50 protein-coding genes and 3 pseudogenes are annotated in these 57,056 nt (G+C 39.1%); 16 read left to right on the forward strand and 37 right to left on the reverse strand.

Going from position 1 to position 57,056, the window contains the following annotated elements; genetic code table 11:
• The first annotated feature begins 32 nt into the window (after positions 1 to 32).
• From lipA to GJV03_RS13925, 4 genes are all read left to right on the forward strand, one after another.
• Positions 33 to 1,025 carry a lipoyl synthase gene (gene lipA, locus GJV03_RS13910; RefSeq protein ID WP_056513092.1) on the forward strand — a complete coding sequence of 331 codons (993 nt, stop codon included), beginning with the start codon at positions 33 to 35 and terminating at the stop codon, positions 1,023 to 1,025.
• Positions 1,026 to 1,602: 577 nt separating this feature from the next.
• The gene (locus tag GJV03_RS13915; RefSeq protein WP_004717563.1) at positions 1,603 to 2,700 is read left to right on the forward strand and encodes a helix-turn-helix domain-containing protein; all 1,098 of its coding nucleotides are present in this window, start codon (positions 1,603 to 1,605) and stop codon (positions 2,698 to 2,700) included.
• Between the two features lie 894 nt (positions 2,701 to 3,594).
• A complete protein-coding gene (locus GJV03_RS13920) occupies positions 3,595 to 4,530 on the forward strand; it encodes a siderophore-interacting protein (RefSeq protein WP_105713518.1) in 936 nt (311 codons plus the stop codon).
• A gap of 557 nt (positions 4,531 to 5,087) precedes the next feature.
• A complete protein-coding gene (locus GJV03_RS13925; RefSeq protein ID WP_252720713.1) occupies positions 5,088 to 7,214 on the forward strand; it encodes a TonB-dependent siderophore receptor in 2,127 nt (708 codons plus the stop codon).
• 179 nt (positions 7,215 to 7,393) lie between these two features.
• Here GJV03_RS13925 and GJV03_RS13930 read toward each other — a convergent pair whose 3' ends face one another.
• Positions 7,394 to 8,986: a BCCT family transporter gene (locus GJV03_RS13930; protein ID WP_151956909.1), complete on the reverse strand. Its 1,593-nt coding sequence runs from the start codon at positions 8,984 to 8,986 to the stop codon at positions 7,394 to 7,396.
• Between the two features lie 263 nt (positions 8,987 to 9,249).
• Between GJV03_RS13930 and betI the strand changes: the two genes are divergently transcribed.
• The 6 genes from betI to GJV03_RS13960 all read left to right on the forward strand — a co-directional run bounded on the left by betI (position 9,250) and on the right by GJV03_RS13960 (position 16,603).
• Positions 9,250 to 9,873, forward strand: coding sequence for a transcriptional regulator BetI (gene betI, locus GJV03_RS13935; RefSeq protein WP_004717575.1), 624 nt, complete (start codon positions 9,250 to 9,252; stop codon positions 9,871 to 9,873).
• Complete coding sequence (gene betB, locus GJV03_RS13940; protein WP_154130326.1) at positions 9,866 to 11,338, forward strand: betaine-aldehyde dehydrogenase; 1,473 nt, start codon at positions 9,866 to 9,868, stop codon at positions 11,336 to 11,338. Before betI ends, betB begins: the two co-directional genes overlap by 8 nt.
• Before the next feature lie 90 nt (positions 11,339 to 11,428).
• Entirely contained in the window at positions 11,429 to 13,123 is a 1,695-nt protein-coding gene (gene betA / locus GJV03_RS13945; RefSeq protein WP_154130327.1) for a choline dehydrogenase, read from the forward strand.
• Positions 13,124 to 13,190: 67 nt separating this feature from the next.
• Positions 13,191 to 13,985, forward strand: coding sequence for a TorF family putative porin (locus tag GJV03_RS13950; protein ID WP_004717580.1), 795 nt, complete (start codon positions 13,191 to 13,193; stop codon positions 13,983 to 13,985).
• Between the two features lie 629 nt (positions 13,986 to 14,614).
• Positions 14,615 to 15,202, forward strand: a complete 588-nt coding sequence (locus GJV03_RS13955; RefSeq protein WP_004717582.1) for a TetR/AcrR family transcriptional regulator — start codon at positions 14,615 to 14,617, stop codon at positions 15,200 to 15,202.
• Between the two features lie 192 nt (positions 15,203 to 15,394).
• On the forward strand, positions 15,395 to 16,603 hold the full coding sequence (locus GJV03_RS13960) for an MFS transporter (protein WP_154130328.1): 1,209 nt from the start codon (positions 15,395 to 15,397) through the stop codon (positions 16,601 to 16,603).
• A gap of 93 nt (positions 16,604 to 16,696) precedes the next feature.
• Here the strand turns inward: GJV03_RS13960 and GJV03_RS13965 are convergent, their stop codons facing one another.
• From GJV03_RS13965 to GJV03_RS13980, 4 genes are all read right to left on the reverse strand, one after another.
• A complete protein-coding gene (locus tag GJV03_RS13965; RefSeq protein WP_154130329.1) occupies positions 16,697 to 17,608 on the reverse strand; it encodes an alpha/beta fold hydrolase in 912 nt (303 codons plus the stop codon).
• Entirely contained in the window at positions 17,605 to 18,540 is a 936-nt protein-coding gene (locus tag GJV03_RS13970; RefSeq protein ID WP_154130330.1) for a metal-dependent hydrolase, read from the reverse strand. Before GJV03_RS13970 ends, GJV03_RS13965 begins: the two co-directional genes overlap by 4 nt.
• A 16-nt stretch (positions 18,541 to 18,556) precedes the next feature.
• On the reverse strand, positions 18,557 to 19,423 hold the full coding sequence (locus GJV03_RS13975; protein ID WP_056513122.1) for a metal-dependent hydrolase: 867 nt from the start codon (positions 19,421 to 19,423) through the stop codon (positions 18,557 to 18,559).
• A gap of 361 nt (positions 19,424 to 19,784) precedes the next feature.
• A complete protein-coding gene (locus GJV03_RS13980; protein ID WP_154130331.1) occupies positions 19,785 to 20,933 on the reverse strand; it encodes a heparan-alpha-glucosaminide N-acetyltransferase domain-containing protein in 1,149 nt (382 codons plus the stop codon).
• 191 nt (positions 20,934 to 21,124) lie between these two features.
• Here GJV03_RS13980 and GJV03_RS13985 point away from each other — a divergent pair, with 191 nt between their 5' ends.
• Complete coding sequence (locus GJV03_RS13985; protein WP_004717594.1) at positions 21,125 to 21,508, forward strand: hypothetical protein; 384 nt, start codon at positions 21,125 to 21,127, stop codon at positions 21,506 to 21,508.
• Between the two features lie 240 nt (positions 21,509 to 21,748).
• On the opposite strand, the gene GJV03_RS13990 is transcribed toward GJV03_RS13985, so the two are convergent.
• Complete coding sequence (locus GJV03_RS13990; protein WP_154130332.1) at positions 21,749 to 24,076, reverse strand: TonB-dependent receptor; 2,328 nt, start codon at positions 24,074 to 24,076, stop codon at positions 21,749 to 21,751.
• 148 nt (positions 24,077 to 24,224) lie between these two features.
• Positions 24,225 to 25,703: a PLP-dependent aminotransferase family protein gene (locus GJV03_RS13995; protein WP_154130333.1), complete on the reverse strand. Its 1,479-nt coding sequence runs from the start codon at positions 25,701 to 25,703 to the stop codon at positions 24,225 to 24,227.
• Between the two features lie 108 nt (positions 25,704 to 25,811).
• Between GJV03_RS13995 and GJV03_RS14000 the strand changes: the two genes are divergently transcribed.
• Positions 25,812 to 26,267, forward strand: coding sequence for a GNAT family N-acetyltransferase (locus GJV03_RS14000; protein ID WP_004717600.1), 456 nt, complete (start codon positions 25,812 to 25,814; stop codon positions 26,265 to 26,267).
• Between the two features lie 101 nt (positions 26,268 to 26,368).
• On the opposite strand, the gene GJV03_RS14005 is transcribed toward GJV03_RS14000, so the two are convergent.
• Positions 26,369 to 27,799, reverse strand: coding sequence for a PLP-dependent aminotransferase family protein (locus tag GJV03_RS14005; RefSeq protein ID WP_154130334.1), 1,431 nt, complete (start codon positions 27,797 to 27,799; stop codon positions 26,369 to 26,371).
• Positions 27,800 to 27,908: 109 nt separating this feature from the next.
• Between GJV03_RS14005 and GJV03_RS14010 the strand changes: the two genes are divergently transcribed.
• Both GJV03_RS14010 and GJV03_RS14015 read left to right on the forward strand, forming a co-directional pair.
• Positions 27,909 to 28,691, forward strand: a complete 783-nt coding sequence (locus GJV03_RS14010) for an aldolase (protein WP_004717605.1) — start codon at positions 27,909 to 27,911, stop codon at positions 28,689 to 28,691.
• A gap of 5 nt (positions 28,692 to 28,696) precedes the next feature.
• Positions 28,697 to 29,581 (forward strand): dihydrodipicolinate synthase family protein, encoded by an 885-nt coding sequence (locus GJV03_RS14015; protein ID WP_105713506.1) that lies wholly within the window; start codon positions 28,697 to 28,699, stop codon positions 29,579 to 29,581.
• Between the two features lie 217 nt (positions 29,582 to 29,798).
• On the opposite strand, the gene GJV03_RS14020 is transcribed toward GJV03_RS14015, so the two are convergent.
• From GJV03_RS14020 to GJV03_RS14085, 14 genes are all read right to left on the reverse strand, one after another.
• A complete protein-coding gene (locus GJV03_RS14020) occupies positions 29,799 to 30,992 on the reverse strand; it encodes a hypothetical protein (protein WP_154130335.1) in 1,194 nt (397 codons plus the stop codon).
• Positions 30,993 to 31,136: 144 nt separating this feature from the next.
• Positions 31,137 to 32,777: a thiamine pyrophosphate-binding protein gene (locus GJV03_RS14025; RefSeq protein WP_056513148.1), complete on the reverse strand. Its 1,641-nt coding sequence runs from the start codon at positions 32,775 to 32,777 to the stop codon at positions 31,137 to 31,139.
• Between the two features lie 38 nt (positions 32,778 to 32,815).
• Entirely contained in the window at positions 32,816 to 34,282 is a 1,467-nt protein-coding gene (locus GJV03_RS14030; RefSeq protein WP_004717613.1) for an aldehyde dehydrogenase, read from the reverse strand.
• Between the two features lie 12 nt (positions 34,283 to 34,294).
• Positions 34,295 to 35,086, reverse strand: a complete 792-nt coding sequence (locus tag GJV03_RS14035) for an aspartate dehydrogenase (protein WP_004717614.1) — start codon at positions 35,084 to 35,086, stop codon at positions 34,295 to 34,297.
• Positions 35,087 to 35,095: 9 nt separating this feature from the next.
• Positions 35,096 to 35,890, reverse strand: a complete 795-nt coding sequence (locus GJV03_RS14040) for an SDR family oxidoreductase (RefSeq protein WP_151956918.1) — start codon at positions 35,888 to 35,890, stop codon at positions 35,096 to 35,098.
• A gap of 20 nt (positions 35,891 to 35,910) precedes the next feature.
• Positions 35,911 to 36,723 carry an alpha/beta hydrolase gene (locus GJV03_RS14045; protein ID WP_154130336.1) on the reverse strand — a complete coding sequence of 271 codons (813 nt, stop codon included), beginning with the start codon at positions 36,721 to 36,723 and terminating at the stop codon, positions 35,911 to 35,913.
• Positions 36,724 to 36,765: 42 nt separating this feature from the next.
• A complete protein-coding gene (locus GJV03_RS14050) occupies positions 36,766 to 37,287 on the reverse strand; it encodes a cupin domain-containing protein (RefSeq protein ID WP_004717620.1) in 522 nt (173 codons plus the stop codon).
• Between the two features lie 24 nt (positions 37,288 to 37,311).
• A complete protein-coding gene (locus GJV03_RS14055) occupies positions 37,312 to 38,535 on the reverse strand; it encodes an MFS transporter (RefSeq protein WP_004717622.1) in 1,224 nt (407 codons plus the stop codon).
• Positions 38,536 to 38,575: 40 nt separating this feature from the next.
• Positions 38,576 to 39,787, reverse strand: coding sequence for an FAD-dependent oxidoreductase (locus GJV03_RS14060; protein ID WP_154130337.1), 1,212 nt, complete (start codon positions 39,785 to 39,787; stop codon positions 38,576 to 38,578).
• A 25-nt stretch (positions 39,788 to 39,812) separates the two neighbouring features.
• Positions 39,813 to 40,745 (reverse strand): VOC family protein, encoded by a 933-nt coding sequence (locus GJV03_RS14065; protein ID WP_151956922.1) that lies wholly within the window; start codon positions 40,743 to 40,745, stop codon positions 39,813 to 39,815.
• Positions 40,746 to 40,756: 11 nt separating this feature from the next.
• A complete protein-coding gene (locus tag GJV03_RS14070) occupies positions 40,757 to 41,521 on the reverse strand; it encodes an SDR family oxidoreductase (RefSeq protein WP_151956923.1) in 765 nt (254 codons plus the stop codon).
• The gene (locus tag GJV03_RS14075) at positions 41,514 to 42,581 is read right to left on the reverse strand and encodes an aromatic ring-hydroxylating dioxygenase subunit alpha (protein ID WP_004717632.1); all 1,068 of its coding nucleotides are present in this window, start codon (positions 42,579 to 42,581) and stop codon (positions 41,514 to 41,516) included. The genes GJV03_RS14070 and GJV03_RS14075 overlap by 8 nt, the downstream gene beginning before the upstream one ends.
• Before the next feature lie 17 nt (positions 42,582 to 42,598).
• A complete protein-coding gene (locus tag GJV03_RS14080; protein WP_004823462.1) occupies positions 42,599 to 42,898 on the reverse strand; it encodes a recombinase-like helix-turn-helix domain-containing protein in 300 nt (99 codons plus the stop codon).
• Between the two features lie 25 nt (positions 42,899 to 42,923).
• A complete protein-coding gene (locus GJV03_RS14085) occupies positions 42,924 to 43,229 on the reverse strand; it encodes a non-heme iron oxygenase ferredoxin subunit (protein ID WP_034615827.1) in 306 nt (101 codons plus the stop codon).
• A 258-nt stretch (positions 43,230 to 43,487) separates the two neighbouring features.
• On the opposite strand from GJV03_RS14085, the gene GJV03_RS14090 reads away from it, so the two are divergent.
• A complete protein-coding gene (locus GJV03_RS14090; RefSeq protein ID WP_105713499.1) occupies positions 43,488 to 44,303 on the forward strand; it encodes an IclR family transcriptional regulator in 816 nt (271 codons plus the stop codon).
• Positions 44,304 to 44,542: 239 nt separating this feature from the next.
• Here the strand turns inward: GJV03_RS14090 and GJV03_RS14095 are convergent, their stop codons facing one another.
• The 4 genes from GJV03_RS14095 to GJV03_RS14110 form a co-directional block, all read right to left on the reverse strand.
• Positions 44,543 to 45,280: a PA1136 family autoinducer-binding transcriptional regulator gene (locus GJV03_RS14095; protein WP_105713498.1), complete on the reverse strand. Its 738-nt coding sequence runs from the start codon at positions 45,278 to 45,280 to the stop codon at positions 44,543 to 44,545.
• Between the two features lie 129 nt (positions 45,281 to 45,409).
• Positions 45,410 to 46,279 (reverse strand): glyoxalase III HchA, encoded by an 870-nt coding sequence (hchA, locus tag GJV03_RS14100; RefSeq protein ID WP_105713497.1) that lies wholly within the window; start codon positions 46,277 to 46,279, stop codon positions 45,410 to 45,412.
• Positions 46,280 to 46,749: 470 nt separating this feature from the next.
• Positions 46,750 to 47,610 carry a Vmh family MBL fold metallo-hydrolase gene (locus GJV03_RS14105; RefSeq protein ID WP_154130338.1) on the reverse strand — a complete coding sequence of 287 codons (861 nt, stop codon included), beginning with the start codon at positions 47,608 to 47,610 and terminating at the stop codon, positions 46,750 to 46,752.
• Positions 47,611 to 47,635: 25 nt separating this feature from the next.
• Positions 47,636 to 48,292 carry a DsbA family protein gene (locus GJV03_RS14110; protein ID WP_154130339.1) on the reverse strand — a complete coding sequence of 219 codons (657 nt, stop codon included), beginning with the start codon at positions 48,290 to 48,292 and terminating at the stop codon, positions 47,636 to 47,638.
• 142 nt (positions 48,293 to 48,434) lie between these two features.
• Between GJV03_RS14110 and GJV03_RS14115 the strand changes: the two genes are divergently transcribed.
• Positions 48,435 to 48,776, forward strand: a complete 342-nt coding sequence (locus GJV03_RS14115; RefSeq protein WP_004717650.1) for a helix-turn-helix domain-containing protein — start codon at positions 48,435 to 48,437, stop codon at positions 48,774 to 48,776.
• Between the two features lie 108 nt (positions 48,777 to 48,884).
• Here the strand turns inward: GJV03_RS14115 and GJV03_RS14120 are convergent.
• The 11 genes and pseudogenes from GJV03_RS14120 to GJV03_RS21770 all read right to left on the reverse strand — a co-directional run.
• Positions 48,885 to 49,344, reverse strand: a pseudogene (locus GJV03_RS14120) (RHS repeat-associated core domain-containing protein); the annotation flags it as partial.
• A 389-nt stretch (positions 49,345 to 49,733) separates the two neighbouring features.
• Positions 49,734 to 50,240, reverse strand: coding sequence for a hypothetical protein (locus tag GJV03_RS14125; RefSeq protein WP_154130340.1), 507 nt, complete (start codon positions 50,238 to 50,240; stop codon positions 49,734 to 49,736).
• Between the two features lie 2 nt (positions 50,241 to 50,242).
• A pseudogene (locus tag GJV03_RS21505) lies at positions 50,243 to 51,087 on the reverse strand (RHS repeat-associated core domain-containing protein); the annotation flags it as partial.
• A 240-nt stretch (positions 51,088 to 51,327) separates the two neighbouring features.
• Positions 51,328 to 51,672 (reverse strand): hypothetical protein, encoded by a 345-nt coding sequence (locus GJV03_RS14140; protein WP_252720714.1) that lies wholly within the window; start codon positions 51,670 to 51,672, stop codon positions 51,328 to 51,330.
• A 40-nt stretch (positions 51,673 to 51,712) separates the two neighbouring features.
• Complete coding sequence (locus GJV03_RS21760) at positions 51,713 to 52,060, reverse strand: hypothetical protein (protein WP_227549130.1); 348 nt, start codon at positions 52,058 to 52,060, stop codon at positions 51,713 to 51,715.
• Between the two features lie 434 nt (positions 52,061 to 52,494).
• A pseudogene (locus GJV03_RS21765) lies at positions 52,495 to 53,427 on the reverse strand (RHS repeat-associated core domain-containing protein); the annotation flags it as partial.
• A gap of 145 nt (positions 53,428 to 53,572) precedes the next feature.
• The gene (locus GJV03_RS14155; protein ID WP_056513197.1) at positions 53,573 to 54,163 is read right to left on the reverse strand and encodes a hypothetical protein; all 591 of its coding nucleotides are present in this window, start codon (positions 54,161 to 54,163) and stop codon (positions 53,573 to 53,575) included.
• Between the two features lie 50 nt (positions 54,164 to 54,213).
• Positions 54,214 to 54,531: a hypothetical protein gene (locus tag GJV03_RS14160; protein WP_154130342.1), complete on the reverse strand. Its 318-nt coding sequence runs from the start codon at positions 54,529 to 54,531 to the stop codon at positions 54,214 to 54,216.
• 260 nt (positions 54,532 to 54,791) lie between these two features.
• Positions 54,792 to 55,244 carry a hypothetical protein gene (locus tag GJV03_RS14165; RefSeq protein WP_154130343.1) on the reverse strand — a complete coding sequence of 151 codons (453 nt, stop codon included), beginning with the start codon at positions 55,242 to 55,244 and terminating at the stop codon, positions 54,792 to 54,794.
• 79 nt (positions 55,245 to 55,323) lie between these two features.
• Positions 55,324 to 55,827 carry a hypothetical protein gene (locus GJV03_RS14170; protein ID WP_154130344.1) on the reverse strand — a complete coding sequence of 168 codons (504 nt, stop codon included), beginning with the start codon at positions 55,825 to 55,827 and terminating at the stop codon, positions 55,324 to 55,326.
• A partial coding sequence (locus GJV03_RS21770) for an RHS repeat-associated core domain-containing protein (RefSeq protein ID WP_252720715.1) occupies positions 55,824 to 57,056 on the reverse strand: 1,233 nt, incomplete at its 5' end. The genes GJV03_RS21770 and GJV03_RS14170, both read right to left, overlap by 4 nt.

A 57,056-nucleotide genomic window follows, 5' to 3' on the forward strand; every position in this document is an offset into this window, starting at 1 on the left:
ATTAAATTATTTTATTTAATGGACTATTTAAAATGGATTTAAAAGTTTCAGTCACCACGGGACAAAAACTACGTGGTGCAGATAAATTGGCACGTATTCCAGTAAAAATTATCAGTACAGAACAGATCCCACAAAAGCCTGAATGGATTCGCGCCAAGATCAGCCAGCCTGAAGAAGTGCAACGTATTAAAAATTTATTACGTCAACAAAAACTACATACCGTATGTGAAGAAGCCGCGTGCCCCAATTTGCCACAATGCTTTGGTGGTGGAACAGCGACCTTTATGATTATGGGAGATATTTGTACCCGTCGATGCCCATTTTGTGATGTGGCCCATGGACGTCCAAATATTTTAGATGCTGATGAACCGAAACATTTAGCAGAAACCGTTAAAAATCTAAATTTAAACTATGTGGTGATTACCTCAGTAGACCGTGATGATCTTATTGACGGTGGAGCACAACACTTTGCTGCATGTATTCGAGAAATCCGTAAAAGTAGCCCAGATACGCTAATTGAGATTTTAGTCCCTGATTTTCGGGGCAGATTAGAAGTTGCCCTCAACATTCTGAGCGAAACCCCGCCAGATGTATTTAATCATAATATTGAAACGGTCCCTCGTTTGTACCGTGCAATGCGTCCAGGTTCAGATTATCAACATTCCTTGGAACTGTTAAAACGGTTTAAGCATTTACGTCCAGACATCGCAACGAAATGTGGCTTGATGGTGGGATTGGGTGAAGTCGAAGCAGAAGTTATTGTGTTGCTGAATGACCTCAGTGACTATCAGGTGGACTATGTCACCATTGGTCAATACTTACAGCCGTCTAAATCTCATGCCCCAATACATCGTTTTGTTTCATTGAAAGAGTTTGAACATTATCAAGCACATGGTGAGTTATTAGGGTTTAAAAATATATGGAGTGCGCCAATGGTTCGTTCCAGCTATTTTGCTGATCGTCAATACAAGGGCGAGCCTGTACCCAAGCCGTTTACACGTGAAAACATTGTCACAGAAATTTAGGATGATTAAGTGTTAAAGTGAATATGGACGCCTAAACATTAAACAATGAGTACTAAAAAATGAGTACTAAAAAGATCACACTGTCTTTTTATTGGTAACTTTATTTAACATTTGTGAGCAGAAAACTCATTTCAAAGCGAAACATTAACTTCTAAAGTGAAATAAATGAGGGTCTGTTAACAATTCGTCTATGTTTGCGACTAGGTGTGTTTTTTAGGCGATACTAGGCGAGAAATACGAAATTTAGTCATTCTAAATGAGTAGTTCGTAACGACGTAGCGGCAAAAAACACGCTAGTCCCGAAGGGTTGTGGCTAAAATTATCTCAGCCTTCGTTATGAAACTTGAAAATAGTCTCGCTATTCTCTTCGTTTCCTGCCTTGCCTGCTCAATTTTAACCTACAATGCAAGCCATTTATGAAATGTCAACAGACCCTAATAAAGATGATTATTTTCGGAACACTATTTGTTTGAATATAGCTTAAAATCTGGTGTGATCATCAACTAAAATCACCAGACACAACGACAAAGAATACAAGGTATTAATGGCATAACCATTCATCATAAAGGAATATGATATGAAGCTATTGAATCAATTACAGCCACAAGCGCTTCGTTTACAGACCACACATTTTGTCAATATCGAATCCGTCACTGCTGCGCCACTTCTCGCTTTACCTACCGAACTAGAACCGTCACTGTTTCGTCGTTCTCTTCAACATAATTATGCGGATTTACTAAAAATTGCAGATGATTCTGAAATGGCAATTGGAATCACAGATCATCATGGCACATTACTTTGGACATGGAGCAGCCGTGCTATGCTCTCCTCTGCTGAGCAAGTGCATTTTGTCGAAGGTGGACATTGGTCAACACAGGCTGTCGGTACAAATGCGATTGGTTTGGCTTTAAATAATCATCTCTCTAGCTGTGTTTATTCACATGAAAATCAGATGAACAGTGTACAGGATTGGGTTTGTTATGCCGCGCCGATTGTTGACCCTGTATCTGGACAATTTCATGGTGTGATTAATTTATCGACCAAGTACAAGAAGCATACTTCACTGGGTGTATTGGCTGTAGAGCGCTGCGCAGAGTTGGTTCAACGTGCGATTCAATTTGAACAAAAAAACATGCTTTACCTTAAAGTTTTTGGTACACCTAAAGTTCAATTTAACCAACAGCTTTTAACTTTGACCCATCGACAAATTGAAATTCTATGCATTCTTGTGTTACACCCAGAGGGTATTAACCTAGATGAACTGCACTATGCGTTATACGGTGATCGGGACATTAGTGAAAAAACCTTAAAAGCAGAAATGTCACAATTACGCACCTTGCTCCCTAACTGTATTTTATCGCGCCCTTATAAGTTAGTTTGTGAGATTCAAACCGACTTTACCAGAGCTGAACAATCCCTCAATGCAGGTTTTCTCGCCAGTACATTTTCCCTCTACAAAGGAAGTTTTTTGGCCAAATCAGAAAGCCCTTTCTTGACCACATGGCGTGATTGTTTCGATGCGCGTTTAAGTCATCTGATTTATCAAATTCAGGATATTGACCCACTTTTAAAAATTATTAGTCGTCTTCCTGAACGTAATGATGCAATACAACGGGTACTGGAGTTATTGCCTGAACAAAGTCAGCATCGCGCGTATTTTTTAAAATTACTTTAGGCTCAATGAACTTAGATATTTTATTGCATAACTTGTAGTACAGTGCCGTTTTGCTCCGATGTTTAAGGCTATAAAGTTGAGTAAAGTAGAATACATCTCCTCAAGCGAGCTATGTTTTTGCTTGAAGTTGTTTTGCTTAAAATTGCTTTGTATAAAAAATGATAAATGAATCGATCTAAGATTAATTTTTAAGGCCAACGACAGAAAATGCACGGCAAATATAGTCAACCTGTCAAAAAAAATCAGACACAATAATATAATTTCTCTTAATTAATATTTTTAATTAAATCAAACATATGATGAAATGATATTGTTTAATTATATAAAAGCTTACACTGCCACATCTTACATTCAAAGTTTAAATCCCTTTGCGTAGGCGATGCCTCACTTTTCAGAGATGAAAAGTGACAAAAATCTTCTATTGGGCGAGGGGTACGTCCTGTACCCCCGCCCAACGGCGACATCCATGTCGCCTCACGGTAGGATCACCAGCTATGATTCAAAAGTATAAAAATGAATTGATAACCAACAATTTTTAAAAGTTCATACAAAAACTTAAGCTTCATTTATGCTCAATGACTTGATGCAAATCACTTGTATGAAATAATTAGGTGATTTGACTATATAGAAAATTACAAGATTAAAATTAATATATTTTTCACGTAATTAAAATCAACCATTAGCCTGATCAATACTACAACGCCTCACAATCTTACCTCTCTCCGCAATAAATCAATTGCTAAAATTAAAATACAAGTAATTTAAACATAAATGCCCTTTAAATGATAATGATTATATTTTACATTTAACACAATGCAGATCTTCTCGATCCGCTCAGCACTGAAAGAAAGGCAATTGTGGTTTATTGCTTAATAAATATAGGTAGACTTAATAATGAATAGCCAACAACAAACGACATCAGATCAAAAAACAACTTTAGATCAAAAAATAGTACCAGACCAAAAAACGGTTTCAGACAAAAAAACAGTATCAGACCCAAAAGCGATACTGAAACAAGATGATCATATGCGGAATCTGGAAGTCATTGAGATGACGATAACGGCGATATCTCATCCTTTTCCTTCAATTGTACGTATCCGGGGCGAAATCAATACAACACAGCCAGACTTATGGACAACACCCAACCTTGCCATTCGTTTAGAAGTACTTCAACAAGCAGACGGCTTACCCATATCACGTGTATATACCGTGCGTTGCTTTGATCCAAGTACCCGCCAAATTGAAATAGACTTTGTTCTACATGCTGACCCAAGTCCAGCAATGCTTTGGCTAGATTCAGCAAAAATTGGCACTAAAATTCAACTTACTGGTCCAAGACCGCACTTCATCCCCAATTTTACCCCAACCAAACGCGTGGTGATGTTTGCTGACGAAACCGCCATTCCTGCCGTCTATTCAATTTTACAGCATTGGCAACCGGGGATTCAGGGAGAGATTTATATTGAAAGTTGTGAAGCCAATATTATTGATGATTTGCCAAAACATCATGGAGTAAATATGCATTTACTCCATCGGGAAAAACCACAGCAAGCGGGTAAATTGGGCATGCTACTTAAAGTTGCCGAGCAGTTTAAAGATCGTGAAGATATAAGCGTTTGGGCAGCCTGTGAACGTAATGAAGCAAGAGCGATACGTAAGCTGTTTACCCAACACAGTCATTTGAGTAAAGATGATATTCGTGTGGCGGGCTATTGGAATGTCGGCATGTCCAGCTCAACATTAGATTTGAGCCGAGTCGCATATTATCAAAAACATCTAGAACAAGGTAAAACGCTAGAAACATTTGATGATCTAGATATGCCTGTTTAAATCAAGCCATTACCCGATTTAAATACCCCCATCTCACTGTTCTTAAGACGGTTATTTCGGGGGAGTATTTGGAATGGAAATCAATCCTTGAGGTTGATGCTCTGGCTTTATTATGGCCTAACTCAATGATGATTGAACACAATTGACAGCAGCCCTCGGATCTCGCGATCCGAGTCTTTTTTATTATTCATTGCTCAGGCTGTGTTGCATAGCTATACATCATGGTCTGCTTAAAGATCCAAAGCGAATCCACTACAACATTTTTTCATGATGACTAATTATAACTACCGCGAAAACATGGTGATATAATTGCTGAAAATAAGATTACCAAGGTTGTTTTTCTCTAGCCAAGTGCAAAACTTAAAACCAATCTACCCGCCTTAACAGATGAGCCAATGTTATCTCAAAATGACAGGGATAAATTTGTTTGATCCTTTTTTAAATCTCAAACGACATTATAAGCGTACTCCTCACATCTTATAAGGCCGCTTTCGATGTCATCAACAAGAATGCAAATGACAGACAAAAAATACCTGTCAAAAATGATTCAAATGATCATGTTAGGTCTCACTTCTGTAGCTGCTACTACCCTTTTGCATGCTACTGAAGAGACGACTCAAAATAATGCAGAACCTCTCGCATTGCCAACACTCAAGTTTACAGCAAACCAATTGGGTGAAATTACAGAAAACAGTGGTGTCTATACTCCGGGTTCAATTGCCACAGCAACGCGTTTGGTTTTAAAACCCAAAGAAACCCCACAAACGATTAGTGTGATTACTCGCCAAGAAATGGATGATTTTAATCTCAACTCTATCGATGATGTTATGCGGCATACCCCGGGTGTTAGTGTGGTGACCTATGACAGTGAACGGACAGAATATTACTCCCGTGGTTTTGCAATACAAAACTTCCAGTACGATGGGATCCCGATGAATCGTGATTCGGCCTACTCAGCAGGAAATACCCTGAGTGATATGGCGATTTATGATCGTATCGAAGTTTTAAAAGGAGCAACGGGGCTTTTAACTGGGGTGGGTGATCCTGGTGCAACCATTAATCTCATTCGTAAAAAACCAACCAAAGATTTCCAAGGAAATGTTTCTCTTGGTCTAGGCACATGGAATAACTACCGCGGCCAAATTGATTTAAGTGGTCCACTTAACGAAACGGGCAGTATTCGTGCGCGTGGAGTTGCTGCATATCAAGACAAAGAATCTCAATTAGATCGCTATGAACGCAAAACCCCTGTGTTCTACGGCATATTAGAAGCAGATTTAACCGACAATACCCTACTGACTGTAGGCGCAGATTATCAAGACAATAAACCTAAGGGATCAACGTGGGGCGGTATCCCGATTTATAATTCGGCAGGCCAATTCAATAAAATGCCGCGTGGCTTTAACAATGGTGCAAATTGGAGTAATTGGGAGCAATATACCCGAACCATTTTCTCAACCTTAGAGCATAAGTTTGATAATGATTGGGTCGCAAAAATCCAGTTAAATCATCAAATCAATGGCTATGATGCACAATTAGGCGCAGCGGCTGGTGGTCATCCAAATCCATCGACTGGCACTGGTGTTTCAATGTGGGCTGGAAACTATAAAGGCGAAACCAAAAGTGATGCTGCAGACATCTATGCAACAGGTCCATTTCAACTTTTTGGCCGTGAACACGAGCTGGTTGTCGGTGCAAGCATTTCTGAAAGCACTTGGAAAAATAATGGTTATGGTACACCAACTGATTATAAAACCAGTGTAGATCAATATTATCAATGGAACGGGAATGTTGCAGAGCCTGATTGGCAAAGAGGTAATCATTGGTCAAACAATGAAACCACCAAGCAGAATGGATTTTATCTCACTTCCCGTTTGAATTTACATGATGATTTAAAAGTCATTTTGGGTGGACGTATTGCAAACTATAAGTCAGAAGAGACGAAAGAGTCAGGTATCTTTATACCTTATGTCGGTGCGGTTTATGATTTAAATGACCAATACTCAGTTTATGCAAGCTACAGCACCATATTTAAACCTCAATCTGCACAAAATCCAAACGGTAAAACACTTGATCCACTTGAGGGAGAAAACTACGAAGCTGGAATCAAAGGTGAATTTTTTGATGGTCGCTTAAATGCAAGCTTGGCATATTACCAACTCAAACAAGACAATTTTGCAAAAGAGATTCCAAACGTCCTTACACCATCTGGTGGTGTCGCGTCTGAAGCGCTACAAGGTGTCAAAACCAAAGGGGCTGAACTCGAAGTTACCGGTGAAATTCGCCCAGGTTGGAATTTACATGCTGGCTTTAATCATAAAATCTCTAAACAAGATGGGATAAAACAGAGCACTTTGACCCCTGAAAATGAATTTAGCCTTTATACCAGTTATAAGCTCAATCAATGGGTGGATGGTTTAACTATTGGTGGTGGTGCACGTTGGCAAGATAAGACTTGGGGCGATGTCACCAATCCACTGTATAAAGATCCTGTTAAACATGTGGTGTCTGATTATTGGCTATTTGATGCAATGGCAAACTATGAAGTCAATGATCAACTATCTGTTTCTTTTAATGTAAACAATCTTTTAGATGAAAAATATTATACGATTTTTAGCTGGTATAGCACGTATACATGGGGCGAAGGCCGTAACTATAATTTAGGACTTAAATATAAGTTTTAATCCGGTTTAACTGACTTCCTCTAGGCAATAAGCAAACTCCATACTGCCTAGAGGAATTTCTTCTATTTAACATGCGCAATCAACTTTTGCTATTGCGCCAAAATCACTGATCTCATCTCATCCTGCGCTAGCATCAACCTAATTGCGTATTAAATCCTCATGTTGATCTGTGGATCTTATTATTTGACGGGTTCAGAAGAATCAGTCGTTTTGTTGATGGCTTGTGGTGGTTGCGGGCTGGCTAAGTCCTGATTAATTGCTTTGGTTAAACCAAACATATACAGCAAAATAATCACCGAGAATGGTAAACCACATAGCACCACGGCACTTTGCATCGAATGAAAACTACCTGCTAACAGTAACCCAATACTGACAATCGTAATCACCACAGACCAGAAAATTCGCAACCAAATCGGTGAATCACTTTCATTGCTTCCGCCTTTTGTAGACAGATTTGCAATCATCAGCGTACCAGAACCCACTGGGGTCAAGAACAGTACAAAACAAATCACCACAACAATCCCAGCCACATAAGGATTAAAAGGTAAATATTCGAGCAACTTAAACAAAGACAAAGCTGGATCGGTAAGAACCATATCGCCCAAAACTTTTTGTTTTTGAGTCAAAATTAAATCAATTGCAGTATTTCCGAAAATGGAAATCCAAGCCAAAGTAAAGCCTAAAGGGATCAGACACACACCCAAGACCACTTCACGAATGGTGCGCCCTTTTGAAATACGCGCAATAAACATCCCAACGAAAGGTGCCCAAGCAATCCACCAAGCCCAATAAAACACCGTCCAAGAACCGAGCCAGCCTTTTGCTTGTGGATTGTATAAATACACATCAAAGCTTTTCGCAACAAAATGGTTGAGATAGTCACCCACATTCTGTACCAAACCATTCAGTAAATGATTGGTTGGCCCTGTTAAGAACACAAATAACAATAACGCATAGAGTAAACGTAAGTTAATCCGTGAAAGCCAAGCCAGTCCTTTTTCAATCCCCACCACCGTGGTGATTGTCGCAACAGACATCATCACCAATACCACTGCAATCAGGGTAACATTGTTGTCGGGAATGGCTGGGACTAAATAACTAATGCCCGAAACCAACACCAGTGCACCAATGCCTAGATTTGTGACCAAAGAAATCACCGTGGCTAAAATCCCAAAGCCATCCACAAAGTCGCCGATCAAACCATAGATCCGATCGCCAAAAATTGGATAAAGCGCAGAACGTAAAGCCAGAGGTAAATCTAAGCGAAAGGCAAAATAGCCCAAGGTGACACCCAATAAGGCATAGAGCACCCAGCCATGTATACCCCAATGTAAAAAGCTATACATCATGGCATCTCTGGCAGCTTGGATTGTGCCGCCCTCGCCTTCAGGTGGTCTTAAGAAATGATCGACAGGTTCAGCAACACCATAATACAGTAAGGCAATACCGATACCTGCTGAAAACAGCATAGACACCCAAGCCAAGTAACCAAACTCAGGTTTATCACCATCTTTTCCAAGTGGAAGTTGTCCAGCACGTGAAAAAGCCAACCATCCGACAAAACCCAGACATGCCACAATCACCAGCATGTAATACCAACCAAAGAGTTGATTGGCCTGCTCTTGCACATAGGTTAGCCAAAACTGACTTCTTTCTGGAAATAAAACAAACAATAGGCCAAAAATACCGATACTGATTGCAGAACTTCCAAACACAAATAAATTTAATCGAATCCGTTCGGATGAATATCCTTTATGGCTATTTGACACCATGCTATTGCTCCTTGCAATCGGTGTATTTTCTTAAAAAATAATAGGATATGTACTATTTTTACTGAACATCCTGATGGATCAGAATGTTGATGTATACACTTACATTTCTTATTACTCATCAAAAAATTATTGATTTTTGCAGATTATACTTTTTATTGATTGAACGTTCAATCAATAAAAAGTATTATAAAAAAATGCTAAGATGTTCTACATTGAGTAATGTTAAATAAAAAGTGCCTTTTCAGCACTTTAAGTGGATATACATGACAAAACGTAGAGTCAAACCAGAGCATGTGCGACGTGAAGAAATTATTAACGCCGCATTTGATGTGATTTATGAAGTGGGCTTATCCAATATGACCATTGCACAAATCGCAAAGAAAGCCGAGCTATCCACAGGTATTGTGAGTCACTATTTTGGTGATAAACAGGGATTAATAAATACCTGCATGCAAGAAATGCTGAATGTTTTACGTCGCAAAACCGACCAAAATAAAACTGAAGCAGACGAGCATCCAGAAAGCCAACTTAAAGCGATTATTGACTCTAACTTTGATATTAGTCAGGTCAATAAACAAGCCATGCGCATCTGGTTAGACTTTTGGTCTGCAAGCATGCACCTACCCGAACTTGGGCGCTTGCAACAAATTAATGATCAACGCCTGTATTCAAACTTGAAGTTTCACTTTCTCAAGTTATTGGATAAAGAACAGGCAAGCATTGCCGCTCGTGGTTTAGCGGCATTGATTGACGGATTATGGTTACGTGGCAGTTTAAGCAGTCATGATGAATTTGACAGCCAGCTAGCGCGTTCCATTGCTTACGATTATGTAAAAACGCAATTGCAATTTGCGAAAAAACCTTTGCAGGAGAGACAGAATGAGTGATTCACAAGTTCATCAATTGTACATCCATGGTCGCTATGTAGCAGCGACCAGTGGTAAGACCTTTACCAGTATTAACCCTGCCAACGGTGAAGTGATCGCAACCCTTCAACAAGCATCACAACAAGACATAGAAGCGGCTGTTCAAAGCGCACAACAAGGTCAAAAAATTTGGGCCGCAATGACAGCGATGGAGCGTTCTCGTATTTTACGTCGCGCTGTCGACATTTTACGTGAGCGTAATGATGAACTCGCTCGCTTAGAAACCCTCGATACAGGTAAAGCCTATAGCGAAACATCGACCGTTGATATTGTCACCGGTGCTGATGTACTCGAATATTATGCAGGTCTCGCGACTGCAATTCAGGGAGAGCAAGTTCCGCTTCGTGAATCAAGCTTTTTCTATACCCGTCGTGAACCGCTTGGTGTTGTCGCGGGAATCGGTGCTTGGAACTATCCAATTCAAATCGCATTATGGAAATCTGCCCCTGCGCTAGCTGCTGGGAATGCCATGATCTTTAAACCAAGTGAAACCACACCGCTGAGCGTATTCAAACTTGCTGAAATCTATACTGAAGCTGGACTACCAGATGGCGTATTTAACGTGGTACAAGGTGCAGGCCGTGAGATTGGACAATGGTTAACTGAACATCCAATTATTGAAAAAATTTCTTTCACTGGTGGTGTTGAAACAGGCAAGAAAGTTATGGCAAGTGCCGCAGGTTCTACACTCAAAGAAGTGACCATGGAACTCGGCGGTAAATCCCCTTTAATTATTTGTGATGATGCTGACCTCAATCGTGCAGCAGACATTGCGGTGATGGCAAACTTCTTTAGTTCAGGTCAAGTCTGTACCAATGGTACACGTGTCTTTGTTCCAAAAGCACTGTTAGCAGATTTTGAAGCCGCTATTGTAGAACGGGTAAAACGGATCCGTATCGGCGATCCAATGGCTGAGCAAACCAACTTTGGTCCACTCACCAGCTTCCCGCATATGGAAAAAGTCTTGTCTTTCATTGAGTCAGGCAAACAACAAGGTGCCAAACTGCTCATTGGCGGTGGCCGTGCGACAGAAGCTGAATTGGCGCAAGGTGCTTATGTGTTACCGACAGTTTTCAGTGACTGCCAAGATTATATGCGCATTGTTCAAGAAGAAATCTTTGGCCCTGTCATGAGCATTCTCAGTTATGAAACTGAAGAAGAAGTCATTCGTCGTGCCAATGACACCACTTTTGGTTTAGCAGCAGGTGTTGTGACACAAGACATTACCAAAGCACATCGCATTATTCATCAAATCGAAGCAGGTATTTGCTGGATCAACACATGGGGCGAATCCCCTGCTGAAATGCCAGTGGGTGGCTATAAGCAATCAGGTGTCGGCCGTGAAAATGGTTTAACCACACTTGGGCATTACACCCGTATCAAATCAGTTCAAGTTGAGTTAGGTGAGTATCAAAGCATTTTTTAATGCACTCAGGCTTTCTCCGTATATCAATTCTATGTGCCATGTCATCACCTGATTGCATTGGCACTTTTAAAAAATACAAAAAGGATAATTATGACTACTCAAGCATATGACTACATTATCATCGGCGCAGGATCTGCCGGAAATGTGCTCGCAACACGTTTAACTGAAGACAAAGACGTTACTGTTTTACTCTTGGAAGCAGGTGGCCCAGACTACCGTTTAGATTTCCGTACTCAAATGCCAGCAGCGTTGGCCTACCCACTACAAGGACGCCGTTACAACTGGGCATATCTCACTGATCCTGAACCACATATGAATAATCGCCGTATGGAATGCGGCCGTGGTAAAGGTTTAGGTGGTTCCTCATTGATTAACGGGATGTGTTATATCCGTGGTAATGCAATGGACTTAGATAACTGGTCGACGCTCAAAGGGCTAGAAGACTGGAGCTATGCAGACTGCTTACCATATTATAAAAAAGCTGAAACCCGTGATATTGGTGGCAATGACTACCATGGCGCCAATGGCCCTGTATCTGTGGCAACCCCTAAAAATGGCAATAATGTCTTGTTCCATGCCATGGTTGAAGCAGGTGTACAAGCAGGCTATCCACGTACAGATGACTTAAATGGTTATCAACAAGAAGGTTTCGGTCCAATGGATCGTACCGTGACACCAAAAGGCCGTCGCTCTAGTACCGCACGTGGTTATTTAGACATGGCAAAAGGTCGTCCTAATTTAACGATCGTGACCCATGCCACCACCAATAAAATTTTATTTAATCAAAAGCAAGCGATTGGTGTGGAATATATCATTGGTTCGGATAAAACCAATCTCACACAAGCACGTGCAAACCGTGAGGTCTTGCTTTGTGCGGGTGCTATCGCATCACCACAAATTTTACAACGTTCGGGTGTTGGTGAAAGCAGCTTCCTTAAATCAATGGACATTGATGTTGTACATGATTTACCGGGTGTCGGTGAAAACTTACAAGACCATTTGGAAATGTACTTACAATACAAATGTAAGCAACCTGTTTCACTCTACCCCGCATTAAAATGGTTTAACCAGCCTGCGATTGGCGCTGAATGGTTATTTAATGGGACTGGTATTGGCGCAAGTAATCAGTTTGAAGCAGGTGGTTTTATCCGCAGCTCAGATGAATTTGACTGGCCAAATATTCAATATCACTTCTTACCTGTTGCGATTAACTATAACGGCAGTAATGCAGTGAAAGAACATGGCTTCCAAGCCCATGTCGGTTCTATGCGCTCACCAGCTCGTGGTCGAATTAAGCTGAAATCTAAAGATCCATTTGAACATCCAAGTATTCTGTTCAACTACATGTCAACCGAGCAAGACTGGCGTGAGTTCCGTGACGCCATTCGTATCACCCGTGAAATCATGCAACAGCCTGCATTAGATGCATATCGTGGCGATGAAATCAGTCCTGGAAAACAGGTGCAAACTGATGCTGAACTGGATGATTTCGTGCGCAACCATGCTGAAACTGCTTACCATCCTTCATGTAGTTGCAAGATGGGTGAAGACGAAATGGCAGTGGTTGACGGTCAAGGTCGTGTACACGGTCTACAAGGCTTGCGCGTTGTTGATGCTTCGATTATGCCGCTGATCATTACTGGAAATTTAAATGCCACAACGATTATGATCGCTGAAAAAATCGCAGATCAAATTCGTGGCAAAAAATTGCCACGTTCTGAAGCGGGTTATTACAAAGCTGGCACAGCACCTGTGCGCAAAGCGCCTTTACGTCCGATCGTGTAAAAGTATTCATATTTTAGCGACACCTCAGTTTTGACTGAGTGTGTCGCATCTTTCAAGGACGAATAACATGAGAAAAAAATTATTATTGACCATCCCTTTGAGTTTATTTTTTCAAACCCTACATGCCAATGAATCTGGTGTAGAAACGCCGTCTCCGTATAGTGCAAATTTGACAGTAGCCAGCCAATATATCTCACGTGGTTTTCAACAGACCTGGGGCAACCCTGCTGTACAAGGCGGATTTGATTATGCTCATCCCAATGGTTTTTATGTAGGAACTTGGGCTTCTACTGTGAGTGATGACTTCATCCGTGATGCCAATGTTGAATGGGATGTCTATACTGGTTATAGCCGTAGTTTCGGTCAGTTAAATCTGGGGACTAAAGTCGCTTATTACTACTATCCTGGGGCAAAAACCACTGCTGAAACAGGTCATACCCGTTTTGATTATGGTGAAATTATTCCAGAAATCAGCTATGGTCCGCTGAGTGTTAAATATGCAATTACCTATACTCAAGATTATTTTGGCAATAATTCTGACACTTTAGCAATTGGTTCCAATAAGCACTCTCGTGGTTCAGGCTATTTAGATGTGAATTGGTTACAACCCATCGCTCAAGGTTGGTCGCTGAATATGCATTATGGCAATCAACGTATAAAAAACTTTTCTGCCGCAAGCTTTCAAGATGCCAGTGTTGCCATTAACAAAGCACTGCCTTATGGCTTATCTTCCAGTTTAAGTTATAGCAAAGCATGGGACAAAGACGGATATTATCAAAAATACAGCAATGGCAATCCCAATGCCAAAGTTTCAAATCCAATTGATTCCACCCTCACTTTTTCACTCACTAAAAAGTTTTAAGCTAAAGTTTAGATATTTAGTAACCTGTTATAGATCAACCAAAAACCATGCCCTTCATGAGCGTGGTTTTTTAATGTCTATAGTCACCCCCCTAATTATTCATACAAGTGATTTCTATCAAGTCATTGATCAGAAATGAACTTATGTTTTTGTATGTGCTTTTAGAAACTGTTGGTTATCAATTCATTTTTTTTTACTTTTGAATTATAGATGGTGATTCTACCGTGAGGCGACATGGATGTCGCCGTTGGGCGGGGGTACAGGACGTACCTCTCGCCCAACATGAGCAAAAACAAAGCACTGCTTTGTTTGCAGCGCAAGGTTTGGCAATCCCTACGAAAAGTGAGGCATCGCCTACGCAAAGCTATTTAAACTTTGAAGGTAAGGTGTGGCATTGCAAGCTTTTTATAATTAAATAATTTATTTTCTCATGCAATTGATTTAATTAAAAATATTCATTAAAAGAAATTATATTCTTGTGTCTGAGCTTTTTTGACAGGTTGACTTATATCTTGGCTTAATTCAATAAAGCAAACTCAAATCTCCCCATACTGTTGAATTATCATTAGACAGCCATTGATTGTTTGTATAAAGTATTAGGAACGATTGTTCCAGTATAAATTAACATTATGCGTACTAAAGAGTTTGATCCTGAAGAAGTTGAAAATGCAGTTATGCAAGTTTTCTGGCGTAAAGGATTTGCAGCGACATCAATTCAAGATTTGGTTGAGGAAACTGGACTCTCACGCAGCAGTTTATATAGTTCCTTTAAAAATAAAGAGCAGCTATACCAACAAGCCTTATCTCGCTATCAACGCCTGATCAGTAAATCAAATATTGATTTGTTATCCAGTGATGGATCAGTCAAAAGTATCATGCAACAATTATTATCTCGTATCATTGAAGATGAATTAAATGATCCGCAACATCGGGGTTGCCTGATGGCCAATGCCTGTTTGGAGTTAGCAGGACACGATCAAAAGACTGCAGAATCTGTCACATACAACTTTGAACGATTACAGCACGCACTGGAACAGCTCATGATCAGAGGAAAGCAATCTGGTGAAATCACCCTACATAGTTCTTCGCAAGCCTTAGCACTTTTTTTCGTGAATACCATTCAAGGCATTCGCGTTTTAAGCAAAGGCTGTAGCGCAGAAAATCGTCAGCAATATCTAGAGAATGTTGCTGAAGTCGCACTGAATACCTTGTATTAATTTTTAGTTTCCCCCTTAGCAGACTGACTAATTTGCAATGCTGAGGGTTTTATTTACCTAAAAATGGAACGATCATTCCAATATAAATGACAACATGGAGTCTACAATGAATATTGATCTTCAAAATTTTGTGATGCCTATATTCCTTAAACGAGATGAACTTTCTGTCAATCATACACAGAGGTATAGCGCATGAATCAGTTCAACAACAGATCAGAGCAGAACCGATCTGCGCCCAGCTTACCGATATGGAAATTATTGGCATTTACGGTTGCAGGTTTTATTACCATTATGACGGAAATCATACCTGCGGGCTTATTGGCATTGATCAGTCATGACTTAGAGGTGTCTGAAGCTTTAGCAGGGCAAATGATTTCAGTTTATGCCCTAGGATCGGTCATTGCGGCGATCCCTGTGGTTGCTGCAACACGGAGTTGGTCAAGAAAACCTTTATTGTTATTGGCAATCACAGGCTTGTTTGTCTTCAATAGTCTAACAGCGCTATCTTCCAGCTATATTGTCATCCTGATTTCACGATTTATTGCGGGAATGTCAGCTGGAATTATCTGGGGTATCTTGGCGGGTTATGCTCGAAGTCTAGTTCCTGCCCATCTACAAGGCAGAGCGATGGCGATCGTTGGGGTCGGTCAACCCATTGCATTATGTATGGGTGTGCCTTTAGCTATTGGATTGGGCAATCTGTTTGGCTGGCGTGGGGTTTTCTGGGTGATTTCAGGACTTGCTTTAATCCTGATCATCTGGATAAAAATAAGCCTCCCTCATTTGGCTGGACAACCCGCGAGCAAACAACAATCCATTCTCAAGGTCTTGATACACCCCGGTATAGGCGCAATTTTGGCGGTTATTTTTGTTTGGATTTTGGCACATAACATACTTTATACCTTTATTTCGCCTTATTTGTCTGCTGTACAGCTGAGTGAGCATATTGATCTTATTCTTCTTATTTTTGGTCTTTCTTCAATATTCGGCATTTGGATTACAGGGATTTGGATCGATAGATCATTACGCAAATTAACCCTAATCAGTTTAACAGGCTTTGCCATCGCTGCTCTTTTCATGGGCTTGAGCGGTCATCACATCTGGCTTGTGATGCTAGGTATCGTACTTTGGGGAATGACTTTTGGCGGTGCACCAACTCTACTACAAACTGCGCTGGCAGATGTCGCAGATGAAAATGTGGATATTGCCCAATCAATGCTGGTGACGGTGTTTAATCTTGCTGTTGCAGGGGGCGGTATTTTAGGTGGCATCCTACTGCAAAATGTAGGAATAGACTCATTTTTTGTTTGTATCATCGCATTATCATTATTGGGGTTATCTATTGTATTTTTTGCGCATGAAAATGGTTTTAAATCAGGACATCGTTTGGGCAGAAAATAAATTTAAAGCTGTCATTTAACACCATGCTTCGATGACAACATCTATTGGATCAAACAGCGCCATCATCGTTGATTGGGCTATTTGATCCGTCTCTTAAACGATAGCTATGGCTTTATTGACTAAAAACAGTTGCACAAATTGCTGAATCTTATCCGCCACTGCCTGTGGTTGACTTAAAATCCCCCAATGCCCTGCCGAAACTTCGCTATAGCGAATATCATCCCCCCACTCTTCCATCCCACGGCTTAAAGCAAGCGGTACAAATGGATCTTGATTCATCAATAACATTTGCACAGGAATGGTTGTGGTTCGACCTGTCGGCTTGAATAATGCTTTGGTTAAATTTTGACGATATAGACCTAAACCACTGATGGCATTGCGAAGTTGGGTCGGGCTCTTTTCAACTGAGGTTTTTTCTAAATACCCCACCAGTTTTGGCCATACTTTGCCAAGACCTAAACGCCAAGTCAGTTCAGGAAGTACAGGGATTTGTAACATTGCCATATAACTTGATGCTGACACTCGCTTAATCACGTTGAAATAGCCTTGTAAGTTACCTTGGGCCAACTGGCGATGAAACCACCACCCTACATGATCTGTACTTGGCGCCAATGCAGTATAAGACGCAATTTGAGACTTTAATCGGTCAGCCAATACCGCTTCCCAACCTTGTAAAGCGCCCCAATCATGTCCAACCAAATGGACCGATTGATGTGGGCTCACTGCTTTAATCACTTGGGATAAATCTTCGATCAAATGTTCAAAAGCATAATCTGCTGTTGTTTTTGGAATATCAGATAATCCTGTACCACGTACATCATAAGCAACCACATTAAAATGAGGGGCTAAATATTGTGCCACCGCGTGCCAGACTTCAGCAGAATCTGGATAACCATGTATCAATACAATAGTATCTTGATCAACATCTAAGCTGCCCCAATGGTAAGCAGCCAAACAGATATTTCCTGAATGAACATATAGCTTGGTCTTATCAAAATGCTTCATGAAACCACCCGCGGAACAGTTTCAGTTTTTTGCTGATATGCAAGTACCCCTGCTGACTGTGCCAAGTAGGCTTGAGCAAGTTCAGTTGAAGCTTCGTAATAGGGATGATAGTTGGGCTTAAAAAACCGTAAACTGGTCTTAAAAAACCACATTGGTCCTGGTATATAGCCATTTAAATCAGAACGATGCCAAGCTTTCCAAAAAGCGGGTTGCCATAAGCTTTTTTGGTTTTGTGGAATAGCAGGATCATCTTGAGCCAGTTGTACAGTACCAGCCGCCATGAGATAGGTAAAAATAGGAGCGGTCACAGCCATCACCGCAACACGTAATAAATAACTCCCTGAAATATGCTGATAAACATCATAAGCAACCGTACGATGCTCAACTTCCTCAGCACTATGCCAAGTAAACAAGTCACTTACCACAGGATCTCCACCACGTGCCTGCCAATCAGAACGGGTTAATACATATTGACCAATTGCTGCAGTAAAATGTTCAGCCGCGGCCACTAACCCAACTCGCGCATTTAACCAAGGTCGCTGCCAGACTTTAGGTAAGTTAAAACCCAAAGGTTTGTCCGCGAGTAACCGATCAAATAAGCCAACAACTCGTTTATATTGGTTCTCCACATCCACCCCATAACGTAGCAAATATTCTTCGATTGAATCCTTGTGCGCTTGTGAATGAATGGCTTCTTGTCGAATGAAAATTTTGGCATCTTGCTTAAGTTTTTCATCATGAATAAAAGGTAAAGCTTTATTGAACATTCGACAGAAAAAATACTCTCCTCGAACCAAGGTAAAACTAAAATGATTGACACCATGACTTGCCAATGGGTCTTGTGGTATCCAGTGTAAAGGCGAGTGCTCCCATTCAAATTTAACCTGTCGAGGAATCATTGCCCAACTTGCTTTTGATGCTTCAGATCGCATAATTCTTTCCTCAGAGTTATGATGGTAAATGATGAGGCGTTTCAGATAGACCTATTTTTACTTTGGTTTTTGCCACGATTTCAGACTCATCCGTATCATTGGGATGGAAATTAAAACGGTAGTAATCTATAAATTTAGGAATAAAAACTTTATATTTTTCCACACCATGCTGAGCAAATTTGCGCCATGATTTTAGATTTAATAATTGGCGATCGCGTTTTAACAGCACAACTTGATAAACACTCGACAATGCAGTAATCAAAACCAGACTAAACGTGAAAATCGCAACGCGAGGAATATAAGCAGCTAAGCCCTTTCCATATAAGTATTCATACATGTCATAAGCCACAGCCTTATGTTCGGTTTCTTCAACACTGTGCCATAACCATAAATTACGAATGCTTTCATCCGTCATCAATTCATTGACATCTTTCATCATCTCCACCACCAACACGGCGGTGTAATGTTCCAGACCCACAGTCACCAAGAGATTCCACTTTTTAGGAAAAGTACGTTCAATTGCTTTTAATATGATCCCTGTGACTTTTTCTAAAGATTCCGGATCTAAACCATATTGTTGTGCACTGACATGAAAAGCATGATGTTCTTTAGAGTGCATGGCTTCTTGTCCAATAAAGGCTCCAATATCACGGTCTAATTGTGGATTATTTTTAATTTTTTTACGTAAGGCTCGCACTGAACGGACAAAGTACGATTCACCTTCTGGAAAAAGTGTTGATAGACCTGTGAAGTAATGAGTAAAGGTTGGTTCGTCATTACACCAATACTTGGGCATATCCTGAAACTCATAATCCATACGACGTACTGGAAATGATGCAGGTGTTTTTTGCTTTGATTTTTCTTTCACCGCTGATATAGACATGGTTCACCTCAAGAATTTATCTCAAAATAACAAGTTCCAAAAAGGAACTAATAAAATCAAAATAATGATCCATGCTGATCTTGTCAATCAAGTGAATATGCTTTGGCTCAAGGTTGTCCTTAAATGACAGTATCATTCCTATAAAGACATCTCGATAAAGACAGGCTATAAATAAAAGGTGAAAAATAAATTAAAATATTGAAGATGAAATAGCTTTAATACAGCCCAAGTCGTCTTTAGGCTGTTCAGCACTAGGTTAAGCATTCAAAAATATTAAAAAAATAGTGATATCCATCATTACTGGACATCACTATTTTAGCTGCTAGATATGCTTTTAAATTAAAACAATACTTAACTTATCTTATAAGTATTTAAGAATAGCGATATGTTTGTTTTTATGTTTGTAATCAGAAAATTTAACCATTAAAGGATATAAAATTATGCTGAGAATAATCGCAATCCACCACAATGTAGACACCGAATCGACACCAAAATAATCTCCATGATTTTTCCCCAAAAAGGCAACCACGAGCAAATATAAAGCCTTTAAAACATATAAGTGAACAATATAAAAAAACATTGGTACAGAACCAAATATGATCAAGGGTTTGATCCAAGGTTTTGTTTCGATTTTTTGCAGACAGACCAAAAGAACCAGTCCAACACCAACGTTCCATAAAATGAAAAATAAAGATGGTGGATATTTGGTTAGATTCATAAAACTCATGAATGTTTCAGTCCATGTCGGCATGACCGTCCAAGCATGATCTCCATATACATTGATCGCTCTTAAAAGCAAAAATAAAGCAATACTGGAAAAACCAAAAATGAGTAATTTTGTATTTCTAGATTGGTTTTGTTGAGATGAAGCAAAAACACTTGAACCAATACAATATCCTAAAGTAATCACACCAATCCAAGGTAAAACAGGATAAGAGGTTCGAATACGAATCAGATTGCCAAACTCAATCCAGCCCCGTTCATGCATAATGAACCATAAATTCTGTATGAAAGGTACATTTTCAAAAGACACTTGATCAAGCACATTGTGCCCAAAAATAATCACGATGCTGATTATCCATAATAATTTTTTTGGCAATCCAATTAAAGCCGCCAACGCCAGCATACTTAAACCAATCGCCCAAATCACTTGTAGATAAATCACATCAGGTGGGAACTTGCCAGTCCATGCAAAATTGATCACCACCAACTCAAGAAAGATCAGAAATAACCCGCGTTTAATCAAAAACTCACGTGTCATCACTAGACTATTATTTTTAGCTTGATAGAGATAGGCGGATAAGCCTGTCAAAACAATAAATACTGGAGCGCATAAATGGGCCAATATTCGGCTAAAGAAAAGTGACGTTTCTGTGCCTGGAATCAGCATTGGATCTGGAACTTGATGATGGAGGTAAAAAGTTTCTCTGACATGATCAACCATCATAATCAAAATCACCAAGCCTCGTAATGCATCAATCGCTTGTAAGCGTTGCGAAGGAATAGACATAGAAAAAACAATAAATTAAACGTTATGATATAATATAACAATTAATTTCATTATTTTAAAACCATCTCATTAAAAAACATCAATTTGTACCGTTATTTCACAGCAACACTTAAAAAATTTACCAATTATCACATAGACTTTTTGCAAAATTTAATTGATAATGATTATCAATTTCATTATCTGAGAAATTGGTGAACACTTTGGAACAGCCTACTTTAGCGACTGAAGCGATTCGAGCATTTTTTACCTTACAATGCTGCTGGTTAAACAGTGAAGAAATTTATCTTGAACAAGGTTGTTTGCATTGTGGTTCGGCAGCAACTTATTTAATTTATTTTACCCATGCCCCTATTCAAAAATTAATGCTTGATTTTATTCAAAAATATAACTGCCATAACAGCAAAAAATCAGACTTACTCGACTTATTAGACTTTGAACAGAATTATAATGATTTTTTACAAGTGCTTGAAAGTGCCGTAAACAGTTATGCTCGACAATATCAAAACCATGCTTGTCATTTGGCATTTGAAAGTGTTGAATCTATTTTTGAACGTGAAGCAGCCATTGCATGTTAAAAAATTGATGCTGCAATAAATCAAACTGTAATGATTAAATCGAATAGACTATTTTTAACAGCTATTTTTTAAATTAATTTTAGGGTCTGTTGACATCAATTTTTCATTCTCAATCTATCAAAATAAAAGGGGCCAACACGTTGCTTGAAGTCTTCTCAACAACAGCAACTTATTGACCCCGATAATAAATCTTAAGTTAAGACCCAACATATAAAAACTTAACCAACAAAAGTTAAGCGATTAAATTTTCATACTTATACCCAGCTGTACCCCACGCCCAGGAAGTGGTGCAATGTATTTTAATGGCGAGTTCTGTGGTCGTGCATCTTCATTTAACAAATTAGATCCATTGAGGAAAACATCAAAATTGGCATTTTGTAATTTGAAGTGTTTCTGAATTTGTAGATCCAGCAAGTTATAAGACGGCAATGGAATTTCTTTAGATACATTTTTGCCTAAATACTGAGCTTGATCATAGTAAATATTGGATAAGCGTGCTGACCAATCATTTTTATTCCATTCAAGGTTTAGCCCATAACGGTTCGTTGGCATGTTGGGTAAGTAATTTCCATCATTTGCCAAACTGGTTTTGTTTGGATTAAGGTTTTTATTTTTCACCAAGTCAGCAAAAGCAGAGATCAAAAGATTGCCATACTGATTGAGTTCAAACTTTTGTTTTAAATCAATTTCAAATCCAGTAATTTCAGCATCTGTCTGGGTCCAATATTTAAGTGGCAAGCGATTACGCATTTGTGCCCCTGAATGGGTCAAATACAAATACTTGTCATATTTCATCTTATATACAGTCGCTTCAAAATTAAAATTTTTATAATTGAACAGACCTGTTAACTCAAGATTTTTGGATTTTTCTTCTTTGAGTTTTTGGTTACCTTCTTCTTGTAACATAATTGAATAATGTGGATGGCTGGCATAAAGTTCATTAATTTCAGGCGCTCTATCTGACACTGAATAACGCAACTTTAAACCCAATAGATCATTATATTTTAGGTATGAACCGAAACTGTAGCTTTCAAGATTAAATTTTGTATCGGTGAGTTTTGTATTCGGTGAATTTCTGGATGGTACAAAATCACTTTTTTGAATTTTATGTTCAACCTTTTCGTTACGATAACCAGCATCGAGTTCTAGCCAATCAAAGTCTAATTTTTCCTTGATAAACATAGCTTGTGTTTGCGTATTGATATTCGGTAAATAACGTAAATTTCCATGCCCTACCACTTTACGATCAATCTGATTAAAGCCAATAAAACCATTCCAAAATTCAACAGGTCTATGCTTCAGTAATAATTCAGCCTGTTGGGTATCAAATTTATAGTTATTGGCCATTTTTGATCCTAAATATTCCCCTGATGTATTGACACTCTTACTCACATCAAATTGTATTTGTTTCAATAACAACGGGCTAAAATTAAACTCGCTGTCTAAGGCATATCTTCGCTGATCTGTTTTCACCCCGACTGGTATGCTGTCACTGGTAGATTGAAAAGATTTATTTTCAAGAGAAAATCCGGGTACCCCATATTCACTTTTTTTTGAATCAGCACTGAGCCCAATACGTCCATTGTTGAGAAAATAAGTGCTTCCAATCGCAAAGTGTTGATTGTCTAAATAGCTATTGCCCAGCTTGTTCTTATAGTTGGGTGTGACATCTTTATTAATTTTGTTTTCAGTATATTGCTGGGTATTGGGTACATATTTAGGGTTTACTGGATTGGTATAGGTTTTTCCACTCCAAACTGAGGTAGGTTTATCTGTATAGAAGGAAAATGAACCATCTGCCCAATCGGGATTTTCCGTCATAAATTGGTCAATATAAGGCTGTGATGCAGTGTTATAATTTTTTTGAATGCGTGCTTCTTTTTGGCAAGCATCGGCCAATGCTGTATTTACCCCACCCGTCGCTGGAAATACACCACTATTACATACGCTCGCTTTACCCTCTCCCGGAATTTTATAAGCTGACATATCTTGGCTAGAAAACAATAAATTGGTAGAAAAGTTACTTTGGTTATTGAGATTGAGTTTAAAACCTTTGGCATCAAAATCATTCCAGCCCTTTTTCGCTACAAGCTCTAATTGAGAACTTTTATTCGGCATCGCTGTATCGATTAGACCAGAATCAATATTCACACTTCCGCCAATGGCATTACCACCATAACGCACACTGTCTGAAGATTTATTGACAGTAACAGATTGAGTGAATAAAGGATCAAAAGGGATATTAATATTGCCGCTGATACTATTCATTCCATAAATAGACTGACCATTTTCCAAAATCTGCACCCGGTTTCCACTTAAACTGCGAATCACAGGCGCACCTGAATTGGGACCAAAAGCGCTGCTTTGTACCCCTGAAAGATGCTTTAAAGCATCACCTAAAGTTTTATTGTCTGCATTTCTATTTTCTACAATGATACTTTGATTGATAAATGGATCATTTTCGGCATTTACTCGAATCACTGGAAGTACAGTCAGCTGTTTATTTTCAATCGCATATGCAGGAAAGACCGGTAAAGAAATAGCGATTGCTAAAGTATGGTGACGCATCATGGATTCCGAATTGTAATTTATTGTTATGTTATAACATTACATAAACAGATGTACAACAATTATCATCAATGCGTGTACAGCTAAACCAGCTAGTGATTTATATGTAGGAAATGAAGAAATATAGAAGATGAAACAGGAAGCCGTATTAGGTCTGCTTGATCTGTTGCGCCAGCTTCTGAATATTCATGCTAATCTCATCTGGAGTATGCGCTGCATAGCCAAACAATACCGCAGCTTTTTCATAAGGCTGTTGACAGTAGCGAGATAAAGGCTGAACAGCCAGATTAATAGCAAGACACTGATCAATAAAGCTTTGCTCAGTCCATGGGGCTTTTAGCCAACAAATCACATGAATCCCTGAGTCGGTTGGCTGAACAGTCAATACATCTGCAAGAAACTGTTGAATCGCAGCAATTAATGCCTGTTGACGTTCTTGGCAAGATTTACGCACTTTACGTACATGGCGTGCATAATGCCCCTCTTTGATAAACAAAGCCAAAGCCGCTTGTTCTAAATAAGCACTCCGCGTATCGGTATAATATTTTGCCAGACTCAATGTTTCTATCAGCGATTCTGGAACCACCATAAATCCAAGTCGAAACTCAGGAAACATCATTTTAGAAAAAGTACCCGAATAGATCACTCTTTGCTGTTGGTCTAAGCCCTGTAAGGCTTGAATTGGGTGCGTTCCATATCTAAACTCACTGTTATAATCATCTTCAAAAATCCATTTTTGCTGACTCGCTGCCCATTCCAATAGGGCCAATCGTCGACTTAAACTGAGTGTTCCACCTAAAGGGAACTGATGAGAGGGTGCGGTATAGATGAATTTACTTTTGGAATAATGCTGAATAATCTCAGCAATTTTCATCCCTTCGTGATCACTTGATACAGGATGAACTTGGATGCCAAAACTCCGAAAAATATTTAAAGCGGCATCATAGCCAGGCTCATCTAAACAGATCTGATCCAAAGGTTGTAATAATGCATAAGCTGCAAGGTGAATCGCTTGTTGGGTACCATTTACAATCAAAATTTGTTGTACATCGCATTTTAGCCCCCGCGTAGAACGAACATAATCACAAATAGCCTGACGTAAAGGCAAATAGCCACGACAATCATGAAACTGACCCAATTGCTGATGAGACTGCCGCCAAGCACGTCCCAATAATTTACCCCAAAGTGAATGGGGAAATAAATCGGTACAACCAACGCCGACATGAAATATTTTTTCACCCTGCCCAGATACATTTTGTTTCTGCCAAGCAGGTAATAAATTTGCGATATGCGGATTAATATTTAGCTTGTGACAGATGTCAGATGCAGATTCTGTCGCTATCTCTTGTATAGAAATTAATTGGTCAGGAATCAGCTCTGCGACATAAGTACCAGAGCTCGGCTTAGTCACAACATAGCCTTCATCCAGTAAACGATCCATTGCAGCCAAGACTGAATTTCTAGAAATCGACATCATTTCCGCCAAGACACGACTAGAGGGCAGTTTGGTTCCAGAAGCCAGGCGACCATCCAAAATTGCATCACGTAAAACGCTATATAACCCCTCTTTAATCACCCCTTTAGGCAAGATCAAATGGGGGAAATAAGCCGATGCTGCTGTCGCCATAAGTAAAACTGGTACTGTTAAAAATACTCAAAGTGTATCTTATTTCAATACCACAATCACACTTAAACTCATTTCTCCTCTTTCTTTCCCGATGACTGGAGAATACCTGTGGAAAATTTAGTGGTTCAAATTGTGCCTGTTGCACAACAAGACTATAAACAATGGGTGGAGTATTGGCTGGCTTATCAAGACTTTTACAAAGTGGTTTTATCCAATACTGTTACGCAAACCACTTGGCAACGTTTTTTTGATGATCAAGAACCGATCTATTGTGCTGTTGCTAAACAAGCTGAGCATGTTCTCGGCTTTGTACATTACGTGATCCATCGCTCGACATGGGCCGAGACCAACTTTTGCTATCTAGAAGACTTATATGTTTCTCCACAGGCAAGAGGTCAACATGTAGGCAAGCGCCTGATTGAATATGTACAACAGCAAGCGATTGTTCAACCCTGCGCGCGCTTGTATTGGCATACTCAACAAAGCAATCAAACTGCGCAAAAACTCTATGACTGGATCGCTGAAAAACCAGGGGTCATTGAATATCGTATGGCGTTAAATTAATCCATAAAAAACCAGAAACACAATGCTTCTGGTTTTTGCTTAAACCCTTCTAAAGTCAGTTCAACAAGATTCAAAATACTTTCTAAGTTTCTTGAGCATCATCAGCTCACAAAAACCTGATACAACTTTTCAACAGTTTGACGGATTTCCAATTCGGTCAGGGCTGCAAAACCAAAACGAATATAGAAACTGTGATCGGAATGATGCCATTCCGAACCAAAATCATATTCAGAATCAATATGTAATTGTTTTAAAACCGTTAAAAACTGCTGTTGAAAAGGTAACTTAAACTTTACCCACAACGCCATGCCGCCTGCGGGTGGGGCTATTTCAACCCACTCCTCAAAAGTCTGCTGAAAAGCCCTCACAGCAAAGTCTCTACGTTGCTGATAAATCTTACGCATTTTACGGATATGCCGCTTAATTTCACCCTGCTGCATCAGTTCAGCCATTGCCAATTCAGTAATCGCATTGCCCTGTTTATCGATCAGCAAAATGTCTTGTTTCATCGCCTGAATAATTTGCACATTGGTCACCACATAACCAATTCTTAAACTGGGCGCAAACACTTTAGACAAAGAGCCGATATGAATCACTTTGTCTGCTGCCGGTAAGCTAATTAACGGCGGAATGGGGCGGCTGTCATAATGAAACTCATGGTCATAATCATCTTCAATAATATAAAAATCAAAGGCTTTAGACAGCTCTAACAGCTTTAATCTTCGATCCATAGACATCGTCACTGTCGTTGGATATTGATGATGAGGTGTGGTGTAAACCGCAGCAACAGCATGGCTGGACAAAATTTCAGTTAAATGATTGGTATCTAGACCATGCTTATCCAAACGCACGCGAATAATTTGATAATGATTAGACAGAAATGTTTCCACTGCAGGTGGGTAAGCCCATTGCTCTACCACAATAATATGACGCTGAGACTGATGTTGAGCCAGAACCCGCGCAGCTAGAAAAATCCCCATTTGACTGCCTCGAACCACACAAATGTTTTCCATAGAGGTCTGTATAAAACGCTCCATAGACAACATCTTTAATAAGGCTTGACGAAGTTCTAAACTGCCCTGCGGATCTCCATATCCCATGGTTTGATGGCGTGTTACTTGAATCAATGCATGCCGATAAGCCCGTGAAAACAATTCATACGGGATCAGCCGATTATCTGGCACACCATCATTTTTGATCAGGACCTGAGTTGGTAAAACGGGTGTGGAATTAGGTTGATCAAGTGTAGACGATGACTGCGCTTTTAAGTCCGGTAAATTCTCAGAGACAAAGGTGCCTTGCCTAGCTTTTGAAACCAGCCAACCCTGTGCCTCCAAATCTTCATATACCGATTGTACGGTTTTTCGGTTAATCCCGAGTTCATCCGCCAGTGTACGTGAACCTGGCAAGCGTGTTGCCTGAGTAATTCTGCCAGATAAAATCTCTTGAATAATCTGATTTGCCAACTTTAAAAAGAGGGTCTTTTCTTCACGATCTTCTAAATGTAGCCGAATTTTCCAAGGCTGACGCATAACTCTCTGGCCCATATAAGTTTTAGAAACTGGATATTTTAATCCATCCACAGAATTTTTATTCTGTACTTAGGCGATGTGAAAATCAACTCAGCGAGAGGTTTTATTTATGCAAACGGCACAACTAGATAAACAGCAATTGATGCAAAATGCGCAGCAAAATATGCAGCAATTTATTCAAGATTCAAACTACACAGATCGACAAAAGTTGGCATTAACCTGCCGTATTTTATTTGACCACGGCCATGATGCTGGCTTAGCGGGACAAATCACTTGTCGTACCACGCAAGGCAATAGCTTTATCACCCAGCGTTTTGGTCTCGGCTTTGATGAAATTACCGCGCAAAACTTATTGGAAGTTGATGAAGATCTAAAGCCACTTGATCAACAAGGCATGGCAAATCCTGCAAATCGCTTTCATACATGGATTTATAAACAACATCCTGAAGTGAATTGCATTATCCATACCCATCCAACACATATTGCAGCGTTGTCGATGCTCCGTGTGCCCTTAGCGATCGCACAAATGGATACCTGCGCTTTATATGAAGACTGTTCTTTTGTGGAAGAGTGGCCGGGAGTCCCCGTCGGCAATGAAGAAGGTATTTTTATTTCAGAAGCCTTAGGTAAAAACCGCGCTGTACTGCTGTCACATCATGGTCAGCTGGTGGCAGGTAAAACCATTGAAGAGGCTTGCAACTTAGCCATTTTAATTGAACGCGCTGCCCGACTTCAGCTTTTGGCAATGGCTGCTGGACAAATTCAACCGATCCCACATGAACTGGCAAAAGAAGCTCATGACTGGGTCTCTACCAACAAGCGTAATAATGTCAATTTTGCCTACTATGCGCGTAAAGCTTTAAAAAATCATGCGGACTGTATCGAGGAGTAATGAAAATGAAATTAGAAGGCATTATTGCATACCCAATCACACCATTTCACCCAGACACACAAACTGTCGATGTGGATGCACTGACCATCACATTAAATGCTCTGCTGGAACAACAATGTAATGCGATTGTGCCATTGGGCAGTGCTGGTGAAAGTGCTTATTTATCTTGGCAAGAATGGCAACAAGTCGCACAAAAAAGTATCGAAGTCGTTAATCACCGTGTCCCGGTCATGTTGGGAATTTCTGAACTCACAACGGCGATGGCAATTCAAAAAGCCCAAAAAGCCGAGGAGCTTGGCGCTGATCTAATTATGGTGATCCCAGTATCTTACTGGAAACTCAATGATCAAGAAATCTATGATTATTATCAGCAAATTGCCGCATCGACCAAACTGCCGATCATGGTCTATAACAACCCAGCAACCAGTGGCGTAGATATGTCACCAGAATTGATCGTGAAAATGTTTCAAGAAATTGAGAATATTTGCATGGTTAAAGACAGTACGGGTGATATTCAGCGCATGCATAAATTTCATGAATTATCTCAAGGACAGTTGCCCTTTTATAATGGCTGTAATCCTTTAGCGCTTGAGGCATTTTGTGCAGGGGCAAGTGGTTGGTGTACTGTGGCGCCAAATCTACTCGGTCAGCTACCAAGTCAGTTATATCAGGCAGTCAAAGATGGTGATTTAGACCACGCCAAAGCCTTGTTTTATCGTCAATTGCCTTTGTTGCGCTTTATTGTACAAGGCGGCCTACCGAAAACAGTCAAAGCAGGTTTAAATGAATTAGGTTTTTCTGTAGGTGAACCAAGAAAGCCATTACAACATGCCACCCCACTGGAAGTTCAGCAATTGAAGTCGTTGATGGCCTTAGCAAAACAAGCGTAACCGATCGTCGTATGCGCTTGTGAAGTTATAAAATTGATCCGATAAACATGCTTTGTTGCATACATAGCCGATCCGCTGCTTTGACAGATTCTCATTTGACAAATACTCAAATAATAAGTAAATGTCATCCAGCGGAGTTTAAATCTAAGTGCAACAAAGCGGTTATTGCCACAGTAAATATCGGCATAACAAACAAATCAATTCCCAAATCAGCTTTCTAAAAACTAAATCCAAGGTTTAAATTGATACGATACAACCATTGGTCACTATAGGGTGAAACGGTCGAGCTAAAACCGGTTGAATTCATTGCACCACCAATAATATTGGCATTTTTCCCCCAAGTATAATCTGCCCACACCATAAAGGGTGACGCAATAAACATCATCCCAGTGGTATTCATTTGAGAATCCGACCAATCATCACGTTTCTTATCCATATAACTATAATCATTGTAGAAACGGATCGCTTTGAGTTTGCCCATATTTTGCATAGGTAAGGTATAGGCAAGATTTAAACTGGCAACTGTCGCTTCAGAGGCAATAAAATAAGCAGGGGTAAATCCATTATTCCCCATTAAAGTCATATCATTATTGACCCCGTCAGGGTTCTTTGCATCATATTGATAATAAATCACAGAGCTTTGTAAATTAAAGCGTTTGTAATTGTTATCGCTATGCACACCCACTGCGTAATATTGGCCATTTTTATCGGTGGTTTTATTATGCAATTGCGCAATTGCCCCCGATACCCCGACTTCCTGCTTACCCACCTTGGTGTCTAACTTGCGCACAATCCGCGTATTGAATTGATGGCGCTTTTCATTTTGATAAGCTTTTTGACTTGGAAATGCATTGTCGGCTAGGTCATCATAAGTGGCAATTTCGGGCGAATAGCGCAGATTGGTTGCCAGCATTTCTGGGTAATAGCCCAGTTTTACATCCCAGTCCTGATTATGAAAATTCCAGTTCAAACCTGGCGCAATGTTATTGCCATAGCCCAAAAAGAATGGGATATGGTAAGTCCAACCATTTTGCGGATAAGGATAAATCGCAAAAGGTTTATATACAAAGCCGGCTTCTAAACTATTCTGTTGATCTAAATTATAGCCCACGTAGGCTTTTTCGATCGAGCGTTTCTCTTGGTCTTGAAACAAGTAGCTTGCATTAAAATAGGCATCGTCAAATTTACCTTTGACATCGACTCTAAAAATATCAAAATAGAGTTTGCCAAAGCCATCATTAGGTCCTTCCCAATTTTCATAGCGTTGGTTTAATCGCACCACGCCACCCAATTTTATAGAGTCCGTCTCATCTTCACTTTTCCATTCTAATGCTGAGCTTTGCGCCAAAACATTGGATGTGGTACCCAAATACAATGCTGCAAGTAGTATCGCGATAGCTGTCTTTTTCATAATTGCTTCCTTCCCTTGTGTTCCAACGATCCTGTTGGACTTTTGTTTTACCTATAAAACATAGTTTTTATTGTATTTTGAGCAAAAAAATTTGCTGGTGAATTTACTGAACATCCGATGCCAACATCGAATGTTCAACTGGGTTTAATAGAGTTTTTTCTGCGGCGGTCCTGCAAAGTTCAGTGGTCCAATCGAATTCATATCCAATTCGATCACACTTGGCCCTTGAAAATCGACTGCTTGTTGAATCACGCTTTTAAACTCATCTGCACTGCCCACTTTCCAGCTTTTCACTCCCATTGCTTCCCCTAAGACTTTATAATCTGGGGTATGCAATTCGTTGAAATATTGACGCCCACCAAAGTAATTCTTTTGAATACCACGCATTACGCCATAACCGCCATCGTTCATGATCATCAGCACCATGTTGGTATTTTCTTGTGCCATGGTGGCAATCTCACCGATACCGAGCATCAAACCACCATCGCCCACGAGACCAATCACTTTTTTATCTGGATTGGCAATAGAAGCGCCAATTGCCGTGGCTAAACCAAGACCAATTGCCCCAGCAAGTGAGTGAATATTTTGATTCGGTGCTTGTACTGGAAATAGTCGGCTGCCCCAAGTACTGCCTGACATGGTAATGTCACGTACAAAGATACCGTCTTGTGGCAGTGCCGCACGTAAGTGATCACAGATCAGTGCATATTGATCCAGCTGAGTACGCAGTGCCTCAATAGCGGACTGTTTTGCTGCAACAACCGCTGCATCATAATCTGCATCAACTTTTGAGATACCGCTTAGCCCTGTGAGCACACGTTGTAATACATCTTTGGCATCAGCACAAATGAAGTTACGAACTTTATAATTACGTTGCTGCGCCACTGGATTGGCATCAATCTGAATCAGATTATCAGGGAACTGTACCGAATAGGTTTTGGTTTCATTGCTGCGTAAACGCGAGCCCACCACCACCAATAAGTCAGCCTGTTTTAACAGTTGCTCAACCCCTGCTGAGTTATGGAATGCACCTAAACTGCGTGGATGCTCATCTGCTAACACACCACGGGCATGGGTCGAAGAAACAACAGGAATCCCAAGATCTGCAATGGCTTTCACCTCATCAACACTATTTAACGTGCCACCACCAATCCAAAAGATGGGGCGTTTGGCTTTTTTAACTTCTTCAACAATTAAATCAATTTCAACTTGCTCAGCCTGCGGTAATTCAAGCGCTTTGACAGGACCTAAATTCAATGGCAAGTCAATTTCTGCAGCTTGCACATCAATCGGGAGCTCAACGCTTACAGGCCCCATCGGTACTGTGGTTGCAACACGAATTGCTTCACGAATTACACCCACTGCATTGTCTGGGCTGGTAATACGAAATGCAGCTTTGCTTGAAGCACGTAAGAAGGTCAGTTGATCTTTGGTTTCATGGATAAAGCTAGCATCACGATCAAGATATTCACGTTCAACTTGCCCAGTTAAATGCAACACAGGACTCCCAGCATTCATCGCTTCAATCAATGAACCTACTGCATTGCCTGCCCCTGCACCGGTACTGGTCAAAGCAACCCCTAAACCTTTAAAGCGTGAGTGACCATCTGCCATCGTGACTGCACCTGCTTCGCCACGCGCTGCCACAAAACGAATTTTTTCACGACGCCCTACGGCATCTGCAATTGGTAGGTTATGAATTGAAATCACCCCATAGATACTTTCCACTTGGTGTGCTTCTAAAACACGCGCGATTGCTTCGCCTACATTTACACGTTCTGTCATTGTTTATTCCTCGAAAACTTTTTCATTCCATGAATTTATTATTCACACCAAGGATTTGGCTGTTCGCTTAATCCCATATAAATACTTTTTTGCTGCATATAAGACAAAATACCTAAACGCCCTTTTTCACGCCCGATACCACTTTCTTTAAAGCCACCAAACGGTGCCGAAATAGAGAATTTTTTATAGGTATTAATCCAGACTGTACCGACTTCCAAAGCACGTGCAATTTGCCAAGCTTTACGGTAGTTTTCAGTCCAGATTCCTGCTGCAAGCCCAAAACAACTGTCGTTGGCTTGGGTGATTAAATCAGCTTCATCGTGATACTTCATCACCACCAAGACCGGACCAAAAATCTCTTCTTGACAGGTTTGTGCAGTATTATTTAAGCCCGTGATGATGGTCGGTAAGTAATAACTTCCTTTCGCCAAATCACCATCCGTCAGCGCTTGACCACCCACTACAACTTGACCACCTTCTTGCTTGGCCAATTGCACATAGGCATCGACAGAAGCCAAATGCTTTGGATTAATTAAAGAGCCCAAATGTACACCCGCTGTTTCTGGATGTCCCACTCGTAATGCTTTGGTAATTTCAACCAAACGCTTAAGGAACTGATCGTAAATACTGTGATGCACGAAGAGTCGTGAACCTGCAATACAGGCTTGTCCTGCGGAACTAAAGATCCCATAAGCCACACCTTTAGCAGCCAATTCAATATCTGCATCAGGCATAACAATCGTAGGGGATTTTCCACCAAGCTCTAATGAGGTGGTAATCAATTTATCTGCGGCAAGATGAGCCAAATGACGCCCTGTAGTGGTTCCGCCAGTAAATGAAATTTTGCGGACCAAAGGATGCTTTACGATGGCATCACCAATTACAGAACCACGCCCCACTAAAACACTGAGTAAGCCTTTTGGCAGTCCTGCTTGTTCAAAGATTTTGGCGAGTTCCAAGGCAATTAAAGACGTTGCCTCTGCCGGTTTAAGAATCACCGCATTTCCAGCAGCAATCGCAGGGGCAAGTTTTTGAACTTCACTGGCAATCGGTGAATTCCACGGTGTAATCGCGGCCACCACACCGACAGGTTCATGCACACTCATGGTCATAAAGTCAGCCGCACGTTGTGTGGTGAGTTCATCATTCAGCGTTTCACATGCTGCGGCAACATAGCGTGCTGTCGCGGCTGCACTCATCACTAAACCACGTGTTTCAGCCAGTGGCTTACCATTATCACGGGTTTGTAATTTTGCAAGCTCATCTACACGCGCTTCAATAATCTCTGCCACTTTATACAAAATACGCGCACGTTCATGTGGCATGCTATTGCGCCAGCCTGCTTGTCGCCATGCCAAATCTGCTTTTTCAATTGCTTCATTGACATCATCTAAACTCGCTGTAGAAATTTCAGCATTTACAGATTGATCTGCTGGAAACAGACTTTGAATCGTATTGCCTTTACCTAATCGCCATTCACCTGCGATATAAATTTCCTTTACCATGATCAAATCCTTTTAAATCTGAATTGCTTCAACGCTATTGCGACATGCACGAATCACGCTAAGCGCAGCCAAAGTTGAGGTTTTGGGATTGCTTGCCAAAGGCACACCCACCAATTCAATGGTCATTTCACCAAACACGCCTTCTGCCACAATGGTGTGCTTGTTCTTATTGGTTTTTGGATCAACCGTAAGCTCAACCATGGTTTCATCCATGCCTAAACCTGCGAGTGCTATGGTTGCTGCAACATTGGCATTGGCTGGAAACTTCAGTGCTGCTTCTCTGGCTGTACCACGAAAAAAAACCATAGCTTCACTGACCTGATCGAGATCAACCAATTGTTCAGCATAACTGCCACGCCAACTCTTGGGACTTTTACAGCCTTTATAGGTGACCTTTTCCAAACCACCTTCTTTTGCCGCAGAGATACCATCGATCCCCGCAATCGCACCCGCTAAAAGATGTAGATGGGCATCGTGTTGTTCCGCAGTCTGTTTCAGTTGAGAGAAAAATTCGCTATCGGCTAAGGTTCCCACTGAAATCAGACCAATGGTCCAACCTTTCTCTAACACCTTTTGGGCATGTTCTTTTACCGCCGCTTGGCCTGCAACTTCGATTACATAATCAGGCGTGCCAAGGCATTGATCAATCGAACTAATTACCTGTACCTGAGCGGATACTTGTGCCTGTACTTTTTCAACACTGCGTGCAGGCACCACAATCCATTTAAGCTGTAAATCTTGTGGCATATGTGCGTACACTTCTGCTGCCATTGCACCGAAACCAATCATCATCAACTGTTTCATGGGCACACCTTATAAATGTTTGTTAAATCCACCAGAGACATCCAAGGCTGAACCAGTGGTATAGGATGCCAATGGTGAAGCCAAGAACACCAAAGCGTGTGCTGGTTCTTCAGGTTTACCTAGACGTTGCATTGGAATACCACGGTTTTTTGCAATATTGCCTGTCCACTGTTCCCATGACGCTTGGCTATCTGAACGTGTTTCAAAACGGCGTTTCCACTGTGCTGACTCCACCATGCCCAATAAAATTGAATTCACCCGAATCCCATATTGGCTAAATTCATGTGCTAAGGAATGAGTTAAATTCAGCAAAGCGGCACGTGCCGATGAAGTCGCGATCATGTGTGGTTCAGGTTGCAAGGCCAGTAAGGAATTGACATTGGTGATTGATCCACACGCCGACTGTTTTAAATCATCTAAAAATGCACGAACAGGATGCAAGACACTGAAATACTTCAATTCAATTTCTTTCATCCAATCTTCATCTTGGGTGTCTTCAAAATTGGATACACGCCCTTGACCTGCGTTATTGATCAACATGTCGACATTGCCTAAATTTTGATTGACCTGTTGTGCAAAGTGTTTTACATCTTGTTTGTCTAAAACATTGCAGGCTTGAGTAAAAATATGGGCTTGCGGATACTTTTCCAAAATATAATTTTTTGATTCTGCTAGACGCTGTTCATCCCGACCACACCATGCCACTTTGGCACCTTCTGCAACTAAAATTTCGACAGCAGCCAAACCAATGCCTGACGAGCCACCTGTTACTACTGCTACTTTTCCTTCAACTTGGAAGCTCATATTTTTCTCTCGTTTGAGTCTTAACGTGCCGATAAAATAATGTCGTTAAACTGTTGTGGTTGATCGACATAACTCAGATGACCTGCATCTGTAATCAGATGACATCGGCTCAATTGCATTTCTGCGGCAAGGTCTTGAATACCTTGTGCAGGTGTAATTTGGTCCTGATCGCCTGCAATCACGACGCAAGGAACACGAATATCTGTTAAATAATTTCTAATTTCGTCATAGGCCAACAAATACGATGCATGGGTAAAACCGTCTAGGGTCAAATCCTGCATCACCGCTGTGACCAAAGCCAAAGCTTGAGCATCTTGTTTATAAATTAAATGCGGTCCACGACTTGCTGCCATGCCTGCATGACCTAAGCTTTTCAACAGCATTGGTCGTTTTTGATAAACCTGTGATTTGCTTTCCTCATCTGAACGTTGATAACCTTGTGCCACATTGGCAATCAGCAAAGTCTGTACACGTTCAGGATAAAGATGAGCAAAAGCACTGGCCTGTAAAGCCCCAAGAGAATGACCAACCAGAATGGCTTGCGAAATTGCCAAAGCATCGATTAAACCCAACAAACGTTGTGCATAATCTTCTGCATTCGGTTGCGCTGTATTTAAACCTTCTGATAAGCCATAACCCGGTGCATCCCAAGCAATCACACGAAAAGACTGACGCAGTACATCGAGCTGGTTGATCCATGAAGCAGAACCCGAACTAATCCCATGTAGCAAAATCAATGGCTGGCCTTGACCCGCCTCACGATAGGCGTGTACTTGACCATCCACTACAATGGTTTTGACTGGATATTTGGCTAATCGATCAAGCAATGTCATGGCTGGATTCCTTTGCTGTAGAGCTGGGCTTTGTCGATTCAATCAACGTTTGATTTGCGACAATGGATGTTCTGGTGGATAGTTCGGAATAGTCGGTTTACCCGCACCTAACATCACACACATCAAGGCATCTTCCTGACCCGGATTAAACAAGCCACGGTAAATTCCAGGTGGAATTGAAATCAGATCACGCTCTTTAAGTTTGGTTTGAAATTTTTCGCCGTTATGTTCGATAAATAGGTCAATCTCACCACGCAACATAAAAAATACTTCCTCAACATCATGATGAATATGCAAAGGCCCTTCGCACTGCGGAGGTAAAACCATGGTTGAAAAAGTGAAGTTTTCTGCTGGAACGGTGTTGCCATCATTGACTACGCCTGTTGCACCTGTGCCCATATAACGCATTTGGGCACGGCGATATTTGGGGTCATAGTCCGCTTGGAACTTCAAGGCATCAAAATCATATTTACGTGTTTCAAAACGTGCGATACGGGTATTTAACCAATCTTGTAAGCTTGTACCTTCAGGCTGTGACCATGATTCGAATTGTTGAGTAGTCATGTTTTAACTCCTAGATATCTTGAATTAATAACGTTTTAGTAAAGGAACCAAGAAGAACGATCCAATCACAGCAACTGCTGCTAAGAAGGTAATTCCTAAATTAAAACTGTGGGTTTGCATCACGATGTAACCGATCAGAACGGGTGCAATTGCACTGGCAAAATTACCCAGTCCATTAAAAATCCCACCCGCTGTCGCGCCCACATCAGCAGTGGTCACACGAGCAAGTAGTGCAAATATTGCTGCGACACCAAAGCCCCAAGCCATTGCGCTGAGAGACATTGCAACAATCACTAAAATTGGATCTGTCATAATGACCATGACATACATAAAGATGCCGGCCACCAATAAGCCACTAAAAACTTGAATGGCACGACGACCTAACTTGTCAGAAAGAAATGCACCAATCACTTCACCAATCAACATGGCGATAAATGGGAAACTTGAATAAATACCAAACTCTTTAAGGTTAAAGCCCTTGTCTTGAATCAGGTAGGATGGAACCCAACTGTTTAATCCCCACAGATAAGTCATCAGTGCAATATTAAAAATACACACCAACCAAAATGAACCGTTCTGTAATAGCACTTTGGTGTTATGGATATGCCCTTTAAAATTGACACGTTTACTGGTCGATTCCAGCTCAATGGTTTTCTTGAGTTGTAAATTACGTAAGCCAAACACAATCGCAATTAGTGCAATTACAGTTAAACCAGCCATCACAAAGAAGGTGGTATGCCAATCATGGTTTGCGAGAACAGCCGCGGTAATTGGAAAACCCAAGAAGGCACCGATCGGTGTACCCAACAAAAACATGGTGGAAGCACGTGCTTGCTGACGATCTGTATAGGTTTGTTTCACGATGGTATAAGCCAAGGCAAATAATGGGCCTTCAGCTAATCCAAGCAGAACGCGGAGAATCAACATCCCTGTATAGTTGGTGGTAAAACCCATACAGAACATGAGTATCCCCCAAGATAAGACGCTCCAAAACAGCATTTTTTTAGGGCTAAAAATATCGCCTAAGAAGCTTAAAAACACAGAGGAAAAACCATAAGCCAATAAAAAGCTGGTCATTAACCATCCAAGCTTTGCTTTGTCTTGGGCAATCCCCATCGCGCCCTGAAAGTGCGGGTCCGCAAATAAGACTGCGATACTAATTTTGTCGAAAAATGCCAGAACGACACAGATCATCAGGACAAAAGCAGGAACCCAATGCTTCAATCCACTTTTCTCTTCATTACTCATATTTCATTCCTTCGATTGAGTCATGAACCGGATTTAATGTTTACGGTTTTAATTTCATTACATTAAATTCAGGGTCTGCTAATAATTTGGGGTCTAACACGGTATTGGATTGCATCCAGCGCTTTGCCAGTTTGACCAGTTTTGAGTCATTGATCGCAATCATGTTGATCAAACAGTTTTGCTCATCCAGATAAAGATAACTGCACTGATCTGCTGCGTTTTGACGTAGCACAATCTGCTTGGTTTTTTCAGGTTGGTAAGTCCCTAAAATCTGAATATTGTAGTGATACTGGTCTGACCATAACCAAGGAATATCCAGATATTCCGTATCCATACCTAACATTGACTTTGCCGTGGCAATGGCTTGATTTTGCGCATTGGCCCAAGACTGAATGCAATAGCCCAAACTTGGATGTATCGCCACATCACCTGCGGCATAAATGTCTTGGTCTGAAGTTTGTCCAAAACCATTGACAACAATGCCATCCTTAACGTCTAAACCCGCACTCACACCCAGCTCTTTGGCAATATCTGCACCCGCACCCACCACCACACAATCAAACAGTTCACTGGCATTTGGATGATTCACCACTTCAACTTGCTGTTGACCTGCTTCAATCAAATGCACATTTTTACTATTTAAATGGATCTGAGTACCTTGTTGTTGATGCATATTTTGCAAAAATTCAGATACATCCGGACTAACACTACGTGCACAAAGTCGATCACCGTATTCAAAAACATGCACTTGTTTGCCTTGTTTCCGTGCCGTTGCTGCAATTTCTAAGCCGATCCAACCACCACCAATTACTGCTAACTTTTGCGTATGTTGTAAGATTTCGGCTAAACGTTCACAGTCTTGTACATTACGTAAAGTCACTACATTGGGAATAAACTGCCATGTATTCACTGGCACACGTGCTCGGCTTCCTGTTGCAATCAATAATTTGTCATAAGGCAAAACTTGACCGCTTTCTAAAACCACATGTTTTTGTTGGCGATCCACTTGTGTTGCCACAGCGGGTTTGTGCCACTCAATGTTAAAATCTTGCATCTGTTCAGCAGAGAACAGATGCAAACTGTCATAACTGGCTTCTTTGGAGAGGACTTGTTTTGACAGGGGTGGGCGTTCGTAAAATACCCGTTCCTCATTAGATACCACATGAATTTCACCTAGAAATCCATGTTGACGGAGTGTGCTTACTGCCCAACCCGCAGCTTGTCCTGCGCCAACAATGACAATTCTTTGCATAGCTTAATCTCCCTGTTCCAACTGCTTATACAGGTTTGACTTGGCGACGAGTATGGTCATCTAAACCACCTTCAACCGCCCACTCAGTAAAGAGTTCTAAACAATGTTCTTCAACACGTGGTTGCCATTCTTCCGTCAAATAATCATCATTGGTGTAGTATTCAAATGCACCACCCAAAGGTGAGTTGACATACCAGAAGTAAGCCGAAGAAATTGGATGACGACCCGGACCAATAAAAGTAGACCATTCAGAACGGTTCATGTTTAAGCCACCGCCAATCACTTCATGAATATCACGCACCACAAAGGCCACATGATTGAGTCCAGCAGGTTTATTGGGTACCGAAAGCAAAAACAAATCATGGTGATAGCCTTTGCCACGACAACGTAAAAAAGCACCACGATTACGATAAGCATCCGATAAGAAGAAACCGAGCTTTTCGATATAGAAAGATTCTGTTTTTTCTAAATCTGGGGTAAAGAACACCACATGTCCAATCGCAACAGGTTGCCCTTTTTCATACACTGGACTGGCTGCATTGACACGAGTGATACTGCCGTATTGATTAATCCCTTCTGTTTTTAACGCAGGTAGCTCTTGGGTAAAGCTGGCTTGAAAGCGAATGGTCATCCCATTTGGGTCTAAGCATTGCAGCATGTCAGCCGTGGCTTGATAACCATCTACATCTTTCAGGCGAGTCGCTAAATCAGCCAAATCCTGTGCTGCATCATCCAAGCCCCAAGTCACTTCACGTAAGGTTGAACCTGGCTCGATGGCCTGTGGTAGACGCGGATCATCACAATCAAATAAATAAATTTTACTACCGTTCTGGGTTTGATAAAGATCCGTACCCTCAATATCTGATTGGCTTGGCTTTAAACCAAAATCTGCCAAAAATTTATTTGAAGCAGCCCGATCCTCAACGCCAAACTTTAAAATCTCAATCCCTGTAATCATGAAACAATTCCTTAATTAAAGACAAAACCACCATTTACGGGAATATTCTGTCCAGTCACAAATGAGGACAAATCCGAAAGTAAATAAAGTGCTGTTCCGTTCAGATCCTGTGGTAACTGCTGACGTTGAATCGCACGACCATTTACATATAAATCATGACGATCTTGCGGTACATATTCTGTTGCTTCAACCAGCGTCAATCCTGGAGAAAGCGTATTGATACAAATATTAAATGACCCTAACTCTCTTGCCATCGAACGGGTCATTGCCAGCAAAGCACCTTTACTTGCAACATAAGCCATCAAGTTAGGTGCGCCCCATAAAGCCGTATCCGATGCCACATTAATTACCTTGCCTGCATCGGACTGCTTGAGATATGGCACACATGCTTTAGTGACCAACCACGTCCCTTTGACATTGATGTTCATGACCCGGTCCCATAGCTCGGCGTCATAATCCATCAAGCTTTTACCACCCACATTGGTCGCAAGTGCAGCGCAATTCACCAAACCATCTATTCCAGCTAAATGTTCAGCTGCTTGCTGAACAGCCTGTTGAATCGAATCAGCATTGGCCAAGTCAATCGTGACCGCAGTCACCTGTAGACCCTGTGCCTGCAATACTGCTGCTTCTTGTTGCACAAGATCTGTCAAGATATCCGCCATGACCACTTGAGCACCTGCTTCGGCAATGGCCTGTGCAAAGTCTCGTCCCAAGCCTCTTGCTGCGCCTGTAACAAAGACTTTCTTGCCCTGCAACAATGCGACATTAACCATGAACTTGTTCCTGCATTTCAATACGGTTTGAGCTATTCAAGCTCGCAATTTTCTTTAACTGCTTTTCCGCTTCTTTTTTCATTAAACGGCGTAAGCGCGATAAACCGACATCATGTTGATAGAGGAATTCATGTTGACGTGCGTTTGGCGCAAGATTTTCTAAAATAATTCGATCTTGTTCCAAGACATCCCAATGCAATTTTTCTAAATGATTGCGGTAAAGAAAACGCCAGACATTACGCTGCCAACCACTAACTTTACGACAACGCCAGAAGAAAACACGGGTATTTTGAGCATCAATCGGTGTGGCATAACCCACAATCCAAAACTCACCGCCTGGACCAAAATCTTTACGATAAGGAATCGAAAGACGCAACCAACTTGCACCAGTATTGGCATATTCAACCCAGTCAAAATTGACCCCTGTTTGCCCTTCTTTTTCAAAGACAAAACCATTTTCAGTTGAGCGGTGTTTCATTTCTGCAGTACGCTCACCGTCCGCCATTGAGTGCGAGGTACAATGCAAATAGGTGCCATGCATTGGATCCATTACATTATCAATCGCATATTGATGATTGACCTTCCAATCTGCTTGGCATAGGAATGAACTCCACTCCCCACTCGCCAATTGCTCAGGAAAATCAAGTGGTTTAGCGACTTCATTTGGATCAATGCCAAACCACAGGAAAATTGCACCATGTTGCTCAATCACTGGGTAGCTTTTCACACAGGTTGTGCCTTTCATTGGGCATTCATGTACTGCAGGTACATCTTCAACCTTGCCATCATGGCGAACTTCAACACCGTGATACCAACATGCCACGCGATTACCTAAGTTCCAGCCTAAAGAAAGACGTGCACCACGGTGCGGACAACGATCTTCTAAAGCATGCACCTGACCTTGGTCATCACGCCAAACCACGATATTTTCACCTAAACGGGTAATACCCACAGGATTGGCTGCGACTTCCCAACTAGCCAGTACAGGATGCCATTGATCACGTAAACCTAAATCTAAATACTCCTCAACACTCGGAGTCACTGTTACTGCTGCATTCATCACTGTTCTTCCTTGAATCAATAACCTAAACGTTGCATTTCTTCAGAAAATGTTTCAGAAGTCCAAAGTTCACCAGACTCGCAACGAAAACCTTGTTGATTTAAAGATTGAACTAAATCAGTAAGTTCTGTTACGCCTGAAGAAAAGGCTTGAATTAAATGTTGAACAAAATCCTGCTCATAGACTGTTGGCACTTTATAACGTGTTTGCCAAACCAGAAGCTCTGGCTGTCCCGGTATTTGAATATTGTTAATCCCTGCTTCGGTCGCTGGCGTGGCATGAATCCAGTTCGCTAGCTTCTCATTAAATGTTTTCATGAGATTCCATCCTTATAAATAAGACTTATAGTTGAATTTGAACGTCCTGCCCTTCAACACGTACGGGATAAGTACACAAATCACGACATCCCGGTCCACTCTTTAGCTCACCTGTTTGAATATCAAAAATTGCCTCATGTAATGGGCATTCCACGGTTTGATCTTCAATAAAACCTTCTGTTAGTAACGCAAAGGCATGTGGGCAAACATTCTCGATCGCAAAATAATTGTCATCGATAAAAAAAACACCAATTTTCTTACCCTCGACTTCTATGGCTTTCGGCTCGTCTTCGGTAATGTCATCTTGCTGACAAACTGAGATCCAACTCATTTTTGCATCCTTATTTGTTTTATATATAAAACTTAATTTAGCATTTAAAACATAATGAATAGCATAAGCTTTGATCATTTTGCTTGTCAAATACTATATTTTCATGTTTTTCAATGTATTAATAAAAAGTTATATTTTTAGATGTTTCTTAATCAAAAAAATGTTTTATATATAAACATTGAGATTAGAAAAATTGATGATTACTATAGTGGTATTCCATGTGCAGGAATTCCAAAATAAACACAGGGCAACTTGGCAATGAACTTAATAAATGATGCTCTCTTGGAGCAAAATGCTGAACCCAATAATGATGAACGTTATTTAGTACCGGGTTTGGTGCGTGGCTTAGCCATTTTAAAATTATTTGATCAACAGCATCAGGAAATGACCATTTCTGAAATCGCAGAAAAATTAGATGTAAACCGTTCGAGTGCTTTTCGTTTAATCCACACTTTAGAGTTTTGTGGTTATTTAAGAAAAATGTCGCAAAAGACTTATGCGCTGAACAGCAACGTGATGGAACTTGGTTTTAACAGCTTATCCAAATCATCGCTGACTGATCTGGCTAGCCCCATCATGCGTGAATTACGCGATAAAATTAAAATTGCTGTGCATCTTTCGATTTTAGAAGACACCGATATTGTCTTTATCAGCAATGCCCAATCTATTGGTTCATTTACCAGTAATGTGCATATTGGTACACGTTGGCATGCCCATGCCACCGTAATTGGACAATTAATTTTATCTCGCCTTTCCGAGGCTGAAGTGGTTAAGCGTTATGAACATTTTACCGATTGGAAAGTCTATTCTGATCGTACACCACGTGATTTGGCGAGTTTATTAGAACGTTTAAACTATGTCCGCAGTCAGGATTTTATGATCAGTTGGGGGCACTTTAACACCGATATGGCTGCCAGTGCTGCACCTATTTATAGTCAGGCAACTCAAGAAATCGCTGCCGTATTATCTGTAAGCTGCCCATTGAGCACCTATACAGAAGATTTATTTAGAGGTGAAATTTCTCAAAATGTAGTTGAGTATGCTGATAAAATTTCAAAATTTATTTATTTTTAAGCATTGATAAATCTAATTACTTCAATTTGGGCATAGTGAAGACTAACCAAATTTTCTACACATACACGCCAAATAAAGAATCCTTCTGGTTTTTATTTGGCGATCATTATTATTTTATTTCTTTTCTTCTTTTTTTTGAGGGGGGCTTAAAATCTCAATGCTCACGCTATGCTTCTTAAAAGAATCGCTGCGCTTTTGGCTAAACCTGAATGTTTAAAAGTCGCAAACATTGGGCTGCTTTATAATTCAATTTCTCTACTGATGATGGCAGAAGCAATTGCTTGAGCAGTAGATTTTACTCCTAAGCGCTTTCTTATACTGCGTAAATGATTTTCAACAGTTCTCTCTGAAATTTTTAAAATGTCGGCAATCTCAAAATGCTTTTGACCCACTGCTGCCCATTTTAAAACTTCTTTTTCACGTTTGGTCAGTATTTTTTTATGCGCAATTCTATGCTTTTGTTTATGTAAAATTTCACCAAAGGCAATATTACAAACCATCTGTACTGTGAGTTTAAAATCAGCACCCATATCCGAAATTTCACCCGCAAATGAAATTGCACCCTCTAAACCTGTTCGACCAAATACGGGCACTTGTATTCCATTGACCTCACCAAGATGCAGAGGGCTTTTGATAATCCGATAGGTTTCTTTTGCAGTTTTTTTATGCAAGCTCTTTGCCCAAAAAAAGGCTTCATCGTATTCAAAAATATGCTTGGTGATTGGGCAGCGGCGTAAATAAACTTCACGCTCTTCGATATTGCTGCGATCAACCCAGTTACCATGCACAAAGAAAACTTCATCAATCCATTCATGTTGGTTTTGAGGTGAAACACTACATACAATAATCCGATCAAAATTTAGCTGAGCAGCAAATCCCACCAGAATTTTAAATAGACTTTCGAGGTCACGTGCTTGTCTCAATTGGTGAACAGTCTGAAACAATAAATCAGCCAGTTGATTGCTTGCAAGTCTCATAAAGCCGTCTTCTCACTAAACTGAACGCTTAAAACTAAAAATATTGAAGATCAGCAGCAAATCGCCTCTAGATCTCCAATATTGAGATAAAAAGTTGCGTCTAAATAGAAACAACCTCTTGATTGATGCTTATACCAATTCAGGATCAGCCAATAATGTTTCAGCGGCTAACTTACCTAAATTATGCGATGCCAAAGGACTGTCTCCAGTCAGAAGTTTTCGGTCTTTATGGACCTGCCCTGTAATACCTTTATTTAGGATTTTAACGCCTAATTTATCGAGATTTTCACCCACCAACCATTGTAATGGTCCCGGCATATAACCAATTTCAATATTTGCGCCTTTATCTAAAAAGTCAGGAAATACACAAATTTCATAATCTTTAAATATATAGTTTTCTGGTTTTTCATCGACGGCTGCGGCAAGTAAAGCTGCGGGTCCATGACACAGTGTAATCACATATTTATCGTTGTTTATCGCCCATTCTAAAACTTTTTTTACACTTTTACTTTCAGGAATTTTCGCGAGTACACCATGACCACCGGGAATGAAAACCCCTGCATATGGCGAGTTTCCAGCAATGATCTCGTCCAAAATATCATCAAGCTTTAGCGGTTTTTTAAGTTTTTCAGCATACTTTGCATAGGTATCTAAAACTACCTTATCTTCATTCGGCATCGCCCACATTTCCAGCTTGGCAGGATTGCCTGAAAGCGTTGCAATATCAAACTCAAAGCCTGCATTGTCTAAATGAAATACTGGGAGTAACATTTCAACTGGATGATTTCCTGTAGAAAAGAATTTTCCGTTCTGCATCAGGATATAGCGCTCATCCGTTGCAATCATCAGAATTTTTTTGTCGCCACGATATGGGTTGGGATAAGTCGTACCGTCATAATCTGTTTTCGATGCGGTGTACTGGCTTAAAGAATAAGGGGATGGAAAAAATGCATTATCTTCAGCAGTATCTGGTGTAGGTATTTTACTTAGTTCAGTCATTTTTTACTCCAAGCGTTCTTATAGAGGATATATTCAACATGCACAGTATATTCTGCCCTAAAAAGATTTTTGAATGAGGGAAAACCCCTATTCCTACATTTTTAAAACATATGCTGAATTCAATTTTTATCAGGCTATCGCTGCCAATAAACCCTGTTTTTATTAACAATAAGTATCTGATTTTTAATTAATTATATTTTAAGAAAGATTTATATTTTCTACGAACAATACTCACGCTCGATACAGAAATACAACGTAGAGATGAAATGAAATACTGTGAGAGATTTTTTAAATGTTGATTGTGTATTAGACTTTGAAACTCAAAATGCCACTTAGAAAAAATCAATGGCTTCAATGATGAAACTTAACCATGATCTTAGATTAAGTTTCACCTGATTAGATCAACCCATTATCCTCGTTCACCAACAATGACGAAGTTCATGAATTTAAAACAACAGGTCATCGTTAAATTATTTCCATTCCATCTCACCCGTCAACACTTTAGAGCTTAACTCCAAAGAACTTTCTTCGGCCAAGTTCGGGTATTTTTCTTTTAAAGCAGCAATCACTGATGCTGAATCTTTATGATCTTTTAAAACTTGATCAACATCCACAAGGTATTGATAAGTAAAGTCGATTGCTTGAGTTCCTGTTGGAATATCACCAATATAATGTCCAGGAATCACTGCACGTGGATTTAAACGATTCATTTGTTTTAGCGTTTTTCGCCACTCGTTACGTTCTTTTTCAGTTTGTGCATCTGCTGTCCACACATGAATCCCTGAAGATAGCCCTACACCACCTAGAATTGTACGATTGCTTGGAACCCAAAGATAAGATGCGTATTTACCCGGTGATTTGATCTCAATTTTTTCACCTTCTAGCACAATGGTTTTATCTTCACTGGCACTCGGTACAATCACTTGAGATGGCGCACCATTTTTTAAGATAGGTCCCCAATAAGCAAACTTGCCTTCTTTGGTTGCTTCAATATGTTTAACAACTTCTGGGGTTGCAATCACTTTTGCATCTGGAAACGCTTGTACCAGTGGCTCTAAACCAAAATAAAAATCTGGATCACCCGCTGTAATCACAATATATTTAAGGTTTTTACCGCTGTCTTGAATGATTTTAACCAAGTTCTTTGCATCGTTAACACTGAATTGCGCATCCACCAGCACTGCATCTTTTTCACCCGAAATAAGTGTAGATGTAACTGGAAAAATGCCTTGTGCTTGTGGGTTATAAACTTTATAGCTTAACTCTGCTGCAAATGCAGAAGCACTCAACATCACTGAACTTGCAAGAAGTGATTTTAAAAATAATTTCATATTGTTGGCTCTCTTTAGAATTAAATTAAGATTTAAGTAGTTGTTGCTCTAAAAAACGTACAAAATCCTCTGATTTATTATAAAAACCATGAAGCGGTATTTTGCCCATTTCACCATGTTGATTTTCATACACCAATGTTGGAAAACCTTGTCCTCGAACATGGGATAATAATTGGCGTGCATGTTGAATATATTCATCTTGTTGATCTTGATCGATCGCATCTAAATATTTTGACCATTGGTCATTATTCAGTCCTAACTCGACAGCAAATTGAGCCAGTACACTATATTGTGTGACATTTAGACCTTTTTGATAGTAGCCCAGTTGTATTAAATTTAATAACGATATCATCGCGCTATGCCCTAACCCCTGCTGAATACTCAGTAAAGCATGAGTTGCAGGGATAGAGTTCATGATCAGTGTGCTGTCTTTAAGCAAACCATTTTTATATTCATCACCAAAATCCACACCTGTGAGTTGATGGATTTGTTCATCATAGTGAATGATCTGTGTTCGCATTGCTGCTGTCATTTGTGGTTGATGATCTTCACTATAAAGTCCACCAAAATGTAGACGTTGTAGATTTGGAAATTTTTCTTCGACTGCATTAATTAAAGGCAGTGCCCCATAACTCCAGCCGCAGATTGGGTCGATAATCCAGTGTAGAATTGGAGAAGCCATAAATTAACTCTCATCTATAAATATATGATTCAAAATATGTGAAAAGCCACACAGTTTTGCTGATATTTGTTATAGTAAATAATAAACTTACTTTTTGTAAGTACTTACTAAAAAGTAAGTGTTTTTTAGTCATGGAAAGTTTATGAATACTGATGAATCTTGTTTAGCCGCAAATGTGTTGTCAAAGAATTGCCCGTCTCGGGTTAAGCTTATGCATTTAACCAATCGTTGGGGCGTTCTGGTCATGTTCTGTTTAAGACGAGGAACACACCGTTTTAGTGAGTTAAGACGTAGAATTGATGGCATCAGTGAAAAAATGTTGACTCAAACTTTACGTGATTTAGAAAACGATGGTTTTGTGATTCGTAAGGAATACCCAATTATTCCGCCACATGTAGAATATTCTTTATCTGAAAATAAAGGGGTTGAAGTCGCTGAAAAAATTTATGATTTGGTTCAATGGATTGAACAGAATGAAAATTAACTTAGAATTGTTATAAGTTTCCATCCATTCTTTAGAGTACGGCACTAATGGTTTTAACGCAGAAGCTTTAAAAGACATTTGGTCCATACTGCCAATGAAATACTTATTTAAACCAAGGACATCAACCCATTGTGTAGAATTTGGTGCATATTGATATTTATTCAATCCACCAAACAATCCAATTGGATCTTTACTTACAAACCGTCCCACATAAGGCGAGTAATAACGATAACGGTATAGTGAAGCCCTATTTCTTGATCCTTGCGCTTCAGACAGAGCAATGCTCTGTCTTTGCTCATGCACCTTGGAAACGGATATTGTTTGAAATAATTTCTGAGTTTTCAAAGAAATTGGAATTAGCCTTTTCAGCTTTGCACTCACCCCACACCTTGTATTGCGGTTTCCAAATGATCAAACCTGAGTGGTCTGTCATTTCCTGTGGTGTACCCAAATGGTCACAATGGTAGAACCATACATCATCAAAGCCTTTGCTTTTCTTGGTGGTTTTCCATATCGGATCACGGTAAATATTATACGGTTTATCTGTCCAATCAGGTGTTTGGTATAATCTTCTGCAGACTCAGACTCATCATTTAGCACGCCAAACTCTCGATTCCATGAATGCCAATGAAAAAAATTCATTTTGCGTAATAAATCCTAATTTTTCTTCAAATTTATCTGTTTCTTCTAGCTTAATTTGAAATGCTTTATCAAATAAACTTACATTCTCTTTGATATAAAATTTAGAATTTAATGTAAATGTTAATCTTCTATACTTCATTTGATAATTTCTTTTGTATATCGCTTTTGGGCTTAAATCATCAAGTTCATGGTTTTTAAATATTCTAAAACCGAAACTTTCACATCTCATCCCTTTTAAATATGGTTTTGATCTAAATTTAATATCAATTTATTGCTAAAGATGCCTTTAATAATAGGTTTGTGTAAACAAAGCCATTACTGATCCCTTATTATCTTTCTTCCTAGGTTTAGTGAATTAACAATATTCTCTAGAACTAGACCAATTTTAAAATCATTACTTTCAATGTTATTAATTAAGTCTAAGGATACATAAGACATAGTTTTATCAATCAATTTCAATAAATCACTTATTTTTTTTAATTCAAACTCAACAAAATCTAAACTTTCACTTTTTTTATTTAAATTAATTAAATTTACTGTAAGCTCATATTGAAAATTCACATATATATCATTCTCAATTATAGGAATAATATACACGTCCAATATTAACCTATATGTTATTGATTTTAATTCAATTGAATTTGATGCATAAAAAATGTTTGTATAAAAATAGGCATCTATTACATCAAACCTTTCATCTTCATTTAACGAATTTAACCATTGTAAATCTACGTTATATAGATAATTTTTTACAATCATCCAATTTCTAGTCACTTTTAATGGAAGCAAAAAATTTTCATTTAAAAAAGCTTCATAACTCATACTTATTTAATCCTTTTACGATAATAGCCATTATAACGTGCTTCAGATATCGGATGTCCATGAAACTCATTAGTACTTGAAGAAACCTCAATGCGCATATACTGTGTTGGTTTTCCTTCGTTGTAACCAATCACTCTCCCCGCATCATAAATATAATAATGTGATCCTTTACCATCATTTTCATGTTCTATACCTTTTGATAAACCTTCTTTCTCAATTCTATTTCTGAAAGCAGTAACTTGTGGTGTTGTCGCACTACACCCTAAACTATCACTCCAATATTGAGCTGGTTTCCCATAGCTAGAATATTTTATAGCAGTGTCTTTACATTTTGCTTGCGTATGTTTTAAATACACTCCTGATTTAGAATTTTCCCTATGTCGTCTATCTACTTTTATTTCATCTAAACTTCTTTGTTTCAAACCTAGAGGGTCAACCCATTCTAGAGGGTTATGTGCGTACTGATAAAAATTAACACCACCAAATAAACCCACTGGATCTTTACTAACAAACCTCCCTACATAAGGCGAGTAATAACGATAACGGTTATAATGTAGTCCTGTTTCTTGATCCTTGCGCTTCAGACAGAGCAATGCTCTGTCTTTGCTCATGCATCTTGGAAACGAATATTATTTGAAATAATTTCAGAATTTTCAAAGAAACTTGATTTTACTTTTTCAGTCTTACATTCAGCCCACGCCTTATACTCCGCCTTCCAAATGACAGCACCAGACTGATCACTCATTTCTTGTGGTGTACCTAAGTGGTCACAGTGGTAAAACCATAAATCATCGAAGCCTTTGCTTTGCTTGGTGGTTTTCGATAGCAAATTTTGGCGTACGTTATATGAATCATTAAAATAAAAATAAGCTCAATGAAGCTATCATTGAGCTTTGTATAATTTGAAATAACTTATCTGATTTTAAATTTTATTGATTAGAAAAAACTACAATTTTCCCTTCAGGTAGATGACCATCCCATCCACACGGAAAACCACCATTTAAATATATTTCTAAAATTTCTTTCCAGATTGTAGGAAAATAGTCATTTGCATAACATTGAAATATTATACCTATATCTATATACATTACATTAACTCTACTATCAGACAAGCTTCACCCGTTATCCATTTTTCTTTAGCTCCGTTAAAGTCTTGATTTTCAAATCCAAAATAATTTTTTTGTTTTAGTTTATATTTAATCCGATCGTTCCATTCAAAGCTTTCTAGAAAAATATCGGGGGGATCAGTCACAGTTTCCCATTCATCAAAATCATCAAAACTATCATTAGTCGCATAATCTATCCCTAAATTAGCATCAAAAATAATCTTGTAATCTTTTTCAGTACTAAACTTAGTATTATAAAAATTACCTTTTTCCAAAAAAGATATAAATTCAGCTGCACTTTCTACTACTTGATCCCAAGTCTTCATTTATGTTCCTTTCACATGGTCTCTTATCGTATTAGTGCCTTCATTCCTCTTCAAAAATATCAAATGAATGTAAATTTATATTATCCAAACTCGCTAATTGTTTTTTCATAAATTCATACTTACTTTGTTTTTCTTTATTTTTTCCATTAAAAAAACCCAATTTCAAAATAGTTTCTATTCCACCGTCATTTATTTGCAAATCACCATCAGGTAACTTATTTTGCAATATTTTAAAATTATCACAAAATAATCCCTCATAAGAGTAATAATTTCCCAAATAATCGCTGCTATGTTCAATAAAAGAAATATCAAATTTTTTTTCAAAAATTCGAACTAAATCAATTGGGTTTAAGTTTGTCGTATATGCTAAAAAAAAACTCTTTTTCATTTTACACCTTACATACAGTTTGCTGGAATTCTTGTACCTTCCGCTTTAGCTTTGGCACTTTCTGGACTATCAAATATCATAACATTTACATCCCGTCCTCCCGCGAGTTTTGACATCTTTTGAAGTACACCATTAATACCTAATTTATTTGCTTCGACTGAGTTTATCTCAATAGGTAATGTACGATTACCTTTTGCTAAACCCATTTTTTTTGCTTTTTCAAATAATTCTGGTTGAATCACAGCTATGTCAAAATCACTTACTCTTCCATCATCAAAAGCTTTACCCGTCTCAAAACTTCTACCACTATGTGCACTTCCTTGCATATACATCGTCGCACCTTTAAATCCTAATTTAGAAAACCCTGCCTGCATCGCTTGTCCAAACTGCTTTAATTGACCAAAGCTTTTAAAGCCTTTTGGTATTTTTTGACAGCTTAATCCTAGTGGATCAACCCATTCTGTAGGACTTGGGGTATAAGCATAATTATTACTTCCCCCCAACAACCCAATTGGATCTTTACTTACAAACCGTCCCACATAGGGCGAGTAATAACGATACCGGTTATAGTGTAAACCCGTCTCTAAATCGAAATACTGACCTTGGAAACGAATATTATTGCTGATGATTTCTGAATTTTCAAAGAAATTAGACTTCGCTTTCTCTGTTTGACATTCACCCCAAGCCTTATATTGTGCTTTCCAAATGATTGCACCTGTATGGTCACTCATTTCCTGTGGTGTACCTAAGTGGTCACAGTGGTAGAACCATACATCATCAAAGCCTTTGCTTTTCTTGGTGGTTTTCCATAGTGGGTCACGATGCACGCTATACGGTTTGTCTGACCAATCAGGTGTTTGATGCAGCTCTATCGGACTTTGATAAACTACCTGAAGCATCGGCACAAAACTGTCTTTTTCGTAGATATAGTGTTTAGTGGCTTGTTCTGTTGACTCATAAGCCAATGTGTCACCATCCCATCCATAGATGATGTTGTGCTCATCACCTGTATGGTGGTGCTTACTACGTTTTTGTATTCTTCGTCCTAAAGCGTCATAGCGATATTCTGCTGTATATTGGCTGTTACGGCTTTTGATCATTCGACCATAAACATCCCACTCAAGATTTAAATCACCTTGCGTTGATTTTTGTCGAACCAATTGTCCGTATGCATCATATTGGTATTGTTGGTCGAGGTATTCTTTGACCACGTTATTGACTAGACGATTGTAGCCATAGCCTTTTTCTTCTGCTGTTTGTTGATGGCTTAGCTCATGATTTTGGGCTTTGTCATCATTGTAACGATCTATGATGTTACTGGCAGGGTCAAAGTTAAAGGTTTCTTTACCTAATTTACTGGTGGCTTCAAATATACATCAAATGCCCGCTAATCGCTTAAACTGAATATCTGTAAGCTTTTGAATATAAATATATTTCATTTTTAAATTATGCATCAATACTCAAACAATTTTGATTTATAAAAAAGACCTCAGATTGATTAATATTCAAAATTTAAAAAATTTCCTCTAAAGTAGGCAAAATATTTTTTAACTCATTAATTTCACAAATAATATTATCCTGTAATAAAAAAGAGTCTTCTTTATCTTTGAACTCATATATATTTTTTTTCAACATATCAATTATTAATGCTATAGAGTTAGTATAATAAAATTCTCGTCCCAATTTTTTTTCCTTGTTCCTAGTCTCGATTCTAGAAGCTATTTCACTTCCATTGATTACCCGATTAAAACGCTTTTCTTCCATTACTTTATTATCATTAAGATCTTTCATTAAAATAGAAAGAATTTCTTTTCTTAAGTTAACATCTTCATTTACAATATATTTAATTTGATATAAATAACAAAGACTTGCCCATTGGATTGAGTTTCTACGATTAAAATCGCAAAACTCTATACTATCTAAAAATTCTCTGATCACAGAATAATTATCAAACTCTTGAACAAATAAGTTATAAACCAATCTAACGAGTTCTAAAGTTTTATCACTTTCTCTTATATCAAAATTATTTTCCAATGATTTAAAATATTCCTTTTGATAATCATACTTTAACAACTCATTTAAAATTTCTAACTTTATAGTCATTGAATCACCCAAGCTAATAAATTAAATTCATTCAAAATACTATAAGTTTATTATTTATATATTCGATCACTAATAACTCTACCAATATCATGTTTCAGACTTCCTATATTTTTAGATTCGACAGAGATAATTGGGTTTTCCCAATCATTATCTTTAATTAATTCCGTTCTAAATACTCCATTTTCATCCAAATCAGGATACCACCCTACATCTAAAATAATTTTTTGATTTTTAAAATTAATTTGCAATAAATCTTGAGATAAATCAAAAACTGTATCTTCTGTTACTTCAAAATTATCATTTATCCAAGAAATCGAGTCATGATCTACAATTCCTGTTTTAATGTCTATTTCCCACCAAATACTCATTTTAACCTCTTATTATTATTTAATAATTTAAAATGATCACAGAACAATCCCTCATATGAGTGGTATTCACCTAAGTAATCACTACTATGTTTAATAAAAGAAATATCAAATTTATTTTCAAAAATTTCAAATACCTTAAGTTTTGAAGTATATATTAAAAAAATCATTTTACACCTTACTTTCAGTTTTTTAAATCCTTGTTAAACGCATCAAACCCCCTAATATATTGTCAACACATCTATAACCAATCTCTTTTCATTCTATACTTTTAATTGATTTACAGATTCTAATGCTTCTAACAGCTTAGCTTCAATAATACTATCTGATATATTAATTATTTTAAGCAAAGTAAGCCCCCAATCTAAACAATCTCCAATATCATCAGAAGGAGGTCTAGTCCATAAAGGTAAAATTAAAAACTTTAATTCTGGTTTAATATTAACATCATATGAAATATTTTCTTCTTTCATATACTTTATTATATTCACTCTCCTAGAAATTATTTCATCTTCAGTAATACTACTTTGTTTATCAAACCAAAAAGATTTAGCCTTATTAACCGAGTCTAAAATATAATCAGAACTTATATTATCACTATCTAACAAAGGGATAATTTTATAACAAAAAGTTATGCACACTAAATATGACTTATCTAGCCGCATAGCTTGCATCTGATCTAATAAATCAATAATTTTTTGATTATTTTCAATCATTACTATGAATCCAATTTTTTATCAACATTTCAAAAACAAAAACTAGTTTCATCTTTATAATTTCAACTCATACCATTTATTAACTTTTCAAATCATCTTCATCTAGCTGGTTTACTGCATATAATAAAAATCTTTCTAAATTTTTAAACATATGATAGTTAGAATCAAAATATATCCAAATTTTCGGTTCTATTTCTCCATCCACCCACTCCAGATATGTTTCATTTGTATCATAAGGATCAAATCCAAAAATAGAAACTTTTGATAAACCTACTGAAGCAGGGGGCACATGTTCCCAATTTTCTAATCTTAAATTGATATTTTCCATCAATTCAGGATTATCAGCAAAATTATTAATTTCACTTAATGAAAGCCAATTTTGCAACAAAAATGCATCATTCCAAGTACTTGCATATTCAAATCGTTCTTTTAACATTGGACTTAGTAATTTTTTATTACCATCTAGTGTCAAAATAAAATCTACTATTTTTTCAGGTTGAACTATTTCCTGATCGTTATCAGAATCAGTTAAATTTATTTGTTTTAATTCTTCCAACAATTCTTTTATTTTATTTCCCATCATTTATCTCCACATTTAACTAGATCATCCACAAGAACAACGTTGTCATAAGTATAGCCTTCTGGCAAGCTACCGATAATACCACCTACATATGAGTTTGTAGATTTTAATTGAGCCATCCAGTCTAATGGAGTTGCAGGACCACCTGCACCAGCATCTGGTACATGACCTGCAACTCGTCCGGGACCGCATTCACATCTTTTACTTTTTTTCCATCTTGCTGACTCACGTTCTTCCTCTACTGTTAATTTTCTCCGTGTCATAGTTCCCCCTTGTTCTTTAATTTGATGATTCCACCTATTAGTGAATTCCTTCAACTCTTTGGATTCTGCAGAGTTTGGCGTAAATTTATCTTTTATGCAGAGTTTAGAACCAACAGTTTTATAAGCTACTGGAGCCAAACCAAGAGGATCGATGATTTGTACGAGATTTTGAACATAAAGATATATATTATTACCGCCAAGCAACCCTATCGGATCTTTACTTACAAATCTACCAACATAAGGTGAATAATAGCGGTAACGGTTGTAATGTAATCCTGTTTCTTGGTCGAAGTACTGCCCTTGAAAGCGGATATTATTTGAAATAATTTCTGAATTTTCAAAGAAGTTAGACTTCACTTTTTCAGACTTACCACTTCGAGCATAGCTCTCGTCTTGCGCTCGTGCAAAGCGTTGCTTTGCTGACACGAGCTCACCCCATGCCTTATATTGCGCCTTCCAAATGATTGCACCTGTATGGTCACTCATTTCCTGTGGCGTACCTAAGTGGTCACAATGATAGAACCATACATCATCAAAACCTTTACTATGCTTAGTCATTTTCCACAATGGATCATGATAAAGACTATAAGGTTTATTGCTCCAATCTACACTCTGATGTACTTCTGCTCCACCCATATAAACAGATTGGAGTAATGGAATAAAACTATCTTTTTCATAGATATAATGTTTTGTATAATCTTGAGTGGATTCAAAGGCTACTGTATCCCCATCCCAACCATAAATCACATTCTGTTCAGCACCTGTGTGATGATGTTTACTACGTTTTTGAATACGTCTACTTAATGCATCGTAAAGATACTCTGCGGTATATTCAGTATTTCGACTTTTGATTAATCGACCAAATACATCCCATTCAAGATTTAAATCACCTTGTCTCGTTTTTTGTCGAATTAGTTGACCATTGGCATCATATTGGTATTGAATGGAAAAAATATTATTTGAAATAAT

Origin of the sequence: Acinetobacter sp. RIT698, assembly GCF_009668065.1 — a bacterium.
Classification (GTDB): domain Bacteria; phylum Pseudomonadota; class Gammaproteobacteria; order Pseudomonadales; family Moraxellaceae; genus Acinetobacter; species Acinetobacter guillouiae.

Coding starts and splice junctions, on each gene's coding strand:
- GJV03_RS13970 (WP_154130330.1), bottom strand. CDS start 18,540: ATGCGATCTGAAGCATCAAAAGCAAGTTGGGCAATGATTCCTCGACAG.
- GJV03_RS14020 (WP_154130335.1), bottom strand. CDS start 30,992: ATGAAAAAGACAGCTATCGCGATACTACTTGCAGCATTGTATTTGGGT.
- GJV03_RS14070 (WP_151956923.1), bottom strand. CDS start 41,521: ATGGTTAATGTCGCATTGTTGCAGGGCAAGAAAGTCTTTGTTACAGGC.
- GJV03_RS13980 (WP_154130331.1), bottom strand. CDS start 20,933: ATGTCTATTCCTTCGCAACGCTTACAAGCGATTGATGCATTACGAGGC.
- GJV03_RS13950 (WP_004717580.1), top strand. CDS start 13,191: ATGAGAAAAAAATTATTATTGACCATCCCTTTGAGTTTATTTTTTCAA.
- GJV03_RS14125 (WP_154130340.1), bottom strand. CDS start 50,240: ATGAGTTATGAAGCTTTTTTAAATGAAAATTTTTTGCTTCCATTAAAA.
- GJV03_RS13955 (WP_004717582.1), top strand. CDS start 14,615: ATGCGTACTAAAGAGTTTGATCCTGAAGAAGTTGAAAATGCAGTTATG.
- GJV03_RS14115 (WP_004717650.1), top strand. CDS start 48,435: ATGAATACTGATGAATCTTGTTTAGCCGCAAATGTGTTGTCAAAGAAT.
- GJV03_RS14050 (WP_004717620.1), bottom strand. CDS start 37,287: ATGACTACTCAACAATTCGAATCATGGTCACAGCCTGAAGGTACAAGC.
- GJV03_RS14155 (WP_056513197.1), bottom strand. CDS start 54,163: ATGACTATAAAGTTAGAAATTTTAAATGAGTTGTTAAAGTATGATTAT.
- GJV03_RS14055 (WP_004717622.1), bottom strand. CDS start 38,535: ATGAGTAATGAAGAGAAAAGTGGATTGAAGCATTGGGTTCCTGCTTTT.
- GJV03_RS14080 (WP_004823462.1), bottom strand. CDS start 42,898: ATGAAAACATTTAATGAGAAGCTAGCGAACTGGATTCATGCCACGCCA.
- GJV03_RS14025 (WP_056513148.1), bottom strand. CDS start 32,777: ATGACAGAACGTGTAAATGTAGGCGAAGCAATCGCGCGTGTTTTAGAA.
- GJV03_RS13930 (WP_151956909.1), bottom strand. CDS start 8,986: ATGGTGTCAAATAGCCATAAAGGATATTCATCCGAACGGATTCGATTA.
- GJV03_RS14085 (WP_034615827.1), bottom strand. CDS start 43,229: ATGAGTTGGATCTCAGTTTGTCAGCAAGATGACATTACCGAAGACGAG.
- betB (WP_154130326.1), top strand. CDS start 9,866: ATGAGTGATTCACAAGTTCATCAATTGTACATCCATGGTCGCTATGTA.
- GJV03_RS13995 (WP_154130333.1), bottom strand. CDS start 25,703: ATGGCGACAGCAGCATCGGCTTATTTCCCCCATTTGATCTTGCCTAAA.
- GJV03_RS13960 (WP_154130328.1), top strand. CDS start 15,395: ATGAATCAGTTCAACAACAGATCAGAGCAGAACCGATCTGCGCCCAGC.
- GJV03_RS13975 (WP_056513122.1), bottom strand. CDS start 19,423: ATGTCTATATCAGCGGTGAAAGAAAAATCAAAGCAAAAAACACCTGCA.
- GJV03_RS13920 (WP_105713518.1), top strand. CDS start 3,595: ATGAATAGCCAACAACAAACGACATCAGATCAAAAAACAACTTTAGAT.
- GJV03_RS14110 (WP_154130339.1), bottom strand. CDS start 48,292: ATGGCTTCTCCAATTCTACACTGGATTATCGACCCAATCTGCGGCTGG.
- GJV03_RS21760 (WP_227549130.1), bottom strand. CDS start 52,060: ATGAAAAAGAGTTTTTTTTTAGCATATACGACAAACTTAAACCCAATT.
- GJV03_RS14005 (WP_154130334.1), bottom strand. CDS start 27,799: ATGCGTCAGCCTTGGAAAATTCGGCTACATTTAGAAGATCGTGAAGAA.
- GJV03_RS14160 (WP_154130342.1), bottom strand. CDS start 54,531: ATGAGTATTTGGTGGGAAATAGACATTAAAACAGGAATTGTAGATCAT.
- GJV03_RS13925 (WP_252720713.1), top strand. CDS start 5,088: ATGTTAGGTCTCACTTCTGTAGCTGCTACTACCCTTTTGCATGCTACT.
- betI (WP_004717575.1), top strand. CDS start 9,250: ATGACAAAACGTAGAGTCAAACCAGAGCATGTGCGACGTGAAGAAATT.
- GJV03_RS14170 (WP_154130344.1), bottom strand. CDS start 55,827: ATGATGGGAAATAAAATAAAAGAATTGTTGGAAGAATTAAAACAAATA.
- GJV03_RS14065 (WP_151956922.1), bottom strand. CDS start 40,745: ATGATTACAGGGATTGAGATTTTAAAGTTTGGCGTTGAGGATCGGGCT.
- GJV03_RS14075 (WP_004717632.1), bottom strand. CDS start 42,581: ATGAATGCAGCAGTAACAGTGACTCCGAGTGTTGAGGAGTATTTAGAT.
- GJV03_RS14165 (WP_154130343.1), bottom strand. CDS start 55,244: ATGATTGAAAATAATCAAAAAATTATTGATTTATTAGATCAGATGCAA.
- GJV03_RS14040 (WP_151956918.1), bottom strand. CDS start 35,890: ATGAGCTTCCAAGTTGAAGGAAAAGTAGCAGTAGTAACAGGTGGCTCG.
- GJV03_RS14045 (WP_154130336.1), bottom strand. CDS start 36,723: ATGACATTGCTTGATCGATTAGCCAAATATCCAGTCAAAACCATTGTA.
- GJV03_RS13915 (WP_004717563.1), top strand. CDS start 1,603: ATGAAGCTATTGAATCAATTACAGCCACAAGCGCTTCGTTTACAGACC.
- GJV03_RS14090 (WP_105713499.1), top strand. CDS start 43,488: ATGAACTTAATAAATGATGCTCTCTTGGAGCAAAATGCTGAACCCAAT.
- GJV03_RS14140 (WP_252720714.1), bottom strand. CDS start 51,672: ATGAAGACTTGGGATCAAGTAGTAGAAAGTGCAGCTGAATTTATATCT.
- GJV03_RS14010 (WP_004717605.1), top strand. CDS start 27,909: ATGCAAACGGCACAACTAGATAAACAGCAATTGATGCAAAATGCGCAG.
- GJV03_RS14060 (WP_154130337.1), bottom strand. CDS start 39,787: ATGCAAAGAATTGTCATTGTTGGCGCAGGACAAGCTGCGGGTTGGGCA.
- hchA (WP_105713497.1), bottom strand. CDS start 46,279: ATGACTGAACTAAGTAAAATACCTACACCAGATACTGCTGAAGATAAT.
- lipA (WP_056513092.1), top strand. CDS start 33: ATGGATTTAAAAGTTTCAGTCACCACGGGACAAAAACTACGTGGTGCA.
- betA (WP_154130327.1), top strand. CDS start 11,429: ATGACTACTCAAGCATATGACTACATTATCATCGGCGCAGGATCTGCC.
- GJV03_RS14105 (WP_154130338.1), bottom strand. CDS start 47,610: ATGAAATTATTTTTAAAATCACTTCTTGCAAGTTCAGTGATGTTGAGT.
- GJV03_RS13990 (WP_154130332.1), bottom strand. CDS start 24,076: ATGCGTCACCATACTTTAGCAATCGCTATTTCTTTACCGGTCTTTCCT.
- GJV03_RS14015 (WP_105713506.1), top strand. CDS start 28,697: ATGAAATTAGAAGGCATTATTGCATACCCAATCACACCATTTCACCCA.
- GJV03_RS14030 (WP_004717613.1), bottom strand. CDS start 34,282: ATGGTAAAGGAAATTTATATCGCAGGTGAATGGCGATTAGGTAAAGGC.
- GJV03_RS14035 (WP_004717614.1), bottom strand. CDS start 35,086: ATGAAACAGTTGATGATGATTGGTTTCGGTGCAATGGCAGCAGAAGTG.
- GJV03_RS14095 (WP_105713498.1), bottom strand. CDS start 45,280: ATGAGACTTGCAAGCAATCAACTGGCTGATTTATTGTTTCAGACTGTT.
- GJV03_RS13965 (WP_154130329.1), bottom strand. CDS start 17,608: ATGAAGCATTTTGATAAGACCAAGCTATATGTTCATTCAGGAAATATC.